At 32.2% G+C, this 57671-nt stretch carries 48 protein-coding genes, 2 rRNA genes and 2 riboswitches (1 of these 52 running past the window's edge); of the genes, 8 read left to right on the top strand and 42 right to left on the bottom strand.

Going from position 1 to position 57671, the window contains the following annotated elements; all coding sequences use genetic code 11:
- The 3 genes from CPAL_RS06695 to CPAL_RS06685 form a co-directional block, all read right to left on the bottom strand.
- Window positions 1-1442: the 5' portion of a diguanylate cyclase gene (locus CPAL_RS06695; RefSeq protein ID WP_165815356.1), read on the bottom strand. It extends 3886 nt beyond the left edge of the window; only the first 1442 of its 5328 coding nucleotides appear in the window; it begins with the start codon at window positions 1440-1442; its stop codon lies beyond the left edge, outside the window.
- Window positions 1443-1608: 166 nt separating this feature from the next.
- Window positions 1609-2625 carry an aldo/keto reductase gene (locus CPAL_RS06690; protein ID WP_061858249.1) on the bottom strand — a complete coding sequence of 339 codons (1017 nt, stop codon included), beginning with the start codon at window positions 2623-2625 and terminating at the stop codon, window positions 1609-1611.
- Between the two features lie 136 nt (window positions 2626-2761).
- A complete protein-coding gene (locus tag CPAL_RS06685; RefSeq protein ID WP_061858248.1) occupies window positions 2762-3124 on the bottom strand; it encodes a hypothetical protein in 363 nt (120 codons plus the stop codon).
- A 95-nt stretch (window positions 3125-3219) separates the two neighbouring features.
- Here CPAL_RS06685 and CPAL_RS06680 point away from each other — a divergent pair, with 95 nt between their 5' ends.
- Complete coding sequence (locus CPAL_RS06680) at window positions 3220-3891, top strand: ferritin-like domain-containing protein (protein ID WP_106024298.1); 672 nt, start codon at window positions 3220-3222, stop codon at window positions 3889-3891.
- A gap of 223 nt (window positions 3892-4114) precedes the next feature.
- Here the strand turns inward: CPAL_RS06680 and CPAL_RS06675 are convergent, their stop codons facing one another.
- The 9 genes from CPAL_RS06675 to CPAL_RS06635 form a co-directional block, all read right to left on the bottom strand.
- Window positions 4115-6127 carry a glucose PTS transporter subunit IIA gene (locus CPAL_RS06675; protein WP_061858246.1) on the bottom strand — a complete coding sequence of 671 codons (2013 nt, stop codon included), beginning with the start codon at window positions 6125-6127 and terminating at the stop codon, window positions 4115-4117.
- Window positions 6128-6364: 237 nt separating this feature from the next.
- On the bottom strand, window positions 6365-7195 hold the full coding sequence (locus tag CPAL_RS06670; protein WP_061858245.1) for a PRD domain-containing protein: 831 nt from the start codon (window positions 7193-7195) through the stop codon (window positions 6365-6367).
- A 132-nt stretch (window positions 7196-7327) separates the two neighbouring features.
- The gene (gene clpA / locus CPAL_RS06665; RefSeq protein ID WP_061858244.1) at window positions 7328-9580 is read right to left on the bottom strand and encodes an ATP-dependent Clp protease ATP-binding subunit ClpA; all 2253 of its coding nucleotides are present in this window, start codon (window positions 9578-9580) and stop codon (window positions 7328-7330) included.
- Window positions 9581-9582: 2 nt separating this feature from the next.
- On the bottom strand, window positions 9583-9882 hold the full coding sequence (locus CPAL_RS06660; RefSeq protein WP_061858243.1) for an ATP-dependent Clp protease adaptor ClpS: 300 nt from the start codon (window positions 9880-9882) through the stop codon (window positions 9583-9585).
- 365 nt (window positions 9883-10247) lie between these two features.
- The gene (locus CPAL_RS06655; protein ID WP_273093427.1) at window positions 10248-12623 is read right to left on the bottom strand and encodes a homocysteine S-methyltransferase family protein; all 2376 of its coding nucleotides are present in this window, start codon (window positions 12621-12623) and stop codon (window positions 10248-10250) included.
- Window positions 12613-13281, bottom strand: coding sequence for a vitamin B12 dependent-methionine synthase activation domain-containing protein (locus CPAL_RS06650; protein ID WP_061858241.1), 669 nt, complete (start codon window positions 13279-13281; stop codon window positions 12613-12615). Before CPAL_RS06650 ends, CPAL_RS06655 begins: the two co-directional genes overlap by 11 nt.
- A 58-nt stretch (window positions 13282-13339) precedes the next feature.
- Window positions 13340-13795, bottom strand: coding sequence for an S-ribosylhomocysteine lyase (locus tag CPAL_RS06645; RefSeq protein ID WP_061858240.1), 456 nt, complete (start codon window positions 13793-13795; stop codon window positions 13340-13342).
- Between the two features lie 99 nt (window positions 13796-13894).
- Window positions 13895-14797 carry a methylenetetrahydrofolate reductase [NAD(P)H] gene (gene metF, locus CPAL_RS06640; protein ID WP_106024320.1) on the bottom strand — a complete coding sequence of 301 codons (903 nt, stop codon included), beginning with the start codon at window positions 14795-14797 and terminating at the stop codon, window positions 13895-13897.
- A 104-nt stretch (window positions 14798-14901) separates the two neighbouring features.
- A riboswitch (SAM riboswitch) is annotated at window positions 14902-15012 on the bottom strand.
- 120 nt (window positions 15013-15132) lie between these two features.
- Window positions 15133-15678 (bottom strand): glutathione peroxidase, encoded by a 546-nt coding sequence (locus CPAL_RS06635; RefSeq protein WP_061858238.1) that lies wholly within the window; start codon window positions 15676-15678, stop codon window positions 15133-15135.
- Window positions 15679-15872: 194 nt separating this feature from the next.
- Here CPAL_RS06635 and CPAL_RS06630 point away from each other — a divergent pair, with 194 nt between their 5' ends.
- Both CPAL_RS06630 and CPAL_RS06625 read left to right on the top strand, forming a co-directional pair.
- Window positions 15873-17201: a putative DNA modification/repair radical SAM protein gene (locus CPAL_RS06630; RefSeq protein WP_061858237.1), complete on the top strand. Its 1329-nt coding sequence runs from the start codon at window positions 15873-15875 to the stop codon at window positions 17199-17201.
- Window positions 17202-17214: 13 nt separating this feature from the next.
- Window positions 17215-17958, top strand: a complete 744-nt coding sequence (locus CPAL_RS06625) for a TIGR03915 family putative DNA repair protein (RefSeq protein ID WP_061858236.1) — start codon at window positions 17215-17217, stop codon at window positions 17956-17958.
- Between the two features lie 166 nt (window positions 17959-18124).
- Here CPAL_RS06625 and CPAL_RS06620 read toward each other — a convergent pair whose 3' ends face one another.
- Genes CPAL_RS06620 through CPAL_RS06600 form a run of 5 tightly spaced genes read right to left on the bottom strand, consistent with a single transcriptional unit; the run spans window position 18125 to window position 22601 of the window.
- Entirely contained in the window at window positions 18125-19327 is a 1203-nt protein-coding gene (locus CPAL_RS06620; RefSeq protein WP_106024297.1) for an ABC transporter permease subunit, read from the bottom strand.
- Entirely contained in the window at window positions 19324-20241 is a 918-nt protein-coding gene (locus CPAL_RS06615) for an ABC transporter ATP-binding protein (protein ID WP_106024296.1), read from the bottom strand. Before CPAL_RS06615 ends, CPAL_RS06620 begins: the two co-directional genes overlap by 4 nt.
- Before the next feature lie 17 nt (window positions 20242-20258).
- A complete protein-coding gene (locus CPAL_RS06610; protein ID WP_106024295.1) occupies window positions 20259-21347 on the bottom strand; it encodes an ABC-2 transporter permease in 1089 nt (362 codons plus the stop codon).
- Window positions 21328-22224 (bottom strand): ABC transporter ATP-binding protein, encoded by an 897-nt coding sequence (locus CPAL_RS06605; protein WP_106024294.1) that lies wholly within the window; start codon window positions 22222-22224, stop codon window positions 21328-21330. The genes CPAL_RS06610 and CPAL_RS06605 overlap by 20 nt, the downstream gene beginning before the upstream one ends.
- A complete protein-coding gene (locus tag CPAL_RS06600; RefSeq protein ID WP_106024293.1) occupies window positions 22221-22601 on the bottom strand; it encodes a GntR family transcriptional regulator in 381 nt (126 codons plus the stop codon). The genes CPAL_RS06605 and CPAL_RS06600 overlap by 4 nt, the downstream gene beginning before the upstream one ends.
- A 293-nt stretch (window positions 22602-22894) precedes the next feature.
- On the opposite strand from CPAL_RS06600, the gene CPAL_RS06595 reads away from it, so the two are divergent.
- Entirely contained in the window at window positions 22895-23725 is an 831-nt protein-coding gene (locus tag CPAL_RS06595; RefSeq protein WP_061858230.1) for a methyl-accepting chemotaxis protein, read from the top strand.
- A 144-nt stretch (window positions 23726-23869) separates the two neighbouring features.
- On the opposite strand, the gene CPAL_RS06590 is transcribed toward CPAL_RS06595, so the two are convergent.
- Window positions 23870-24778: a patatin-like phospholipase family protein gene (locus CPAL_RS06590; protein ID WP_061858229.1), complete on the bottom strand. Its 909-nt coding sequence runs from the start codon at window positions 24776-24778 to the stop codon at window positions 23870-23872.
- Window positions 24779-24957: 179 nt separating this feature from the next.
- Window positions 24958-25060: riboswitch (TPP riboswitch) on the top strand.
- Between the two features lie 124 nt (window positions 25061-25184).
- Between CPAL_RS06590 and thiD the strand changes: the two genes are divergently transcribed.
- From thiD to thiE, 3 genes are read left to right on the top strand one after another with little or no spacing between them, the layout of a single operon-like run.
- A complete protein-coding gene (gene thiD, locus CPAL_RS06585) occupies window positions 25185-25988 on the top strand; it encodes a bifunctional hydroxymethylpyrimidine kinase/phosphomethylpyrimidine kinase (RefSeq protein WP_106024292.1) in 804 nt (267 codons plus the stop codon).
- A 10-nt stretch (window positions 25989-25998) separates the two neighbouring features.
- Window positions 25999-26796: a hydroxyethylthiazole kinase gene (thiM, locus tag CPAL_RS06580; protein ID WP_082787864.1), complete on the top strand. Its 798-nt coding sequence runs from the start codon at window positions 25999-26001 to the stop codon at window positions 26794-26796.
- On the top strand, window positions 26787-27401 hold the full coding sequence (thiE, locus tag CPAL_RS06575) for a thiamine phosphate synthase (protein WP_106024291.1): 615 nt from the start codon (window positions 26787-26789) through the stop codon (window positions 27399-27401). The genes thiM and thiE overlap by 10 nt, the downstream gene beginning before the upstream one ends.
- A gap of 82 nt (window positions 27402-27483) precedes the next feature.
- Here the strand turns inward: thiE and CPAL_RS13870 are convergent, their stop codons facing one another.
- The 15 genes from CPAL_RS13870 to CPAL_RS06505 all read right to left on the bottom strand — a co-directional run bounded on the left by CPAL_RS13870 (window position 27484) and on the right by CPAL_RS06505 (window position 44810).
- Window positions 27484-27648, bottom strand: coding sequence for a hypothetical protein (locus CPAL_RS13870; protein WP_165815357.1), 165 nt, complete (start codon window positions 27646-27648; stop codon window positions 27484-27486).
- Between the two features lie 64 nt (window positions 27649-27712).
- Entirely contained in the window at window positions 27713-28939 is a 1227-nt protein-coding gene (locus tag CPAL_RS06570) for a YgeY family selenium metabolism-linked hydrolase (RefSeq protein WP_061858225.1), read from the bottom strand.
- 19 nt (window positions 28940-28958) lie between these two features.
- Window positions 28959-30347 (bottom strand): dihydropyrimidinase, encoded by a 1389-nt coding sequence (gene hydA, locus CPAL_RS06565; RefSeq protein WP_106024290.1) that lies wholly within the window; start codon window positions 30345-30347, stop codon window positions 28959-28961.
- Between the two features lie 292 nt (window positions 30348-30639).
- Window positions 30640-31458 carry an XdhC family protein gene (locus CPAL_RS06560; protein ID WP_061858223.1) on the bottom strand — a complete coding sequence of 273 codons (819 nt, stop codon included), beginning with the start codon at window positions 31456-31458 and terminating at the stop codon, window positions 30640-30642.
- A gap of 152 nt (window positions 31459-31610) precedes the next feature.
- On the bottom strand, window positions 31611-32453 hold the full coding sequence (locus CPAL_RS06555) for an FAD binding domain-containing protein (protein ID WP_061858222.1): 843 nt from the start codon (window positions 32451-32453) through the stop codon (window positions 31611-31613).
- Entirely contained in the window at window positions 32447-32926 is a 480-nt protein-coding gene (locus CPAL_RS06550) for a (2Fe-2S)-binding protein (RefSeq protein WP_082787855.1), read from the bottom strand. The genes CPAL_RS06555 and CPAL_RS06550 overlap by 7 nt, the downstream gene beginning before the upstream one ends.
- The gene (locus tag CPAL_RS06545) at window positions 32913-35066 is read right to left on the bottom strand and encodes a xanthine dehydrogenase family protein molybdopterin-binding subunit (RefSeq protein WP_061858221.1); all 2154 of its coding nucleotides are present in this window, start codon (window positions 35064-35066) and stop codon (window positions 32913-32915) included. Before CPAL_RS06545 ends, CPAL_RS06550 begins: the two co-directional genes overlap by 14 nt.
- A 21-nt stretch (window positions 35067-35087) precedes the next feature.
- A complete protein-coding gene (locus CPAL_RS06540) occupies window positions 35088-35654 on the bottom strand; it encodes a nucleotidyltransferase family protein (protein WP_061858220.1) in 567 nt (188 codons plus the stop codon).
- Between the two features lie 67 nt (window positions 35655-35721).
- The gene (locus tag CPAL_RS06535) at window positions 35722-38034 is read right to left on the bottom strand and encodes a xanthine dehydrogenase family protein molybdopterin-binding subunit (RefSeq protein ID WP_106024289.1); all 2313 of its coding nucleotides are present in this window, start codon (window positions 38032-38034) and stop codon (window positions 35722-35724) included.
- On the bottom strand, window positions 38031-38486 hold the full coding sequence (locus tag CPAL_RS06530; RefSeq protein WP_061858218.1) for a (2Fe-2S)-binding protein: 456 nt from the start codon (window positions 38484-38486) through the stop codon (window positions 38031-38033). Before CPAL_RS06530 ends, CPAL_RS06535 begins: the two co-directional genes overlap by 4 nt.
- Entirely contained in the window at window positions 38486-39274 is a 789-nt protein-coding gene (locus CPAL_RS06525) for an FAD binding domain-containing protein (protein ID WP_061858217.1), read from the bottom strand. Before CPAL_RS06525 ends, CPAL_RS06530 begins: the two co-directional genes overlap by 1 nt.
- Before the next feature lie 26 nt (window positions 39275-39300).
- Window positions 39301-40383 (bottom strand): 4Fe-4S binding protein, encoded by a 1083-nt coding sequence (locus CPAL_RS06520; protein WP_061858216.1) that lies wholly within the window; start codon window positions 40381-40383, stop codon window positions 39301-39303.
- A gap of 21 nt (window positions 40384-40404) precedes the next feature.
- Window positions 40405-41703, bottom strand: coding sequence for an amidohydrolase family protein (locus CPAL_RS06515; RefSeq protein WP_242862623.1), 1299 nt, complete (start codon window positions 41701-41703; stop codon window positions 40405-40407).
- A gap of 277 nt (window positions 41704-41980) precedes the next feature.
- Window positions 41981-43723, bottom strand: a complete 1743-nt coding sequence (locus CPAL_RS06510) for a sigma-54-dependent Fis family transcriptional regulator (protein ID WP_061858330.1) — start codon at window positions 43721-43723, stop codon at window positions 41981-41983.
- Between the two features lie 64 nt (window positions 43724-43787).
- Complete coding sequence (locus CPAL_RS06505) at window positions 43788-44810, bottom strand: molybdopterin-binding protein (protein WP_106024288.1); 1023 nt, start codon at window positions 44808-44810, stop codon at window positions 43788-43790.
- Window positions 44811-45122: 312 nt separating this feature from the next.
- Here CPAL_RS06505 and CPAL_RS06500 point away from each other — a divergent pair, with 312 nt between their 5' ends.
- Window positions 45123-46487: an 8-oxoguanine deaminase gene (locus tag CPAL_RS06500; RefSeq protein WP_106024287.1), complete on the top strand. Its 1365-nt coding sequence runs from the start codon at window positions 45123-45125 to the stop codon at window positions 46485-46487.
- Window positions 46488-46547: 60 nt separating this feature from the next.
- Here CPAL_RS06500 and ade read toward each other — a convergent pair whose 3' ends face one another.
- From ade to CPAL_RS06455, 9 genes are all read right to left on the bottom strand, one after another.
- Window positions 46548-48242 (bottom strand): adenine deaminase, encoded by a 1695-nt coding sequence (ade, locus tag CPAL_RS06495; protein WP_106024286.1) that lies wholly within the window; start codon window positions 48240-48242, stop codon window positions 46548-46550.
- 149 nt (window positions 48243-48391) lie between these two features.
- Complete coding sequence (locus CPAL_RS06490; protein WP_106024319.1) at window positions 48392-49675, bottom strand: NCS2 family permease; 1284 nt, start codon at window positions 49673-49675, stop codon at window positions 48392-48394.
- Window positions 49676-50088: 413 nt separating this feature from the next.
- Window positions 50089-51018: a carbamate kinase gene (arcC, locus tag CPAL_RS06485; RefSeq protein ID WP_106024285.1), complete on the bottom strand. Its 930-nt coding sequence runs from the start codon at window positions 51016-51018 to the stop codon at window positions 50089-50091.
- Between the two features lie 35 nt (window positions 51019-51053).
- Complete coding sequence (gene ygeW, locus CPAL_RS06480; RefSeq protein WP_061858210.1) at window positions 51054-52247, bottom strand: knotted carbamoyltransferase YgeW; 1194 nt, start codon at window positions 52245-52247, stop codon at window positions 51054-51056.
- A gap of 36 nt (window positions 52248-52283) precedes the next feature.
- Window positions 52284-53600, bottom strand: a complete 1317-nt coding sequence (locus tag CPAL_RS06475; protein WP_061858209.1) for a YgeY family selenium metabolism-linked hydrolase — start codon at window positions 53598-53600, stop codon at window positions 52284-52286.
- 56 nt (window positions 53601-53656) lie between these two features.
- Window positions 53657-54868 carry a diaminopropionate ammonia-lyase gene (gene dpaL / locus CPAL_RS06470; RefSeq protein ID WP_061858208.1) on the bottom strand — a complete coding sequence of 404 codons (1212 nt, stop codon included), beginning with the start codon at window positions 54866-54868 and terminating at the stop codon, window positions 53657-53659.
- Between the two features lie 411 nt (window positions 54869-55279).
- On the bottom strand, window positions 55280-56254 hold the full coding sequence (locus CPAL_RS06465; RefSeq protein WP_061858207.1) for a tocopherol cyclase family protein: 975 nt from the start codon (window positions 56252-56254) through the stop codon (window positions 55280-55282).
- 225 nt (window positions 56255-56479) lie between these two features.
- Window positions 56480-56596: ribosomal RNA gene (rrf, locus tag CPAL_RS06460) — 5S ribosomal RNA — on the bottom strand.
- A 48-nt stretch (window positions 56597-56644) separates the two neighbouring features.
- Window positions 56645-57671: ribosomal RNA gene (locus CPAL_RS06455) — 23S ribosomal RNA — on the bottom strand; the annotation flags it as partial.

Below are 57671 nucleotides of genomic sequence, written 5' to 3'. Positions count from 1 at the left end.
GGATTGTCTCTTTCTTTCAATATAAATTCCGAAAGCTCCTTATCAAACAAAGCGTCATCATCACAATAGGATAGGATAAACATTATGTTTTTATTGTTATTATATAGGTACTCTATCAATTCAATAGAAAATTTATCTAATAAATGTATATCATCCACTATAAATACTATCTCATCATTTTCACAGACTTCTCTTAAAAAGTTTTCACTAACTTTTAAGAGTCTTATTTTTTCTTTCTTTTCCATTAAAGATTGTAATGTGACCACCTGTTTATCATTTCCTATATATGGCAAAATTTTAACAAGTTCACATTCATAGTTTTTAAGTATTTCCTGACTGCAGCTTTCTAATAACTTTTTTATAATTTCGTAAAGTCCTTTTGATGACAAATTATTACTTTTCAAGTTATATATTGAATAAACTCTTCCTCCATCTAAATATATGAACCTTTCAATCTCCTTTAATAATTTAGTTTTACCTATTCCTCTTTCCCCATGAATTAAAATCATATTACTTTGGGTACGATTAATTTTTATTTGATTATATACAGATAGAACTTTATTTAGCTCGTATTCTCTATCTACAAGTTTATTATTAAAATTGAGCTTTTCAATATCAGCTTTTTTATTGACTGAGTAGTTTTTTCCTAATGCTTTATTTAAATCTTTTATTATTTCTCTTACATCTCTATATCTATTCTCTTCTTCACATATCATCTTGTTTATAATATTAATTATATTTAAATCTAGTTTTATATCTGTATTTTTCATGTGTTTATGAATATCATAAAAAAAATCTATTTCTATACCTATTCTGAGCATCAATAATATGTATAATAGTACTCCTAAAGAGTATATATCAGAAGTCTTGCTTGGCATTGCACCATTTATAACCTCTGGTGCCATAAATATAAGATTTTCTCTATTGTCTCCACTAAAAAATTCCTTATCTATTTGAACACTAATTAAATCACAAAGTTTCGTCTCGTATTTATTACCATTGTTTAATATATAAATATTATTTAAATTAATACTCTCATATAAAATGCTTCTTAAGTGAAGATAATGAACTCCACTGCATATATCTACAAATAAATCTATTATGCAGTCACTTGAACATCCTTTTAATACATCTTTAATATTCTCTATGCCTTTTATGTATTCAGTAGTATAGTAGTATTGCTTATATCCTATTTTTCTTTCATTTATATTCTGCACAAGTCCAAAATCAATAGTTTTTATAATATTAGAACTGTCTATATTATTATAATCAATAAAATTTTCTATAAGAAAGCGAATAAATTTTTCTGGGGTATAATCAGAATTTAACAGATTTAATTGAACCACATTGTTATTTGTAACATCTCTAGCCACATATGAAGATACTACATTATTGATATCTATATTCTTTAATATTAAATATCGTTTATTAATTACATCCACACTTCTCACTTCCCTATAATTGTTAAGACTTACCAATTACTTTATTATACCATATATTGCTAATATTTTATATTATTATAATTTTTATAAATATAGACCTATTTTAATTTTTTATAAAAAAAAGAATGACTTTATACACAGCATTGGTCATTCTTTTTAACGTATACTACAAGCTCTCAAAAGCAGAATATACTCTTTTCATCATATTTCTAATTGGTAGATTATAGGGACATTTGGGTTCGCATTTTCCGCAGGATATACAATCTTTTGCTCCATGCTCTTGAGATACATATCTCTCCACAGCCCAATCCTTTAAATTATATCTTTTTAGATATCCTTCTAGAAGAAATTGAGTCGGTATATCTATCCCTTGTGGGCATGGTCCACAATAACCACATCTTCTGCAGAATTCAGTTCCAAGGCTTCTTGCTTCTTCTTCAATAATTTTTCTCTCTTCTTCATTTAATTTTACAAACTCATTGCCTATTTTAGCATTTTCATTTATTTGTTCTACGGTATTCATTCCTGGTATTGCAGTAGTCACGTTCTCATTTTCTAATATAAATCTTAAGGAGTACTCTTTATTTTCTATAGCTCCTCCTGCCATAGGCTTCATAACTATAACACCAATATTTAATTCCTTAGCCCTTCTAAACATCTCCTCTGCTTGTCTTTCTACAGGGTTATATGGAAATTGTATTGTAGAAAATTCACCACTTTCAATAGCCTTTTTCATTATATCAAGAGAATGACTGGTTATACCTATTTCTCTTATCTTGCCTTCTTTTTTAGCTTCCTTTAATGCCCTTAAAGCTCCATTTTGACTCATTATCTTTTCATACTCCTCATCTGTTCTTACATTATGGAGTTGGTATAAGTCTATGGTATCTACTTGAAATCTTTTAAGACTTCTTTCTATTGCTTTTTTCATTCCTTCATGATCTCTATCAGGTGCTTTTGTTGCAATTATCCAATTTTCTCTTCCTGTTTCCTTTATTCCGTAACCTAGTAATTCTTCACTTTTTCCATATCCTGCAGCTGAATCAATAAAGTTTATCCCAACTTCATGTGCTTTTTTTATTAAAGATACAGCCTTTTCTTCCGAAACCTTTTGAATAGGTATTCCTCCAAATCCTATAATTGAAACATTAAAATTTGTCTTTCCTAGTACTCTCTTCTCCATAGTTTCCCCCTATTTTATAAATATATTTATTATATTAAATATATATCTTAATATAAATTTTAACATATAAAGCTTTAAACTTCTTTAATATTTTAATTCTTCTACACCTTTTGCTAAAGCCTTCTTCATATTATAACTATCTAACTAATATTTCTAAGTCTACTCTTGCACTATCTAAAATTTCATTTTCAAATTTTTTATAGCCTTCAACACTTTTTACTGCATTTATTGCATATAATTCTACCTCAACTTCCTCTACATTGTATAAAAGATTCAAAAGTGGAGTACCTTCATTTTTAAAAGCTTCATGCTCTCCTTCTCCTATATTGGGAATAGCCTTTTCTAATAGGTTCCTTATTTTCTCTAAAGTTGCATCTGATATAATCCCATGCTCATGCTCTTCTATTTTAAAAACTATATTATCAAAAATAGACCTTTTTTTATCTACTATAACTGATAATACAGGTTGCTTTCCATTAGCATCTGAAACTCTATCCATATTTATCACCTCCTAAACTCCATTTAAACTTTGTCACCTCTATATATTATGTCCCATATCATATATTGTAATGTAATTTATAGGAGGAAACATATATGTATATCAATGACTACAGAGGCTGTCACGGAATGTTAAATGCTTATCAACCAAGTCAAGAGCTAATTAATCTGCTTATAGAAGCAATGAAGGATGAAAGAGCCGATAGAGCTAAATATGGTAGAATGATGGAAATGACTAAAGATAAAAAGGTCAAAAGGCAAATAGAATTTGCATATGATGATGAAGGAAAACATTATAAAATGTTTCAATATATCTATCATATGATCACAGGGCAACTGATAAACATTCCTGTTCCAGAAGATAAAATATATGATTCCCTTATAGAAGCTGTAGAAAGCAGTATAGATGGAGAACTTGAAGCTGTGGAACTATATAGAAAAATTAAATCTATGCTTCCTAATATGCAGTTAAGAGATATGCTTTATGAAATTATTACAGATGAGCAAGAACACGCAACTAGGTTTGTATATCTATATACTATACTTCATCATATGCAACATCATATGGATAATAATAATAAGGATGAAATACAAAGTAATGTAAATGATATGTACTATTATGTTGAAAATATAACAAATCTAAAGCATGATATACACAAACATAAAGGAGACAAAAAAGAGAAAGACGGCAAATGCCACAGCGATAAAAAATGTAAGAGCAGCAAAACCAAACACGGTGATAAAAGAATGGACGACGACCTATGGTAAAGTAAAGAAGTGGTGGTGCCAAGGCACGAGTAAAGAGTGGAGAAGTTTAGAGAATGTAGATGCTAAAGCACTAAGTTTAAGTTATTTTCTTACTCTTTAAACTTATCCATTATCTAAACTCTCTAAACCGCCTTTTTCTCCACTTACACCTACTGCCCCTCCATTTAAAAATATTGTTACAATAAAAAACACCAAGAAAAATCCTGGTGTTTTTTATTAAATATTATGCTTTTTTAACTTTCACAACTTCATCAAGAACTTTCTTCTTTCCAAAGTCAACTGTAAGATTTGCTACTTCATTCATATTAGTAATAATTACAGGAGAAATTGAACTTGCTGCTTTCTGTTCAATAACTTCTTTATTAAAAGTTACAAGTAAATCTCCTTTTTTAACTTTATCTCCTTGGGCTACATGAGCTGTAAAACCTTCTCCATTTAATTTTACAGTATCAATTCCTATATGAATTAATACTTCAAGTCCTTCTTCAGTTAAAATTACTGCTGCATGCTTAGTTGGGAATAATACTGATACTTCTCCACTAACAGGCGCATATACTTTATTTCCTGAAGGTTTAACTGCAAATCCATCACCTAAAAGCTTTCCTGCAAAAGTTTCATCTGGAACTTCCTCTAATTTAACAACTTCACCTTCAATTGGATTACATATTGATACTGTTCCTCCGGCAGTCTTCTTGTCCTTATCAGCTGCTACTTCACATTTTTTCTCATCTACTTCTGGTTCATTTGATGGCTCATAACCACCATTTGCTATAATAGTCTTTATATTATCTTTAATTCTTTCAGCTTCTGTTCCAAAAATAGCTTGAACGTTATTTCCAGCAAATAACACTCCAGTAGCTCCTAAAGCCTTTAATTTAGCTTGATCTACCTTTGATGGATCTTTTAATGTAAGTCTAAGTCTTGTAATGCAAGCATCAAGAACTTGTATATTATCTTTTCCACCTATTGCTTCTAGAACTTTTGCTGCTTTTTCAGCTCCCTTAACATTTATTGGAGCTACTACATTTTCATCCTCATCTTCTCTACCAGGAGTCTTTAAGTCTAACGCTCTGATCGCAAATGAGAAAACTGCAAAATATAATGCAAAGAATGCTATACCAACTAGCCATATCAACCATGGATGCCCTGCAAACTTAAGTCCTAAAAGGTAGTCTATAAATGAAGCTGAGAAAGTATATCCTAATCTAATCTTTAGCATACTTGTAACAATACCTGATAAGAAAGCCGCAGCTACATGGAATATAAATAGCATTGGTGCTACAAATATAAATGAAAACTCAATTGGTTCTGTTATTCCTGTAAGGAATGCTACAAATGCTGCTGATATCATCATACCTGATACTTTTTTTCTGTTTTCCTTTTTAGCAGCTGCAATCATAGCTACAGCAGCTCCTGGAAGACCAAACATTAGTATTGGAAATTCAGATGCCATAAAGAACCCGGCAGTAGGATCTCCATGGAAATATCTTGCTGAATCTCCAAAGTAAGTTACACCATTTGAAACAAACTCACCAAATTGGTATAAGAAAGCTGGATAGTACATATGATGTAGTCCAACTGGAATTAATAATCTTTTTCCTGCTGCATAGAACGCAGGTCCAAGCACTGATGTTGATGCCCATTGTGAAAAGACATTGATTCCATTTTGAATAGGTGCCCAAATATTAACTCCAATAATTCCAAAAATTAAAGCTGCAAGAGAAGTTATAATTGGCACAAATCGTTTTCCACCAAAGAAGCCCAAAACCTGAGGCAACTTTATATCATGGAATCTATTATATAAAATACCTGCAATTAAACCTATAGCTATACCTCCAAAAACCCCCATATTAATAGTTGTTTGAGATACTACATCATTATAAGCAGCCGTTTTCATAAAAGCCTCTAACGTCATTCCTTGTTCAGCCGCAAGCTTTGTAGCTAAAGATGTAGCGGCACTTGCACTAGCAACGTTTATAATTGCTTGTAGAATAAATTGTCCTACGACAGCAGCTAAGGCAGCAACTCCTTCACCACCTGTAAAACCGATTGCAACTCCTGCTGCAAATATCATTGGAAGATTACTAAATATAGCATCTCCTGCCTGCGCCATATATGGTAAATTTAATAGGTCCGGCTGACCAAATCTTAATAATAAGCCCGCTGCTGGTAAAACAGATACTGGCAGCATAAGTGACTTTCCTATCTTTTGTAAGATAGAAAATAACTTTTTCATTATAATACCTCCTTGTTTAGTTCAAAAACTCAAAATTATAAGTATATGTTGTTCAGCTAAAGCATTTGGTAGTCCATAATTTAAAACAAAAAAACACGAGCTAAAAGGAAAATAATTATAATAGTATAATTATTATTCCCTTAAAGCTCGTGCCTAATTCAATAGTAACACTGCTTTTATATGCTTTCTCTTTTTTATATTTTGATTCTATATTTTTTCAAATTTTTATTCTTTTGATTATATTTCTGAAAGTCTATTAAGATGCAAAGCTATATAGCCTATTTCATCTTCAGGTAGTACTACAGAAAATAAATCTTCCATTTTTAAAGCAACTTTCATCGCGATGTTATAATCATTATACAAATCTTTTTTTATAATGTCAAGTAAGTTATTTTTTATAGTTTTTTTCTGTTTTATTCTCTCTATTACAAAGTTCAAATGGGTTATTGTTCTTATATATTCAATAGAACTCTTATCGAAAGTCTTATTTAGCAACTTTGATATTAGTTCCATTAATTCTCCAATCTTTCTTGTATATGCTAAAGAATCACTTACCTGCTGTTGATTTAAAGCAGCATTAATATGCATACATATAAATCCAATTTCATCTTCTGGAAGCTCAACATTTAACCTATTATTTATCATACCTAAAGCTCTTTCTGCAAGTCTATACTCATCAGGATATAATGCCAATAATTCATGTAAAAATGGATTCTTAATTTCAACGCCATTTTTAAGTCTTCTTATAGCAAAGTTAATATGATCTGGAAGAGATATATGTATGGCTTTATTTAGTTTAGTTTTGAAGTTTTTTTCGCATAATGATATTATTTCTTCAGATATGCCAACAATTTCTCCGTCTATTTTACCTAAAATCTTATTGAAATTTTCTTCGTGATAGTTTATCTGTTTTACAAACTTATTTTCTACTTTATCTTCTGAAACCCTTTTCTCTTTACCCGAATTAAAACCTATGCCCTTGCCAACTAGAACAAATTCTTCTCCTTGTTTTTGTGCAATCACCACATTATTATTTAATACCTTTTTTACAACATAATAATCTTCCATAATATCACCTACTCTATATACAAAAGTATACTTATCTGTGTTTACTATATATCTTTAACCTGCCTTATGTCAAATGTAAATTATAGATCTTACATCTAAAAAATATAAATATAAAGGCTAAGTGTTATCTACTTAGCCTCGATATTTATTAATTATAAGTTTTCCATTTACAACATCTACTTTTACTTCTCCTCCATTTGAAAGACTTCCAAAGAGTACTTCATCTACAAAATAAGGTTTTATTTCCTGTTGAACTATGCGAAGTATTTCTCTTGCTCCATATATAGAAGATACTCCTCTTTCCGCAATCCACCTATAGCATTTCTCAGTTACATTTAAATTGATATTCTTTGCTGAAAGCTTTTCATCAAATTCTTTTAAAGACTTTTTAGCTATTAAGTAGGCCATGTTTTCATCCATTTTATTAAATATAATAATTTCATCTAGCCTATTTCTAAACTCCGGAGAAAATATTCTTTCTACTTCTTTTGCTATGGAATCTTCTTTTAAGACTCTTGAACCAAAGCCTAACATCTCTTTTCCTACAAATCTTGCTCCTGCATTTGAGGTCATTATCAGTATAACATTTCTGAAGTCAGCTCTCTTCCCATCATTATCTGTAAGGGTAGCGTAATCCATAACTTGGAGTAATACATTAAAGATATCCGGATGAGCCTTTTCAATTTCATCAAGTAAAAGTACACAATAAGGCGTCTTTCTTATGGCACCTGTCAAAAGTCCTCCCTCTTCATACCCTACATAACCAGGAGGAGCACCAATAAGCCTTGCTACAGTATGTTTTTCTTGATACTCACTCATATCAAACCGAATTAATGGAATATCTAATATTTCTGCAAGCTTCTTTGCAATTTCAGTCTTTCCAACACCAGTTTGCCCTACAAATAGAAGACTCGCTACAGGTTTTTCCTCATCATTAAATCCTGCTCTTGACCTCTTAATTGCTCCTACTACAGTTTCAATAGCTTTATCCTGACCAAAGATAAACTTTTTCAATTCCTTGCTTAAATTTTTTAATCTCTCAACTTCACTTAAGGATACATTTTTTTCAGGGATTTTAGCCATAACTGAAATTACCTTTTGTATATCCTTTTCTGTGATTTTTATATCTCCTTCTTTATTGTTGGGTTTTAACCTAGCATAAGCACCAGCCTCATCTATTACATCTATAGCCTTATCCGGAAGATGTCTTTCATGTAAATATTTCGAAGTTAATTCCACAGCACTTTTTAAAGCATCATCTGTGTAAATTACACCATGGTACTTCTCATATGTGTTTTTTAGCCCAAGAAGTATCTTATAAGTATCTTCTCTTGTAGGCTCCAGAACCTCAATTTTTTGGAATCTTCTAGATAAAGCTCTATCCTTTTCAAAATACTTTTTATACTCATCGTATGTAGTAGAACCTATAACTCTAAGCTTTCCATCAGTCAGAAATGGCTTTAATATGTTAGCAGCATCCATAGAGCCTCCTGATGCAGCACCAGTGCCTACAATGCTGTGAATTTCATCTATATACACAATTGCCTTTTCTTTTTCTCTTATTCTATTTAATACTCTTTTAATTCTCTCTTCAAAATCTCCTCTATATTTCGCACCAGCTAGCAATGCTGCAATATCTAATGAATATATTTTGCTTCCCTTTAAAACATCAGGAACTTTGTCATCTGCTATCATTTGAGCTAATCCCTCTGTTATAGCAGTCTTACCTACTCCTGCTTCACCTACATGGATTGGATTATTTTTTAATCTTCTGCACAATACTTGTATAGTCCTTTTTAATATGTCTTCCCTTCCTATAACAGGATCAATTTCTCCCCTTCTTGCTTTTTCCGTTAATTCTAAAGTATACAAATTTAGTATATCTCGTCTATTTGCTGTTTCATAAAATTCTTCTTCATCCTCTTCAGAGTCTAAGGCTAATTCTTCATAAGCATTATTTTGTGCAAATATATTGTGAGATATATTTTTGAGAATATCCAATCTTCTTATACCTTGTTTTCTTAAAAAATAACTAGCAAAGGTATCTTCTGAGTCATACAACGCAACCAACACATCTTGAAATCCTATTGTTTCCTTATCTGCTGATACCACATGAGCTCCAGCGGAAGATATTATATTTTGTACTCCTAAAGTTTGAATAGGCTCTCCATAATCTATCAATGGAATCTCATCTCTAAAAAATTTCAAAAGATCCTCTTTAAGCTCATTAATATTTCCTCCAGAATCTATTATAATTTTTCTCGCTTCTTCAAATTGCAGTGCTGCATATAGTATATGTTCTGGAGTAAGATATTCATGCCTAGAAATTTTTGCCTCAGAATACGCAGCTATAAATATTTCCTTTAATAAATTATCTAAATTCATAATTACTCCTTTTCTAAAGTTAGTTTTAATGGAAATCCATTTTCTTCTGCCATAATCATGACTTGTCTTATTTTAGTTGAAGCAATATCATAAGAATATATTCCGGCAATTCCTATGCCTTTTCTATGAACATCAAACATGATTCTTTCAGCCTCAATAGGACTTTTCCTAAATATTTTGATTAAAATCTCAACCACAAAATCCATTGTCGTATAATCATCATTATGCAAAAGAACCTTGTACATATTCGGTTTTTTTATTTTTATTTCCGTTTTTTCTTTAGTAAATATTACTTCATTCAAAGTCAACAACTCCCAAATATATTATTTATTTTTTAATATAATAATAAAAATTTATATATTCTATGGATATTATAACAAAAAATACCCCACATATAAACTTTAAAAATGGTTAATATAATAGTGTCAGAAGGATTCAAAGTTTCACTAAGAAGTACTGCTTTTATTCTAAAAGTAAATGGAGATGAGTCCATTGCAAATTCTTAGTGGTTGTTGGTATATTTATTAATAAATCTTAACAGAAGTGTTTATTAATAAAATCAACAACTATATCATTTGAACTTCTGATTATATAGATTAAAGGTAGATGCATATAAAACATCTACCTTTTGTCTTTTTCCTTAGTTTATATTTATTAAAAACATCCTCTAAACGTTAAAAAATCTTCTTGCAATTTTTACCGCCTCTTGTGCATCCTTAGCATAATAATCTGCCTTTATCATATCAGCATACTCCTGGTTCAATACTGCTCCTCCAACCAAAATCTTACATGGTATATTGTTTTTTCTTAGGCTTTCTATAGTCTTCTCCATAGATTTTACTGTAGTTGTCATAAGGGCACTTAACCCAACTAAGGTTACTTTTTCCTTTTTCGCTGTTTCTACTATCTTTTCTATAGGCACATCTTTGCCTAAATCTATTATTTCAAAACCGTAATTTTCAAGAATAACTTTTACAATATTTTTCCCAATATCATGAATATCACCTTGTACTGTAGCTAAGATTATTTTTCCTTTAGAAACTTCTTTTTTTCCTTCTAGTTGTATTTTTTCTTTGATTACAGAAAAAGAATTCTTTACAGTTTCAGCAGACATAATAAGTTGTGGAAGAAATATTTCTCCCTTTTCATATTTTTTGCCTACTACATCTAAGGCTGGAATTAAATATTCATCTACTATAGTTAGACTATCTTTGCTCCTTAATAGTTCTTTTGTCTTCCCTATAGCTTCATCTTTTAGTCCTTTTATTATTATTTCTTTTAAATCTCTATAACTTTCTGTTTGAATTGTTTCTTTATGTTCATCTTTGGAGTAAATGCTGATATATTCTTTTGCCTCTCTATCTGTATTAGAAAGAACTTTAAAGGCTCTTATTGTATCCATTATAGCTTTATTGTTAGGATTTAATATAGGTGCATCTACCCCCTCTGCTAAAGCCATAGCAAGAAAAGTCTGATTCAAGATCTCCCTTTTAGGAAGTCCAAAAGATACATTGCTCACGCCAAGCAAAGTCTTAACCCCAAACTTTTCCTTAACCATTCTTACAGCTTTTATGGTTTCTATAACTTCACTCTGCTGAGCTGAAGCTGTAAGCACTAAACAATCAATTAAAATATCCTCTTTTTTTATGCCATATTCCATAGCAGTGCTTATGATTTTTTCTGCTATTTCAACTCTATCTTCAGCCTTTGATGGAATACCATTATCATCAAGAGTAAGCCCTACAACACAGGCACCGTATTTTTTGACTATAGGAAAAATGGACCTCATGACCTTTTCTTTTCCATTAACCGAGTTTATTATAGGCTTACCATTGTAAATTCTTACTGCAGCTTCTATGACTTCTGCCTCGGAACTATCTATTTGAAGAGGAACATTTATTATAGATTGTATTTCTTTAACTGTTTTCACCATAACTTCTTTTTCATCTATTTCTGGAAGTCCCACATTTACATCTAATATATCTGCTCCAGCTTCTACCTGGTTTATAGCTTCCCTTAGTATATAGTCCATATTATTATTTTTTAAGGCCTCTTTAAATATTTTCTTTCCTGTTGGATTAATTCTTTCCCCTATAAGCTTTACCTCTTTACCTAAGATCACAGTTTTACTTGAAGAACATACAGCAGTTAATTTTTTATCTGTTATTTTAACAGGTTTTAAGTCTTTTAATGCTTCCACTACTCTTTTTATGTACTCATCATCTGTACCACAGCAGCCACCTAAAATAGATGCACCTTTTTTAGCCATTATTTTTATATTATCTACAAATTCTTCAGGTGTAATTTCATATACAGTTTTCCCATACTCAACTCTTGGAAGTCCTGCATTTGCTTGAACAATAACAGGAATTGAAGAATATTCTAATATCTTTTCAGCTATAGGAAGCAGCTCCTTTGGTCCAAGAGAACAATTTACTCCTAAAGCATCAACTCCTAGACCTTCTAAAAGAGTAACCATAGTTAAAGGGTCCGTTCCTGTAAAAGTTCTTCCATCCTCTCCAAAGGTCATGGTACAAAATACTGGAAGACTGCTGTTTTCCTTTGCTGCTAAAATTGCCGCCTTAGCCTCGTATAAATCCGAAATTGTCTCTACTAATATAAGATCACATCCAGCTTTAACTCCAGCTTCTACCTGTCTTTTAAAAATCTCATAAGCTCTTTCAAAGCTTAAAGTTCCTATAGGCTCCAGCATTTGTCCAATTGGCCCAATATCTAGTGCTATGTATGTTTCTCTGCTATTCTTTTTTGCTTCTTTAGCTATATTAACAGCGCTTGTTATCACTTCTTCTACAGAATATCCAGTATCTTTAAGCTTTAACTCATTAGCTCCAAAGGTATTTGTAGTTATTATATTAGCTCCTGCTTTTATGTATTTTTCATGAATTTCTTTTATTATATCTGGATGCAGAATATTATATGTTTCTGGAACCTCTCCTGCCTTAAGTCCTCTATTTTGAAGCATAGTCCCCATAGCTCCATCAAAAAATATAAATCTATTTAATAAATCACTTTTAATTCCCACAATAACTGCCCCCTTTTCTATATTCACATTTCCCAAAACTGCTGCATTTTTTACATCCTGGAGGTTCAGATTTAATATTTTTATCTTGAAATCCTATTACTGCACTTACAGATTTTCTTGGTATCAAAATATTGTTTTCATTTACTGTAAGTCCTATTCTCTTTTGTGCTTCTAATGCATTTATTACTTTAGATTGAATTTCTATGGAAAAATCACCATACCCCGGACTATATCTATATGTAATACCTAGATTCATATTTTCTGCTTTCTGCTTTATCTCATTTTGCACTTCATCACAAATCCACTCTACAGCAGTAGAAGCACACGCATCTAAAATCAATGCCTTTGTTAAATCTACCTTCTCATAATATCTTATTCTAGTATCCATCATGCTTCCAAGAGTTACAGCCATAACAGCGCACATAGACGAATCCTTAAGATGTTCTAATATATCTTTCCCTTTAAATACTAGATTGCTTTCACTAAGACTTATTGAGTCTTCATATCTTTGAATATTAAATATATTATATACATATTTATAATTTGAAATTTCTTTTATTTCCTTTATGCATTCATCTATTAATAAATCTATGCTTTTATCAATTACACAATTTTTGTGCCCCAAATATCTTAAAACTTCTTTTCTATCTATGTGCACTGCCACCACCCCTTAAGTAACTTATATAATACGCAGACTAGCTCCTATATAGGAATTTCTAGTCTCTGTAGAATTTAGTACTAAAACCTTTATCTAATACATATTTTGCATATTCCTTTGCTCCAAATAAAGATAAATCTCTATAATTTCCACATTGTAAATCATTTGCTGCTGGAACTTCTTCTGCTTCTAGTACCTGTTTTAAAGAAGCTTCAAGAGCATTTTTTACTGTTTCTGGTTCTACTTCTCCCCACATTACAAGATAAAATCCTGTTCTACATCCCATTGGAGATATGTCAATTACATTGTCTAAATGTTCTCTTAAAAACCCTGCAAGAAGATGTTCTAAAGCGTGCATAGCTGCAGTTGGCATTGCTTCTTTATTAGGTTGTAAAAATCTCAAGTCGAATTTTGTTACTACATCTCCATGTTGTCCATTTAAAACTCCTGCTTTTCTTACATAAGGCGCAACAACCTTTCTATGATCTAACTGAAAACTTTCTACTTGTGGCATTTTAAATTCCTCCTTATATTTTTTTTAATCTCTATACTCTAGTCAATTATACCCTTTATTTTTATAATACCAAATAATAAATTTTTGAAATTTAGCCTTCTATACAGCTATATTGTTATTTATAGCTTTTACAACAGAATCTATATTAGAGACAATTCTTCTTGCTACCTCTGGATTGTTCATGGTGTATATGTGAATTCCTTCTACTCCTGAAGATAATAGATCTATTATCTGCTCTGTAGCATAGGCAATTCCAGCATCTTTTAAAGCCTGTGGTTTATCAATATATCTATCCATAATCTTTTCAAACTTTTTAGGCACATAAGCTCCACATAGTGATGTTATTCTTTTTATCTGCCGGCTGTTTGTAACTGGCATAATCCCTACTTCTATAGGAACATTAATGCCTATCTCATCTACCTTTTCTCTAAAATTATAGAAGAAGTTGTTATCAAAAAATAACTGAGTTATTAAAAAGTCTGCTCCGGCGTCTACCTTCTTTTTAAGATTTTGTAAATCATCATCAAAATTATTACATTCAATATGCCCTTCTGGGTAACAAGCACTACCTATGCAAAAATCTTTTCTACTTTTTATTTTTTCTATCAAATTTACTGCATATTTAAAGTGAAGAGGAGTTGGAAATTTAAAATTCGGATCCTGAGGAATATCTCCTCTAAGTGCTAGTATGTTTTTAATATTATTATCTTTTAATAATTTTAAGACTTCCTCTACTTCATCTCTAGTAGAGGAAATACAAGTTAAATGTGCTAATGCTTCAATATTATATTTATTCTTTATAATAGAAGCTATCTCAACAGTTTTATTTCTATCCTTAGTATTTCCCCCAGCCCCATAGGTTACACTTATATAGTCTGGATTTAAAGGTGCCAGCTTATCTATAGTCTCATATATAGTGTCTATAGAATAATCTTTCTTTGGTGGAAAAATCTCAAATGAAATTACAGTTTTTTTGTTTGAAAATATGTCCTTTATATACATAAAAATGCCCCCCAATATTAATGTACATTCAGGAATATTTCTTAAAAAGTTTAAAAATAGTAAAAGACCTAAAGGACATCCTTTAGGTCTTCTCCCATTTAATATCCTCATCTTTCAGCTTTCGCTGCAGGAATTAGCACCATTGTATAAATTCTAAAATCCATACTGGTTGCTGGGCTTCACAGGGCCAGTCCCTCCGCCTCTCTTGATAAGAAATATTCCGTTTTATTTATGTTTATGATTATATATGTAACTCTCAATAATGTCAATGCTTTCTAAATTGTTTTATAGATAAATGCTAAAGTTTACTATGTTTATTCAACATAGTTTTTTGCTTAAAGCAATTTTTCTATATAAGGAGCCATATCTTTAGGTTCTGTAGTAGGTTCAAATCTTTCAACTACATTTCCATTCCTATCTATTAAAAACTTAGTAAAATTCCACTTTATAGAGTTTCCTTCTAGAAACTCTGGAAATTCCTTTTCTAATACTTCAGTTAATTTACTACCTACAGGATGATTTTTATCTATGCCTTTAAAAGGAATCTTTTCACTTAAATATTTAAATAATGGATGTGCATTTTCGCCTCTTACATCTATCTTTTCAAAAAGTTGAAAGCTTACTCCATAATTGATTTTGCAAAAGTTTTTTACTTCCTCGTTGCTTCCAGGCTCCTGTTCTGCAAATTGGTTGCTTGGAAATCCTAATATTTCAAGTCCTTGTGATTTGTATTTCTTATAAAGCTCCTCTAATCCTTCATACTGAGGAGTAAAACCACATTTGCTTGCAGTGTTTACAATGATTAACACTTTGCCTTTATACTTTTCAAGTGAAATCTCCTCTCCATCTATTGTCTTTACTTTGAAATCATATATTGACACATTTATCCCCTCCGTTTATGAAAAATTAGTTTTTTAAGAAATTGCTATACATTTAGGATAACCTTATTTTATTTCAATATTCTTATAAAAATGCTTATTTGCCATAATATATCTTACTTGTTTAGCAAATAATATATTTACATAAGAACATATGTTTGGTATCATATAGTTATAAATTCTAAGGAAGTGTTAATATGGATATATTGGAAAAGCTAAAAATACTATCAGATGCTGCTAAATATGATGTATCCTGTTCATCTAGTGGAAATAGAAGAAAAAATACAAAAGGTGGGCTTGGAAGTTGCAACACAAGCGGCATATGTCACAGCTTTACTGCAGATGGTAGGTGCATATCTCTGCTAAAAATCCTCCTCACAAACTACTGCTGCTATGACTGTGCTTATTGTATCAATAGAATTTCAAGCGATATACCAAGGGCTGCTTTTACTCCACAAGAAGTAGTAAACTTAACTATAAATTTTTATAAAAGAAATTATATAGAAGGATTATTTTTAAGCTCTGCTGTATTCAAAAATCCAAATTATACTATGGAACTTTTGATTGATGTTGCTGCCAAACTTAGAAACCAACATAAATTTAATGGATATATTCATCTAAAAGCCATACCTGGAGCAGACCCTATTCTCATTAAAAAGGCTGGAAAACTTGCGGATAGAATGAGTGTTAATATTGAACTTCCTTCCTCAAATAGCCTAAAGCTCTTAGCTCCTCAAAAAAAGAAGGAAAATATATTAAATCCAATGTCCCTTATAGGCTCTCAAATTGCAGTTTCAAGAATTGAAAACAAACTTTATAAAAATTCTCCATCCTTTTTACCTGCAGGACAGAGCACTCAACTTATAATCGGAGCTACTCCTGAGAGCGATCTTCAAATTATAAAGCTCTCTGAAAGTCTTTACAACAAATTTAGTTTAAAAAGAGTTTATTATTCTGCCTATGTTCCAGTGGCTGATAATCCTAAACTTCCATCTTTAACTACTCCTACTCCTATTTTAAGAGAACATAGACTTTATCAGGCTGACTGGCTTTTAAGATTCTATGGTTTTTCTGCAAAAGAGCTTTTAAATGAAAACAATCCAAACTTCGATATAAATCTTGATCCTAAAACCGATTGGGCACTTCGCCATCTAGAAAATTTTCCTATAGAAGTGAATACTGCTTCTACAAGAGATCTTCTCCGTGTGCCTGGTATAGGAATACGCTCTGTTGGAAAAATCGCCTCATCAAGAAGAGTTCACTCTCTCAATTTTGATGATTTAAGAGCCTTAGGTGTAGTCTTAAAAAGAGCAAAATATTTTATAACCTGCAAAGGAAAATACTATGGAGAAGTAGATTTTGATGAAGCATTAATACGAAAAAGACTTACTGATAACATCAGTAATAAAAGTACTGTTGTCAATAAAAAAGCTAATCTAAATTATGAACAACTTTCTTTTTTTACAGAAACTCCTGCTATTTATAATCCTAGTGATGCTTTTAGTAAAATAACCGGTGAGTTATAAAGGAGGTACAGCTATGATTTGTTATACCTATGATGGAAGCTTTGAAGGATTGTTAACCTGTATTTACGAATCCTATTATAGAAAAGAAAAACCTGAAGAGATTTTAAAAAGAAATGAATTTATACCTAATCTTTTAAATAAGGAAATTTATATAGAAACTGACATTGATAAATTCTCAAAGGTATATAATGCTATAAAGCAAAAAATTTCTCCTGTTTCATTAAAATATATATTTTATGTATATCTTTCTGAAGTAAGGAACTCTAGTGATTTAATCTATAACTACATAAGACTTGGCTTTAAACTTGGAAAAAATATAGATTTACATATTTATGACAAGAGGGTTTTGGAAGTTCACAGATTAGTTAAAAAAGTTACAGGTGAAATTCATAGAATGTTAGGCTTTGTGAGATTTAAAAATATAAATAATAATTTTTTATACTCTGCTATAGAACCTGAACACAACATTGTTGCTTTAATTACTCCTCACTTTGCAGATCGTTTATGCAGTGAAAATTTCATAATCCATGATTTAAAAAGAGAAATAGCATCAATGTATAATGGACAAGAATGGTCAATTACTACTCTTTCTAAAAATCATGGACTAAAATTGCTGAATGAAGCCAAAGATGAAATATATGAATGTCTTTGGAGAGAATACTTTAGAAGCACTACTATAGAAAGCAGACTTAACCTAAAACTTCAGAAAATGCATATGCCAAAGCGTTATTGGAAGTTTCTAACGGAAATTTCTTGATATAAGAGCAAGTAAAAAATTTAAAAAGTGTAAAATTGGAGGAGTAGAAAGTGAAGGAGTTTAGGAACTTCTCTTAATTTAGAAAAAACAAATTTTCTAAACTCCCTACACTCTCTAAACTTCTCCACTCCTCCACTGCCATTCCCACTCTCTAAACTCTAACCTGCTATATAAGTATATCTTTCTTAGTAAATACCACATGTGAAATCACATAGCTTACAATAGTCCATATTACAAGCACTCCTATGACAAATCCAAGGGTTATATTAGGATTATTAAACTGGGTAGCTATTCTTCCACTTAGAACCATAGATGGATCCCCAAAGGTGCTAAATATATAATGAACATATTTGCTAACATAAGGTATGCTCTGAAACATTGTAAAGGCTATTATTAGCACTATATTTATTGCCATAGATACCATACTGCTGCCTACTATTGTTGATAGTAGGAAGGCAAAGGCTGCTGATGCTATAATAAATAAAATTTGAAACAAAAACATTTCAATTAAATATTTCCACATCGGGATTATAATTGTGCTTCCGGATACCATTTTTAAAACCTTTTGTCCCATATCATTAGCAATAGCATTGTCATATACAAACCTTGAACCAACAGCTACTGGATAATCCATATTTCCAAAGCTGAATATAAGCCCTACTACTAAAAAGGCTATAATTTCAATTAACACAATTATTATGCTGGAGGATAAAATTAAAGCTATAAATTTTGATAATAGTATTTTTCCTCTTGATACAGGCTGAGTTAATAAAAACTTCATAGTTGGAGGGGTGTACTCTCCTGATACCATATCTGAGCTAAATATAGTAATTCCTATTGCTAAGAACATAACTCCTAAAATATTAAATAAATCTCTTATAAATTTTGTTGCTGTTACATCATAAGAATTATCTTCTGGTTCTATATTGTTATCTAATAGATACTTTTTTGTCATTAAGTCTATATTTAATCTATCTTTTTCTTCATTGTCTATCTGAACATTATTTATTTGCTCTTCTAACTGCTTTATATCTCCCTTTAAGGTAACTCTCCAATCCTTCTTTCCGCTGGATTGTTCCTTTTTAATTTCTTCTATTCTTAAATTAGCTTGTTTTATTTCTTCATTCAAACGTAACTTCTCTTCTTCTGAAATATTAACATCGTTTTTCATTTGATTCAAATGTGCGATATTCTCTTGCTCACTTTGAATTCTTCTCTCTGGCTTATTCCACTCCTTCATAGATTCAGAAGTTTTATAGGATGCAAAAGCTATAAATCCTACAAATAAAATAAACAATCCTGTTACAACTAAAGTTTTTCTTCTCTGCATAAGCTTTATAATTTCATTTCTAATTAATGTTACCATCATATCGCTCTTTTTCCTCCTTCAACAAGCTCCATATATCTCTCTTCAAGCTCTGTATGCTTCTTATAAATTTCCTCTATGCGTATCCTATTTTCTGATAGCTTAAATACAATCTCTGGCACAAATCCTTTATCAATACTACATTTAATCACGTCTTTCCCTAAAGAAACATTATGAACAAATTCTAAGCTTTCTAATATTTCTATGCATTTATCCTTTTCTTTTACAGATAAAACTATATTCTCTATTTCGCTCTTTACTACATCTCCATATACACTCTCTACAGATTGAATAACTCCATTATTTATAAAAGCAACTCTATCACATATCATCTGAACTTCGCTTAATATATGAGATGATATAAAAACTGCTATACCAGTTTCTCTTGCTGCTTTTTTTACTATGCTCCTAAAATCTAGAATTCCTGTTGGATCAAGTCCATTTGTAGGTTCATCTAGTATTAGAAGTTTAGGTTTTGCAATCAGTGCCGCTGCAAGACCTAGCCTTTGTTTCATTCCAAGAGAATACTTTCTAACCTTATCATCTATTCTATTCTTTAAATTTACAAGTTCTATTATCTCATTTACATACTCTTTGTCTATCTTTCTTATCCTTGCAATTTGCATTAAGTTTTCTCTTCCTGAGAGATAAGTGTAAAGCTCGGGATTTTCAACCACTGCCCCAACAGAGGCTAGTGCCTTTTCTCTTTCTTTTGACATATCATGTCCTGCAATTACTATACTTCCAGAGTTTGGCGCAATAAGCCCTACTAACATTCTTATAGTAGTAGTCTTTCCTGCTCCATTTGGTCCTAAAAATCCAAAAATCTCTCCTTCTTTAACATTAAAACTTATTCCTTTTATTATTTCTTTTTTACCAAGACGCTTTTTAACATCTTTAACTTCTAGTACATTCATACCTAAACCTCCCTTTCTTATCTTTTACTCATTTCTATAATTTTTCTTGTTATGGCATAAACAATACATCCACATAGTAAAGTAGTCAGCATAGTTAAAGTAATTATTTTGTTTGCAATAGGTACATAAATTTCTAAGTTATCAATGCCATATTGATATAAATGATAATGTCCTTTAAAAAATTCTGAAGCTATGCTGCCTCCTAAAAGAGCAAAGCATACTGAAACACCTATTTTGAATATAATTTCTAATGGTGCAAAGATTACTATATATCCATTTCTCTCTAGTGGAATATTTTTAAAAGAATATACTAATAAGATTGCAAGAATTGGTATAATCACAGCTAGTATGAAAGCTTTTTGATAAATGTCAAAATTATTTATAGGAAAACTATAACCAGCTAAGGAAATTACAGAAGCAATACTTTCAAATTTATTTGTTATAGCAATGTAGTGTTTCTCTGACAATATATTAGGATTAAGAGTTAGTGTTCTTAAAAATGCGGAAGTTAGCACGAATAATCCCATAGGAAGTAATAAAAATATAGTACCAACAACTCCTCCAAGTATATTTTTTCCTGAAAGGCCTTGAATAAGCATTATAAAAGTAACAACAAACAGATAAGTTAAGGAGTTCATGAGCGCTCTCTGAAAAATCATGCTTCCATTCATGTATCCTCCTAAAACACTTTTATTTGCTATATATATTAGTGCTATGACTATAGAACTCAATATAACTGAAACTATTACCGTCAATGCTGACACAATCCATTTTGATATAATAATTTCTTCTCTTTTAAATGGCATAGAGCTTAATGAATCATATTTTCTCCCCATAATATCATTTCCTACAATGAAGGTTCCTAAAACGATTAAAGTTATTATCACCGCTACTTCACTTGCATTTCCTTCTAAGAAAAATTGATTAAAATTCTTCACATAACTATTATTGAAAGTCCCTTGGCTAACTTCATTCTGCAAGCTTTGAACAGTTTTCACAAATGGTACTATTGTAAATAAAATCAACTGTCCAAAAAACAATCCGCTTAAAGCTCTTACATTCTTCCATTCCTTATATAATAGTGCTTTATTTAAATAGTTCTTCATAGTTAACATCACCTCCAATTGAGTATATAAACATATCTTCAAGAGTTAAATCTATTTCTTCTTGGAAAAGAATTTCGCAGCTATTAAGCTTATCTAAAAACTCTTTGCTGTAATCCTTAGTAACTATGTTGTAAACCCTTCCTACCTTTTCTACTTTGATTATCTCATTCCATTCTCCTAAATCACTTGGTGCATCATTTTTAAAAACTACCTGTATCTTTCTTATAGTTTCTTTCATTTTCTCTATGGAATTTGAATATTTAATCTCTCCATTATTGATAATTGCAATGCTATCACAAATTCTTTCAAGCTCTCCTAAGTTGTGGGAAGATATAAGCACAGTAGTTCCTCTTTCTGCAACATCTTCTAGCAGTATATTTATAAATTCTCTTTTAACTATAGGGTCAAGCCCATTAGTAGGCTCATCCATGACTAAAACTTCTGGCATAATACTTAAATTAAGCATTATAGAAAGTCTCATCTTCATTCCTTTTGAGAACTTTCTTATGGACTTTTTCTCAGGAAGTTGAAAGATTTTATTTAGTTCATAAAATCTATTCTCATCAAAACTTTTATAACTTAAAGAATAAAATTTAACCGCATCCTTTAATGTAAAATAATCTAAAAGAGTGTTTTCATCCGTAACATATCCCATAACACCCTTAATCTTAGAATTTTCAAATACAGGCTCTTCCTTAACCTTTATTTCACCTTTATCTAATTTATAAATTCCCATCATACTTTTGATAAGGGTGGTTTTTCCCGCTCCATTTGGTCCAATAAGCCCAAATATACTGCCCTGTTCTACTTTTAAATTTATATTCTTTAAAACCTCTTTATCTCCAAGACTTTTATAGCCATTTATAATCTCTATCACTTCTTTTTCACCTCTTCATAGGACTCATTTATTAACTTTACAATTTGCTCTTTCTTAATTCCCATATAATGTGCTTCTAATATAATCTTCTTTATATCCTCTTTTAACTTTTCCATCCTATCTTCCTCCACTTTTGGTTTATAATTTGAAGATACATAGGTTCCCCTACCTCTAATGGTCTCAGTCACTCCCTGTCTCTCAAGCTCCATATAAGCTCTGCTCACAGTATTAGGATTAGCAGTAATCATAGAAGACATCTCTCTCACAGAAGGAAGCTTATCTCCTGGCTGCAATATTCCCTTTAGAATATTTTCTTTTATACCGTCAATAATCTGCTCATATATAGGTCTGCTGCTTCTAATATCTATATTTATCAATTTTAATTTCACCTCCCGGTGTAACTTTAAGTAATCTATGTAATATACTAACTGTACTAAGTGTACTATGTGTACTATGTGTACTAATTTAATTAGTACACCATTATTGTAATGCAAGTATTATATTTTGTAAAGAGCTTTATTAAAAATTTTTTAGATAAGTATTTTAGTAAGCATTAGCTTTGAAAGTTGCGGTAATTTTCCATATTGGTTTATAATAATAGTAATTGTAGAAAAATACCTTACTTAGGCATTAATTTACATATTAAAGTTGAACTCTAGGAGGAATTTATATGAAGGATGATAAAGCTATCTTAGAAGGTATTTGTGAATCTTTACCTTATTTAAATCCAATAACAAGAGATGATATTGCTTTCTATGTAACAGATTTAGAAAAGTATATAGCCTATATTCCAGCTAATAATTTTGATTTAAAAATTAAAGTAGGGCAATCTATTCTTGATTCTAAAGATATGATGAATTGTATAAAGTCTGGACAACTCATTAAGTACGATGTTCCTAAAGAGACCTTTGGCGTTGCTGTAAAAGTCTTTATGCAGCCTATAAAAAATCCTAGCGGAAATGTGATAGGTCTAATATGCTCCGCTGTTGATTTTAATGAAAGCCTTCAGCTACTAGATGGAATAAATAGTCTTTCTTTATCAACTGAACAAGCTAGTGCAAGCATAGGACAAGTAGCAGCTAGTGCTGCCACATTAGCAAAGTCTGGAGGAAAAGCTCTTGAAAATGTACAAGAAACTCTAAAAAAAGCAGAACAAACTTCTAAAGCTCTAGAAATAATAAAAAATATTGCATCTCAAATAAACCTACTTGGCTTAAATGCTGCAATTGAATCTGCAAGAGCTGGAGAACAAGGAAAAGGATTTGGAGTTGTTGCTAGTGAAATAAGAAAGCTTGCTAATCAAAGTCAAGAATCAGTAGCACAAATAAAAAAAATACTTGAAGATATAAATGATGCGGTTGATGCAATAAGCAAAGACATAGATAATGTAGCTTCTATAAGCCAAGAACAAGCAGCGTCTACTGAAGAAATTGCTGCGGCTCTGAACAATATAAATGAAGCAACAAAGCAATTAGAAGATTTTTCTCAAAAATTCAGATAATAATAAAATTGCATGGCAATTTTATTGTATATGACATCACGCATAGGATTTGCATTAAGGAAAGTTTATAAGATTTGTTCAACGCTTTCTACAATGTAAATTCCATGCGTGATGTTTAAATATCTCACCAATGTACCGTAACTTTTATATGAAATGGTATGGATAATCTTTTAAAAACTTTTCTGCACTTTTATATCCTGATTCAAAAAGCTTTAGGCCCATTGTACTTATTTTATCGAATTCAGTACCTTTTACTCCTAAGGTTGGTATTCCTATAGTTCTTATCCAGTCTTTATGTTTTACATATATTTCTTCATTTTTGTTAAGCATAGCACTTACTATATCAATTATAAAAGAAATTAGATCAGTTTTTCCTTTCGAAGTAAGACTTTGATTATCTTCTATGAGTTTTAATCCAATAGTAGGCCGTTTAGGTTCACCTTGTCCATCAAATATCCAGATAGGATAGTTACTTAAAATGCCTCCATCTACTATAAGACTCATTCCAGTTTTATGTTTAAGCTTTACTGGTTTAAAAAACAGAGGAATACTTATACTCATTCTTACAGCCTTAGCTATTGAAAAATCTAAAGGATCTATATCATAAAGTATAAGATCATCTGGTAAAATCAGCATATCTCCCTTAGTAATATCAGAAGCTATTATTTTAAGATAAGACTTTCCATTTCTGCTTACGTCCCTAAATTTGACCTTTCCCTTTTTCTTGAGCAATTCCTCTATATACCCTTCTATAGGATCTCCAGAATAAATTCCCTTGTCTTTCAGTAAGCCTATGATTTTATTAACATGAGAAGTAATTTTAAATTTATTGAAAATGCTTTTGTCTAAAAACTTTGCATAATTAATTTTTAATATTATATTTTTTAATTCTTTTCCAGTATAACCTGCTGCTAAAAGAGCTGCTACTATGGCTCCTGCTGAAGTCCCTGCTAAATTTTGAAATTTATATCCTCTATTTTCAAGACAGCATACAGCTCCTACCAATGCTATTCCTTTTACTCCACCACCTTCAAAAACAGCGTCAATTTTCATGTTATCTCCCCTGAAAATAATGTTTCATTTTAAGATATGAAACATTTAATCATTAGTGTTACTATATCTTAAATAGAAGCTAGAGCCATAAAAAATATGTTATTAAAAATTGTAGATATATGTTGCAAATTCTGTAACCTATGATATAATAACAAACAAATGGAAAACTTAATAAATTAAATATATTGCAGGGGTGCCCATTATGGCTGAGAAGAATTTAATTCTAACCCTCCGAACCTGAATCTAGATAATGCTAGCGCAGGAAGCAATGAGTTATTATATAGTATATAGAGCTTCTTTCCTTTGCGGTAGAGAAGCTTTTATATTTTACTTATTGTTTTAAACACTCATGCAATATTTATTTTGTATGAGTGTTATTTTTTTATTGAAAAGAAAGGATGATTTTATGAAAAAGGTATTGACTATCGCTGGTTCCGATAGTTGTGGAGGAGCTGGTATTCAAGCAGACTTGAAAACTATGAGTGCACTTGGAGTTTATGGAATGAGCGTAATCTGTGCAGTTACAGCTCAAAATACTCAAGGAGTTACTGCTGTTCAAGAAATCAGTAAAGATATTGTTGAAGCTCAGATGAGAGCAATCTTTGATGACATAAAAGTAGATGCTGTAAAGATAGGAATGGTATCTAATTCTGAGATTATATCAACCATAAAAAATGTATTACTAGAATACAAAATTAAAAACATCGTTTTAGATCCTGTTATGATATCTAAAAGTGGATACTATTTATTAAAACTGGAAGCAATTGGTGAACTTAAAAACTTAATTAGCATTTCAGATATTGTAACCCCTAACATTCCTGAAGCTGAGGAACTTACAGGGATGAAGATAAGTTCTGAAGAAGACATGAAAAAAGCGGCCTTAAAGATTACAGAGTATGGAGTAAAAAATGTATTAGTAAAAGGAGGTCACAGATGCAATAGTTCTACAGACATTCTCTACTTTAATAATGAGTTTTTATCTATAGAAGGGACAAAAATAGAAACCAAAAATACTCATGGCACCGGCTGCACTCTATCCTCTGCAATAGCAAGCTTTTTAGCTAAAGGCTACAGCATTTATGAAGCTGTAAAACTTTCAAAGGAGTATATACATACGGCAATAAAAAATTCATTTTCAATTGGCCATGGTGTTGGACCTGTAGGACATTTTATAGACCTATATAAAAAAGGAGGTATAATTTATGAATAACAAAACTGATATGATTAACAATATTTCTACTGTTCTCACTAAGGTGAGAGAAAAGACTCCTCTAGTTCATGCTATAACAAATTATGTAACAATAAATGACTGTGCTAACATATTATTAGCCTTTGGTGCATCTCCTGCTATGGCAGAAGCTTATGATGAAACTTACGATTTTGCAAAAATCTCATCTGCCATCTATATAAACATAGGAACTCTGACTAAGGAACAAGAACAATCTATGATTATGGCTGTATTATCTGCTAAAAATAATAATATCCCTGTTGTTTTAGACCCAGTAGCCTGCGGGGCTATTAAAAGAAAAATAGACTTTATACAAAAAATATTTGAAATTGGTAAAGTTGATATCATAAAAGGTAATTTAGGAGAAATAAAATATCTAGCAGGATATGAAGCAAAAATCCGTGGAGTAGACTCTATAGATGATGGCAGCAATTCAATAGAAGCCTGCGTTTCTCTTGCTAAAAAGTATAACTGCATAGTTGCAGCTACTGGAGCTCAAGATATAATTACAGATGGAAAAAGAACAGCTATAATCGAAAATGGTACAAGCCTTTTAACATTAGTTACAGGTGCTGGATGCATGGTAGGCGCTTTAACAGCTGCAACTGCTGCTGTAGAAGAAGATAAATTTTTAGCTACTGTTGCCTCAATATTATCTATGAATTTAGCTGGAGAACACGCTGCAAAAACTGCTAAAGCTCCTGGAAGCTTTAAGGTTAAACTTATAGATGAAATTTACTTACTAAAAGAAAATGATTTTGAGAAAGAAGGTAAAATTCAATGGATATAAACTATAAATTATATTTAATTACAGACAGAAGCTTTTTAAATGGTAGAAGCTTAAAAGATTGTGTTGAAGCAGCTATAAAAGGGGGAGTAACTTTAGTTCAAGTAAGAGAAAAAGATGCATCTACGAGAGAGTTTTATAAAATAGCTAAAGAAGTGAAAGAAATTACTTCAAAATATAATATTCCTTTACTGATAAATGATAGAATAGATATAGCTCTTGCTATAGATGCTGAGGGTGTTCATCTTGGACAAAGTGATATGCCAATAAAACTTGCTAGAAAAATACTAGGTGAAGATAAGATCATAGGAATTTCTGCTAATACCTTAGAAGAAGCACTAGAAGCCCAAAAGGCTGGAGCAGATTATCTTGGTATTGGACCTGTTTTTTATACGGGAACAAAAAAAGATATTGATGAACCCATAGGGGTTCATGGATTAAAAGAAATTACACAAAATATAAGAATCCCCTCTGTGGCCATCGGAGGAATAAATAAAGAAAATGCTGAATCTGTTTTAGAAACTGGTGTAAATGGAATTTCCGTAATATCAGCAATATTAGGAAGTGAAGACATAGAAAAAGCCTCCATAGAACTATCAAGCATATAATCATGGATTATTAAGCTTTAATCCCTAGTCTATAACTATATTGTTGACTAGGGATTAGAGACTAAAAATTTTATATGCTCTGTTAATCATCTAAATCTATTAGACATTCATCACAATTCTTTTTTTCCTCTTCCATCTTAGCATAATTTTTTATATCTTCTATTTCTTCTTCAATCTTTTTTTTGCTCTCTGTTTCTTTTCCAATAACACGTCCATCCTTGCACTTATAGAAAAATTCTATTTTCATAGCTTGCACCTCCTACTTCTTATATATTATTCCCCTCTTTATTTTATGACTGTTATATGATGCCTCATCTGTTTTTATTAGAATACTTGGTTACATATAGTTTAGGAATAACGGCATACATAGCTGCACATTTTACAAGTTCACTCTTCCATGTTTTTTCATTTGGAGCATGTGCCTCTTCTTCATGTCCTGGGCCAAATCCAATACATGGTATTCCATATCTGCCCATTATAGATACTCCATTAGTGGAAAATGTCCACTTGTCTACTAGGGGATCTTCTTTAAATAATTGTTTATATGCATCTACCAAAGTTTCACATACAATATGATCTTCTGGCAGTACCCAAGTTGGAAAATAAGATTCAGTAGGATATACAAGCCCTGTATATGATGGTCTTTCATAGGTATACATTTCAACTTCTGCCTTAGCGGCCTTGACAGATGGGAGGTTTCTAATCTGCTGAAGGGCATATTCCCACGTTTCTCCATCTGTAAGCCTTCTATCTATAGAAATGGAACAGCCATCAGCCACAGCACATCTTGATGGTGAAGAATAAAATATTTCTGATACTGTTAAACTTCCTTTTCCTAAAAAGTCGTTATCCATCAAATTTTCAGCTAAAGCTCTAAGCTCAATTAATATTGGAGCCATTTTGAATATAGCATTATCTCCTCTTTCTGGAGCAGAACCGTGACAACTTACCCCTCTAGTTGTTACTTTTATCTCCATTCTTCCTCTTTGTCCTCTATATATGTTACAGGAAGTAGGTTCAGTGGAAATTACAAATTCTGGCCTTATGCCATCTTCATTTATGATGTATTGCCAACATAGTCCATCACAGTCCTCTTCTTGAACAGTACCTGTAACTATTAATGTATAATCATCTTCTAAAGCCAAATCCTTTATAATTTTTCCCGCATACACCATAGATGCCATGCCGCCTTCCTGGTCACTTGCTCCTCTGCCAAGAATAATCTCTTCATCTTCATAGCCTTCATATGGATTATAATTCCAAAGATTTGCATCCCCTACACCAACTGTATCAATGTGAGCATCCATAGCTATTACATGACTTCCATGCCCAATATATCCTAGTATATTTCCCATAGGATCTATTTCTATTTTATCAAATCCCACCTTTTCCATTTCTTGTTTTATTCTCAATACTACCTTTTCTTCCCCACAACTTTCGCTGGGAATAGCTATCATATCCCTTAAAAACTTACTCATATCATCTTTATACTTTTCAGCTAAATTTAGCACCTCTTCTACTTTTGCTTCTTTTAACATTATCTCTCCCTCCACAACCTTATATAACTATTTTATTGATTTTTCTCTTTATGAAATTGCCATAACCTTTCTTGCCAACAAATTTATTATTCTTAGCTATAATTTCTCCTCTTAACATGGTAAGAATAGGATATCCCTTTAACTTAAACCCCTCATAAGCCGTGTAATCTACATTTTCGTGCAGCATATTCTTAGTTAAAGTAACCTCTAAATTTGGATCTATTAAAACTATATCTGCATCAGACCCAACTTGAATTGTTCCTTTCTTAGGGTAAAGTCCAAATATCTTAGCTGGATTAGTACAGCATACTTCTACAAACTTATTTAAACTTATTTTTTTCTTCATTACCCCTTCAGAAAACATAAGAGGTATTCTCTCTTCAATTCCTGGCGCTCCATTAGGGCACTTGGTGAAATCATCTTTTCCCATCTGCTTGTCTTTATTAAATGCAAAAGGACAATGATCTGTTGCAACTGTATGAATGTGTCCATCCTTGATACCTTTCCATAAAGAAGCTTGATTTTCTTTTTTCCTAAGAGGAGGACTCATTATATATTTTAGCCCCTCATTGTTAGGAACTTTATACCTTTCTTCATCTAAAAGAAGATATTGTGGACAAGTTTCGGAATATACATTTTGTCCTCTATTATGAGCTAGCTTTATATAATCTAGTGCCAAGGATGAAGATACATGAACAATATATAAAGGTGCATCTTCTGCTATAGCTGCAAGATTTATTATTCTGTTTACAGCCTCTCCTTCACATTCAGGTGGCCTGCTAAGAGCATGATATATTGGATCTGTTAGCCCTTTTTTTATAAACTTTTGTCTTAAATAATTTACGGCATCGTTATTTTCAGGATGAACAGTAGTAATTCCACCTAATTCTTTTAATTTAAAAAGAACCTTTAAAGCCTCCTCATCACTAACCTTATAATCATAGGTCATGTAAATTTTAAAACTAGGTATGCCTTCTTCTTTTACGATCTGTTCCATCTCTTTTAATATAGATTCATCTACGTGCTGAATTACTCCATGAAAGCTGTAATCCACAACAGCATTATTCTTTGCATATTTATGATATACATTTACTTGATGGTGAAGATTGCAGCCCTTAGGACCAAAACCCATGTGATCAACTATAGTGGTAGTTCCACCACAAGCCGCAGCTACTGTTCCAGTGTAAAAATCATCATTGGCCACTGCAATCCCTGCATCTAAGTTAAGATGAGTATGAACGTCTACTCCTCCTGGAATCACATATTTACCCCCAGCATCTATCACCTCATCACAATCTTTTTCTAAGTTTATGCCTATATCTTTTATAATTCCTTCATCGACATATATATCCCCTGTGAATATATCTCCTGCAGTTACTATAGTTCCATTTTTTATAATTTTAGACATCTATATTACCTCATTTCCTATAAGGATACTTTCTGTGAATTACACATAGCATTATTTATGCCAAATTTCTATGAATATTACGAATATACCGATTGGCAATCATATCATATTATTTTAACTCATAAATTTTTTATTAATTAAGAGTTATAACTTGTTACTGTATATAAAAAATAGTTATCAATTTGATAACTTCTATCAAATTGATAACTAAATATTACTTTATTTGTTTCATCATCCCATATAACTCCTTACTTATAGCCTTAGTATCATTTTGATAATTATTCTTTTCAACTTATCTCCAATCCTTAGTCAAGTGTCCTGTTGATTCTTTTTTATATCTAATGGATTGTATCTCTGCAAGTATAGATAAGGCTATTTCTTTTGGAGTATCTCCACCTATGTTTAATCCAACAGGAGCATATACACTACTAAAGTCTAAATCTTTGGATATTTCTTCTTTTAATTTTCCAAGCATTATCCTAGCTTTTCTTTCTGATGCTAAAAGTCCAATATATTTAGGAAGACAATCCTTTTTAAATAAGGCTTTTAATATCCTATACTCTATTTCATGAGTGTATCCAGCTACTACCACATAGTCATCTCCTGTAATTTCAAGTCCATTTATTACTTCCTCATAATCACCAACTATTACTTCATGCCTTTTGTCTACGGTATCTGCTATATCTTTCCTATCTTCTATTACAATAGTCTTATAATCTAAATCTGCTAGTACATCAGATAAGGCCATTCCTACATGACCTGCCCCTAATATATATATTTTAGGACTGCATTGTATGTATTCATAATATAATGTTACCAAACCACCACATATCATATCTATGCTAACATCTGCTTTAGTCACATTCATACCTGTAAAATCATATCTAACTATATCATGCTTCTTTTCTTTCATAACTTCTTTAGCTTTTTCAATAGCTAAGTACTCTAGTTCTCCACCACCTACAGTACCCTTTACTTCTCCATTTTTATACAAAAGAAGTTTTTTGCCAACATTTGCTGGACCATGTCCCTTTCTTTCTACAACTGTTACAAGAACAGCATCCTCATTTTTTTGTCTTAACTCATATATCTCTTTATATATATCTAACATAAGTGAGTATCCCCCTTTATAAGTATATTTTTCTATAATCTTATTGTACTTTCTTATTAAACTTTATATATCATTTTTATTACCATGTTAAATATTACAAAAAGTACTTATACCCATAATAAGCATAAATACTTTTTGCAATAACTAATTTTTTATTTATTTAGAGTAATTAAAAAATCTTCTAATATTCTCAAACAAACATTCTTTCTGTAATCAGCAGTAGACCTTTGATCATCTATAGGAGTTATAAGCTTTGAATATATCTTTTTAGCATAATTTAGTTCATTATTATTTATTGAATTTATTTTAATTATCCAACTTTCAGCAGTCTTATCTTTAATAACTTTAGGGCCACATGCTCCAAATGCAATTCTTATATCTTCTATTTTACCTTTGTCAACCTTTGCTAAGCCCATGAAAGACACTTTAGAAAGTGCAATCGACTTTCTAGTGCCTACCTTTTTATAGCAAAACTTATTAAAATCGCCTATGTCTATTTCTATTTCTCTTAAAATTTCATTTTCCTTAATGTCATTTTTACCTGGACCTAAAATAAACTTTTGTATTGGTACTTTTCTTTCTCCATTAACACTTTCAAGTATTAACTTTGCTTCTAAAGCATATAAAAGAGGCAGGCTATCTCCTGCTGGAGATGCGTTGCATATATTTCCACCTACTGTTGCTATATTCCTTATAGCAGGAGATGCCATATTCAAAAATACTTCCTTAAAATAATCTGGAACTAGGCTACTTTCTGCAATCTCACAGCAAGTGCAAGCTGCTCCAAGTCTTAATGTATTGTGTTCCTTTTCTATTTTCTTTAGTTCTTTTAAATCACTTATGAATACTACAGGATTCGTAAATCCTGGTTCTACTCCCGACCACTTTTTATTCTTTACCATTAGGTCTGTGCCACCTGAGAAGATTATACACTCTTCCTTATCTATAATCTCTAATGCTTCTTTTAAGGTTTTAGGCCTATATACTCCTACCATAGTCCTTCACCTCTTTTCGCTGCTATTTTTACAGCATCTATTATCATATTATATCCTGTGCATCTACATAAATTGCCTGAAATACCTTCCCTTATCTGCTCTTCAGTAGGATTAGGATGTTTTCTAAGCAAAGCCTCTGTAGCCATTATCATACCAGGAGTACAAAAACCACACTGAACAGCTCCAGCTTCCTCATAGCTTTCTTTTAATATGTCATAGGTTTTTGTCTTTTGAAGTCCCTCTATAGTTATAATTTCTTTTCCTTCTAATATACCTATAGGAACCATACATGAATTTACAAGCTTTCCTTCTATGAGTACACTGCAAGCACCACACTCTCCTTCTCCGCAGCCTTCTTTAGGTCCTATTAAACCTAAATCTTCTCTTAATACATCTAGCAGCCTTTTTAATGGATTAACTTTAATTTCAACTTCTTCAAAATTTAACCTTAACTTTATACTATTTTCCACCATGCATCACCTCCATCAAATGCTCTGGTCTTACAGGAAGCTTATTAATTTGTACTTTAGTGGCATTTTCTATTGCTAAAGCATAAGCCGTTCCTGAGCCTACTAATGTAAGTTCTCCTAATCCTTTAGCTCCAAATGGTCCATTTTCATATGGTTCACATATAAGCTCACTTACTATTCTTGGAGCATCCTTAGAAGTTGGAATTATATAATCTGTATTGCTTCTTTGCATAAGCTTTCCATTCTTTCTTTCCATAACCTCCATACCGCCATATCCTAAGCCTTGAAGTATTCCACCTTCAATTTGTCCTTTTACTATTCTCTCATCCATAGGATTTCCAATATCAAAAACAGCCCAAACTCCTTTAATGGTAGGTTCATAGGTTATCGGATCTAATTCTACTTCTACTGCATTTACTCCCCAAGAATAGGAATTATAAGCATCTCCTACAAAATTATCATCATCCCATAAAAATCCTTCTGGATGCTTGTATTGAGTTACTATTTCTACAGTACCTTCTTCATTCCACTTATCTTTCAACTTCTCTGCTGCATCCTCTAATAGTTTTCCTACAATTACTGTAGTTCTTGAAGCTACAGTAGGTCCTGAATTTGGAACCCTATCTGTATCTGGATTATTATATATAATCTTCTCAAGAGGAATTCCTAAAGTATGAGCTACTATTTTTCTTAAAACTGTCTGAGTTCCTTGTCCCATTTCCACATTAGATATAAGAATTTCTACCATTCCATTTGGATATTTAACTAGCTTTACTTTGGCCTTTATAGTGTCTCTCTCACCGCTCCCTGTAAAGCCTCCTCCGTGAAAGAATAAACTAAGACCTATTCCTTTTAATTTTCCTTCTTTTCTTTCTTCCTCAAATTTCTCAAGTTTTTCTGTATAAGATGACATTTCAATTACTCTATCAAGCATTTCTTCAATGCGAACCCTATCTCTAAAGGTTCCTCCCGTTGAAGATTTGTCTCCTGTTTTTATTAGATTCTTTCGCTTTAATTCTAAGGGATCTATACCTAATTCTTTTGCTATATGTTCCATGTGCATCTCTACTGCAAACACTGCCTGAGGTGCACCAAAGCCTCTAAATGCTCCATTTACAACAGTGTTAGTAGCTACTGTTTTGCCCTTAACAAATACATTTTCTACATTATATACTCCTATAGCTGCAAACATAGCTCTTTGTAAGACTACATTTGATAGTCCTGAATAAGCTCCACTGTCTAATTTAATATCTACTTCCGAGCCTAAAATTTTATAGTTTTCATCAATATAGCTTGTTATCTTTATTTTAGAAGGATGTCTTTTAGGAGTTACCTCTAAATCTTCATCTCTGTCTAATATTAACTGAACAGGTTTCTTAGTCTTTACAGCTGCACAAGCTGCTTGCCCTGCTAACAATGAAGGATAGTCTTCCTTTCCTCCAAATCCCCCTCCAGTAACAGCTTGTATAATTTGCACCTTGTCTTCTTCAAATCCTAAGCACTGCTCCACTGCACCCTTTACATAATATGGACACTGCATAGAACCATATATGGTAACCTTGTCATTTTTGTATTCAGCTATTACTCCCTGGGGCTCTAAATAAAGTTGTTCTTGATATCCTGTTTCATACTCTCCTTCTATAACATATTTACTCTTCTTTTTTGCTTCTTCAATATTTCCTTTACTATATTTATAATCTGCAAAGCAGTTATTTTCTCCGTAAATAGGTTCTTTAGACCCATCTAATCCTTCTTCGATTGAAAGTATAGGATCCATTTTTTCATACTTTACTTCTATTTTAGAAATAATATTTAGTATTTCCTTTTTATCTGGACCTACAACTAAAGCTATAGGTTCTCCAATATAATTGACAATTCCATCTGCAAAGAAAGGTTGATCATCTATAATAATCTTTACCAAATTCTTTCCTGGTACATCATTTTTATCTACTATATAATATCCTTTAGGCAGTTCTGGATATTTAACTTCTATAATTCTTGCTCTTGCTTCCGTTGATCTTAAAGTTTTAGCATAAAGCATCCCATCTATGCGATAGTCAGCAATATACTTTGCTTTTCCTGCAATCTTGTCTGGCACATCAATTCTTCTTACAGGTTTACTGATACTACAGTTTTCAAACATTTAGCTGCACCTCCTTAAAACTTAGCTCAGTGCTAAAATCCTTTTATAATCTTCCATGGTGTCAATATCAAGTAATATTCCTTCATTCTCTACAGGAATAAAAATTGGCTTTTTGGTATTTATAAACTCTCTTAAATTAGAATATTTAGAGCTTTGTAATAGCTCTTTTGCTAAATAGGATTTCATAAGTATGGGATGTCCTTTTTTCCCATTGTATGTTGGAATCACTATTTCATTCTCTCTATGCTTCAAAAGTTTTAAGCATACCTTATCATCAATGAGAGGATAATCTCCAGGCATGAAGAAAAATGAATCTCCTTTTATATGAGAAAAACCTTTTTTTACTGAACTAAACATTCCTTCCTGAAAATTTTCATTAAATATGAGCTCTACATTTTTATATCTATTTATAATAGGCTTTAATTTTTCAATTTTATATCCTCCAACTACTATAACTCTTGAAGACACATTTAACATACTTTCAATAGCTCTCTCAATAACCGTCTTTTCTCTTACTTTTAGAGTCATCTTGTAGCTCTTAGCTCTAGAAGAAAAACCTGCTGCTAAAATCACTGCCTCTATTAACATAAATATCCTCCCATCTATATGACACTTTAGCTGGTACAAGCATTTGCTTATACCAGCTTTAAAATTTCTATTTATTTAGTTCTTTTAATCCCTTAAGTACCTTTTCAGGTGTTATAGGTAATTCTCTTATTCTAACGCCAGTAGCATTATAAATTGCATTTGCTATTGCTGCTGGTGGTGTATCTATTCCTATTTCCCCAACGGATTTAGCGCCATAAGGTCCTGAAGGTTCATAGCTTTCAACAAACTCTACATTAAAATTCTTAATATCCTTTCTTGTTGGAATTTTATAATTCATAAGGCTATTGTTCATAAGCTTACCTTTTTTGTTATACTGTGCATCCTCAAACATTGCCATACCAATTCCTTGAAGAAGTCCTCCTTCAACTTGAATACGAGCAAGGTTTGGATTTAAAGTAGTTCCGCAATCAACTACTGCTGTATAGTCTAATAAATCTACCTTACCAGTTTCTAAGTCAACCTCTACCTCAGCAAAACCTCCCATAAATGGTGGAGGAGATACCTTTCCAAAGTAAGATTCACAAGCTACCAATTGTTTTTGATTATTGTTGTAATATAATTCTGTTGATAAGTCCTTTAAGGATATGCTCTTAGTCCCATCCTTAGTTTTTATATTCTCTCCATCAAATAGGACATCATATTTAGTTACACCTAGTCTTATTGCTCCTTGCTCTTCTATCATTTCTTTCATTTTTAAGGCAGTTTTCCTTACAGCATTTCCTGATACATAAGTTGTACTTGATGCATATGCCCCACAGTCAAAAGGCGTTAAATCTGTATCTGATGAATATACAACAATTTTACTTGTTGGAACTCCTAAAGCTTCTGCTGCAATTTGAGCAAGCACAGTATCACTTCCTGTACCTATGTCTGTAGCTCCTACTAATAGGTTAAAGAAGCCTTGGTCATTTAATTTAATTATGGCAGATCCCATATCTATATATGGTATACCTGACCCCTGCATTGCTATAGCGGATCCAATTCCACGAACCTTTCCTTTAGAAACTTCTTTTCTAGGATATTTTTCCCTCCAGCCTGATATTTCCATTGCTCTTTCTAAACACTTATCAAGTTTGCAGCTTTCAATAATCATGTCTACCCCTTCTGTACCTTCTCCCATTATCTTAAATATTGGAGAGGTTTCTCCTTGACCTATCATGTTCTTTTTTCTTAATTCAACTGGGTCCATTCCAAGTTTTGCTGCTAATTCATCTATAGCAGATTCTAAAGCGAAATTTCCTTGTATTGCACCATAACCTCTATAAGCTCCTGCTGGAGTCAAATTTGTATATACTGTCTTTCCTCCAAATCTTACAGCCTCTACTTTATTATATAGAGGAAGTGTCTTTGATCCTGATACCATGAAAACTGTTAGAGCATGTTCTCCATAAGCTCCTGTATTTGATAGTAAATCCATATCTATTGCTTTAATATTTCCTTCCTTATCTGAGCCAATAGCTACGTTAAATCTCATAGCATGTCTGCAGTAAGTTGATTCAAACACTTCATTTCTAGTGTATACAAGTTTTGCTGGCTTTCCTGTTCTAAGAGCTACTAAAGATACTAGGAATTCTCCGTGAAGTGCTTGCTTTCCACCATATCCTCCTCCAATTCTTGGTTTAACTACACGTATTTTTTCTATTGGAAGACCTAAAGCTTCAGCAACTATTCTTCTAACATGGAATGGAGTTTGAGTTGAACTTATTATATTAACTCTTCCATATATATCTACATAAGCTGATGATGTATGAGGTTCCATTGCTACATGAGACTGAGCTTGAGTATAATAAGTGCTTCTAACTACACAGTCGCATTTACTTAAAACCTCATCCACATCTCCAACATGCATATGATATTCAGCAGCAATATTTCTCTTAGGATCAAAGCCTATTGGAAACATTTCATGTGCTTCTGGTTCTGGATGGATAATTGTTTTATTGTCTACTGCTTTCTCAAAGTCTAAAACTGGCTCTAAAACCTCATATTCCACCTTTATAAGTTTTAAAGCTTTTTCTGCTGTTTTCTCATCTATTGCAGCCACAGCAGCAACTTCATCTCCTACATATCTAACATATTCATCTAATATGAACTTATCATGAGGAGATGGTTCTGGATAACCTTGTCCCGCTCTTGTAACTATATTTCTTGGAACATTTTTATATGTTAAAACACATTCTACTCCAGTTAATTTTTCTGCTTCCTCAGTGTTTATATTCTTTATTTTTGCAAAAGCATGAGGGCTTCTTAGCACCTTTACTATTAGAGAGTTTTGAGGTGCAATATCATCAGTATAAGCTGGTTTCCCATTCACCAATCCTATTCCATCTATCTTTGGAATAGACTTATTTACTTCTCTCATCTTTCCACCTCCTGTAAATACTTTTTTATAGCTCTTAATTGTCCCAAATATCCTGTACATCTACATAGATTCCCAGCCAAATAATGTTTAATCTCATCCTCTGTAAGATTCTTCAAATGATTTTTCATAGCTATTATATTTAAAACAAGTCCTGGACTACAGTATCCGCATTGAGTAACCCCTTCATCATTTAAATATTCAGCTATTTTTTCTGCTTCTTCACGAGCCCCTTCTATGGTTGTTATGCTGTGACCTTCTGCTCTTACAGCTAAATATGAGCAAGAAGCTATAGGCTCTCCATCTATTAATATGGTACATGTCCCACAGGAACCCGTATCACAAGCTCTTTTTACACTTAGATAACCATTCTTTCTTAAAACATCAACCAACATATCTCCTGGTTCTACATCTAAAGTTCTGTTACAATTATTTATTTTCACATTAATCTTCACTATATCACCTCCAAAATTCCACGCTTTACTAATACCTTGCAAATTTCTTTTCTATATTCAGCTGATCCCCTTATATTGCTTCCAAACTCTAAACTATCAGCTGCAATTTCTCCAGCCTTAACAGCCTTCTCCTCATTTAATTCAACCACACTTAGGTATTCCGCAGCTTCCTTTGATAGCTTAGCTATGCCCGGCCTTGCTCCTACTACCACTTTAAAATTGTTTTCAACTCTTGATACAGCTGCATTTAAAATAGCAAAATCCGTACTAGTATTTCTTAAACTTTTAAAACTTGCTTTTCTATTATCTTTTAATATTACTATCTTTGTGAGAATGTCCTTTTCCTTATGTTCTCTATTTAAAAACTTTTCTAGGGACATTCTTCCTTCCTTATAAAGTTCAACATAAGTATCTAAAGCTAATAAGGCTGTAATTATATCTGAAAATCCATATCTTCCATATACGCTTCCACCTATAGTAAATATGTTCCTCATTTGCACTCCTAAAATAGGTTTTACAGCCTCGCTTAAAATACCATTAAAATTTTCATTTGTTATTTTATTTATCTCTATTTCTCTTAAAGTAGTCATTGCTCCTATTTCAATAGAATCCTCTTTTTCATTAATAAACTCTAAGCCTAAGTTTGAAATATCAATAGCTCTCTCTATTTCCTTATTTCCTAACTTTAGGTATCCTCCTCCACCAAGAATTACAGCTCTTTCCTTTGAAGTTAGCTTTTCATATGCTTCATCTAAACTTGAAGGTCTTATATATTCCTTAATATTCAATTACCTCGCTCCTTTCATATAAATCTTTATAAGACTCCACTTATAGCATGAACTGGGCATCTTGATTCGCATAAAGAACATCCAAAACATTTTTCTTTATCCACAAGCACCTTATCTTCTAAACTTAAAGCAAAGTAAGGGCATATCTTTGTGCATAAACCACATTTAGTGCATTTTTCATGATCTATAACAGGATTATCTGGAGTAAATTTTATGCTTCCTTTAGAAAGTTCAGTTTTTATTACTTCTTCTACACTGGAGAAATTATATTTTTCTAATACTTGTGGCAAATCTTTTATTATTTTTTCATATAAGTCTTTACCTTTTAGCATAGCAGAAGATAGCATCTGTACAGCATTTGATCCTGCAAGCAAGAATTCAACTACATCCTCAGCTGAAGATATTCCACCTACTCCTATTACAGTAAGGTCTGGTATTGCGCTTTTAATCTTATTTACTATAGCTAGGGCTAATGGCTTTATTACAGGCCCAGATGTCCAAACCTCGCCTTTATCATTTCCTACTAATACTTTTCTATTTTTTATATCAATTTTCATAGTAGGTCCAAGAGAATTTATGGCAACAATTCCGCTAGCTCCATTGTCCCTAACTGTCTTTGCAAAGGCAACTGGATCTGGGATATGTGGGCTTATCTTCATAAATATAGGCTTAGTTGTATGACTTCTTATGGTTTTAACCGTTTCTCCTATTACACTTAAATACTTTCCAACATAATGAGTTGAAATTTCAAAAGCATCTGCATAAGGATCTAAAAGAGGGATAAGCCTTTCCATGTCCTCTTTTGTATATCCTACACTTACAATAAGAGGAACTTTTAATTCTCTTTTAAGCTTAGGCAGAGCCTCATTAAGCCAGTATTCCGGTGGGTACTCAGACCAAAGTTCTGCATTCATAATCATGTCTTTTTCACCATATATACAAGGCCTTGGCACATCTGCCGCTATAGTTGAAATAGTTTTTGTTACCATACATCCAAGTCCAAAACCTTCTAAAATCATCATCTTTTCATAGTCTCCTACTAATGGTCCTGATGCTGGCATTAACGGATTTTTTAGTTTTATACCTGCAATATTAGTGCTTAAATCCATATTAATCACCCCTAATTAAAATTAATCTTTATTTATCCTATTCCAAAGCTTTTCTGCTAACTTCTCAGCCTCTAGGGCTATATTTTTATCGTCTATACTTACCTTATAATTCCTCATAAGGCACTCTCCATTACACCAAGTATCTCTTGGATGGAAATTATCAAATACTCCAAAGAATATATGTCCTAGTATATTATCATCTTCCATTGGTGTTGGCGGAATATAAGGAATCGTTATCATATCAGCCTTATATCCTTTTTCTATTCTTCCAATCTTTATGTTTAAAATATTGCTTATATATTTATACCCATTGTTAATACACTGGTTCATGTCATCTAATCCAAATTTTGTAGGTCCATTTAATCTATTCTTCATGGCAAATACCAAATTTGAAAAATCCCTTGTTATATTAACTCCAAGTCCATCATTTCCTATAATACATGGAATTCCGTAAGACTTTATCATCTCATAATCAGCTAGTCCTACAGCATTGTTCATATTAGAAGTAGGATTCATTGCAATATAACATCCTCTTTTTGAAATAAGCTCTGCTTCCTTCTCATTAATATGAACACAGTGAGCTAAAATAGAATTACTCTTTAATAAATTAAAACCATCTAATCTCTCAACAATGTACTTTCCATAAATTTTTTTGCTGTGAATTTCGTCCTCTTCGCTTTCTGCAACATGAATATGAATTGGTATATTTCCTATATTTCTTGATACCTTATCTAATGTTTCATCACTTAAGCTCATAGAAGCGTGTAGTCCAAATAATCCAGCATATTTTTCGCTTTTTCCTTTTGCAAACTCTAAATTTTCTTCTATGCACTCATCAATATTAAATCTATCACTTGTTTCAAAACAAAATATTCCTCTAAGACCTATATCATCGCAAACACCTTTTTTCAATTCATTTAGAGTACCTTTTATATCAAGACCACTAGCATGATGATCTATAATAGATGTTACTCCATTTTTTACGCAATCAATTCCATAAACAAGTCCGCTATAATACACATCATTTTTATTAAGCTTTCCATCTAGTCTCCACCAAAGCTGACTTAATATATCCTGGAATGTAATAGGGTTAAAAGGCACGTTCATACCTCTAGAGAAAGTAGAGTAGATATGGGTGTGACAATTAATAAGACCTGGCATAACTAAAGTATGACTGCAATCATATATCTCATCTGCTCCTGGGAAGTTTTTCATACTGCCTACTTCTTTAATTTCAGAATCAAATAGAACATATTGGTCTTTCTTGAAATTCTGAAAATCATAAATACAGGCATTAATTAGTGCTTTCAATTCGTTCACCTCCGTTTAAATGAATAAACTAAAACTTGTTTACACCCAATTTTATTTAGCATTATTTATGCCAACTTTTCTATTTTTTAACAACAATAATTATTTATCAAACTAATTAACAAAGCTTAATACTTAAATTTTGTATTATAAAATTCATAGTTACTTATAGCTGGCTACTGGATACAAAAAATAAATTATTATTGAGTTTATTTTTATTACTATTTTGATAAAAATTACCATTTTGATAAGTTAAAATATATTTACACTGGACTAATATTATATTTGTTTAATTCTTACCCTTATTATCATTTTGATAAATATTATATTCCTCCAGTTTTCTATAGAGTGTAGCTATACCTATGCCCAACTTTTTTGCAATGATTTTCTTGCTTTGAGTGGAAACTCCATAAATTTCCAGAGCCTTTAAAATTTCTTTTTTTTCTAATTCTTTTATTGGATGTATGTCTTTATCGCTTTTTTTTATCTTTCTAGTATTATTAAGTATGCTTTCAGGCACAGTATCTAAACTTAATCTTCCATCTGGCCCCAGCATATTTATCATAAATTCTATAGCATTTTCTAATTCTCTAATATTTCCTGGCCATGAATAATGGTGAAAAACTTCCCATACTTCTTCATCTATGATTATTGAGGAATATTCTTTCTTTAGTAACTTAGTGTATTTATCAATGAAATGGTTAACTAGAATTTTTATATCTTGTATTCTTTCTCTTAAAGGAGGTATATTGAAAGGAATTACGTTAAGTCTGTAGTATAAATCTTCTCTGAACTTGTTTTCTTCTATAAGCTTTATTAAATTTTTGTTAGTTGCTGCTATTACTCTAACATCAATGTCTACAGCTTTATTAGATCCTACTTTTATAATTCTTTTATCTTGGAGAACTCTTAGTATTTTTGTTTGGAGATGCATAGGCATGTCTCCTATTTCATCTAAAAATATAGTTCCTTTATTTGCAAGCTCAAATTTTCCAACTCTTCCCCCTGCATTTGCACCTGTAAAAGCTCCTTTTTCGTATCCAAACAATTCGCTTTCTAGTAGTGCATCTGGTATAGCAGCACAGTTAATTGCTATAAATGGTTCATTTTTTCTATTGCCCTCATTATGTATAGCTCTTGCAAACATTTCTTTACCTGTTCCACTCTCACCTAGGATTAAAACAGTAGAAGAAGATAAAGCAATTTTCTTTATCTTCTTTTTTAGAGATTCTATAGCATCACAATTTCCCAATATATCCTTTACATAAATTCTTTCTCTTGCTTCCTTATGATAAACAATATCTGATTTTGCTTTTTTTATTTCTCTAAAAATAAACAGTCTATCAAAATAACTTTCGTTCAAATTCATAGGATAAACATCACCTTGAAAATAAAACACTTGTTTTCCTATCATCACCTTATATTCTTTAGAACCTTTGTTACTGCTGTCTAACTCTTGAAGCTTTACTTCATCTATAAAACTGCTGTCTACGAAGTTTAATAAGTTAACTGCTTTTCTATTTATTTGAACTACCTTATTGTTTTTATTTAGAATTATAATACCTTCATCCATTTTGTCTATTACAAAATTAAGAGATTTCAACAAAGTCTGTTCTCTTGATTTTTCTATATTTTCATAAGCAGTTATGCTTATGAAATCAGATATTTGTTCAAGAAAGCTTTTTGATGTCTCAAAATCATTCATCAAGCGTTCCTTTTGGAATTCATCAGTACAAACAAGGCCAATTACTCCTATTATTTCGCTACCTAACTTTATAGGAGTACACATTTCAAACTTTTCTTCACAAATATCTCGTTTAGGACATGGAAAACACAGCTCATCTTTACCTGGGTTATTTATTATTTGTAATTTTCCTGTTTTTAAAGCAGTTTTATACACATACCCTTCTTTAGACATACTTCTGTTTATTTTATTTTTGTATATTCCAGTGCCTGCAATCCTTATTAAATCGCTATCTGCTATTTCCACCTCTACTTTTAAAACCTTTGATATTATATTTGCATATTTCATAACAGGTCTTTGTATACCTTTTAAGATAGATGACAATAATTATTCACTCCTTTTAAGCTTAATTCTAAGCCTTTCCAAAAACGCAATTAGGATATATACATTCCTTGCACTGCAAGCAAACCCCTCCGTGGCTTAATGATATAATATCTTGTTTTTGTATTTTATCTCCTGCCATTATTCTTGGGAATAATAAATCAAAAGAAGTAATTTTACAATATAATGCTCCTGCTGGTATTCCAATAATAGGTATATCTTTAAAATAAGCAAGCATAAGCATATTTCCCGGTAGAGCAGGTACCCCATAAGACACTACCTTGTCTGAAATATTTTTTATAGCTATTGGAGTCACATCATCCGCATCTACAGACATTCCTCCTGTTGCAAGAACTATATCTGCTCCAAATTCAATTAAATTTCTCATTCCTTCTTCTATCTTTTCTCTATTATCGGGAGCATACTTTATTTCAAGCAATTCTCCTCCATAATATTGAATCTTATCCTTTAAAATAGGAGCAAACTTATCTTTTATTCTTCCTTCGTACACTTCAGTTCCTGTTATAATAACTCCTACTTTTAAAACTTGTAACTCTTTTATACAAACTACCTTACCAATCTTTTGGCATATATCTTCTACTTTCTTTATATTCCCTTCCTCTATAACTAGAGGAATAATTCTAGTAGCACCTATAACTTCATCCTTTTCTACTAATATGTTATTATGCCGTGTAGCAAGACTGACTTTATCTACATTGTTTACAGCATTTAAACTTTTTAAATTTATCTTAATAATGCCTCTATGTTTTGATTTAAGCAAAACTTTTCCTTCTGACGGCTCTGATAAATATATTCCTTCTCCAATGGCTGCTTTTCCAATCCTTTTAGCAGCTTCATCTTCATGAAGTTTTTCATCAGATAATTCTATTATATTTATATGATTTTTACCCATGCTTTTTAAAACTTCTATATCTTCTTCTTTTATGACATGTCCCTTTTTAAAAGCTGCTCCTTTATACTTTCCTGGAATTATCATAGTTAAATCATGTCCTAAAACTGAACCTACCGCTTCTTCAACTTTAACACTTTTCATTTTTATCCCACCTTTTTTTATTTTAATTATATATTTCGAATAATGCTCTAACAAATTCAAAATAAACCATTTATTTACATTTAAGCTTCTTTTTAGGGAACTGATAAAATTATCTCATTTGTTTATCAATTTTATAACGTTGACTTGTTTTACATATTTTGGTAAAATGATATTGATGTAATTGTTTTCAATATTTCTCAATATTGTAATCAATTCATATTATTGCTCCATTTTCTGTTCTATACGTACTTTCAATTTACTCAAATGCTTAGCATGAAATTTTATCCAAGTTTAAGAAAGGAGTGAAATTAATTGTCTTTGCTATTAAAGAATATCTACCAAGCAGTTACTTTTAACGATAAAGATGAAGTACTTAAAGAAGTAGATATATTAGTTAATGGTAGAAAAATTGAATCCATAGGTAAAAACCTAACTGTTGAAGAAGGAACAGAGATAATAGACTGTACAGGACTTTTAGCTTTACCTGGCTTTGTAAATACCCATCATCACCTTTATCAAACTCTTTTTAGAGGAATACAAGAAGTTCAGGAAATGCCTCTCTTTCCTTGGCTTACGGGACTATATGAATTCTGGAAGCATTTAACTCCAGAAGCCGTTTATTATGGAGCCCTAGTAGGTTTCAGTGAATTATTAAGAACCGGTTGTACTACTTCCATGGATCATCATTACGTATTCCCTAAAAATCAGCCTAGTACATTAATAGATGAACAGATAAAGGCAGCCTCCGAGATAGGCATTCGTTTCCATGCAACTCGCGGTTCCATGTCTCGTGGAAAAAGTGAAGGTGGATTACCACCTGATTCAGTAGTACAAAGTTCCGATGAAATACTTGAAGATTCCGAAAGACTTATAGATAAATATCATGACAACAGTAAATTTGCCATGCACAGAATTGCTCTTGCCCCTTGTTCTCCATTTTCAGTAACTAAAGAATTAATGGTTGAATCAAGAGATCTTGCAAGAAAAAAAGGCGTAATGCTTCATACCCATCTTGCTGAAACTAAGGATGAAGAACAATTCTGCTTAGATATGTATGGAAGAAGACCAGTAGAACTTATGGTAGATCTAGGTTGGACAGGCCCAGATGTGTGGTTTGCTCATGTAATTCACCTTAACTTAGAAGAAATGAAAATGTTAAAAGGCTCTGGAGTGGCTCATTGTCCTTCATCCAATATGAAACTTTCCAGCGGAATATGCCCAACTAATGACTTAATAAATGCTGGAGTAAAATTAAGCATTGCTGTAGATGGAAGTGCTTCTAATGATGGTTCTAATATGTGGGAAGAAATAAGACGAGCATACCTCTTAAATCACCTAAAATATGGATATGATGGATTAAATGCTTATGATATTTTAAAATTGGCTACAAGAGGTGGTGCTGAAGTTTTAGGAAGAGATGACATAGGTATACTAAAAGAAGATATGGCCGCAGATATTGTGCTCTTTGATCTTAATGATATTGCCTATGCTGGATGCCATGACCCATTAGTAGGACTAGTCACTTGTGGAAATACAAGTCTTGTAAAAATGACCATAGTAAATGGAAAAGTTGTAGTTAAAGATGGTAATCTACTAACAATAGACAGTGAGAAAGTTAGACTAGAAGCTCATAAAATTGCCAGCGATTTGATAAAACTTCAAAGAAGTTTATCATAGCTATATACCCTCTAACCATAGAAAAAAGAGTACCCCATAATTTACGGGATACTCTTTTTTCTATAAGAATAAATCTATAAACTCTCTCTTATTAAAATCATAGAGTCCTTTTGTTGTAATCCTTACCTCTGGTATTACAGGAAGTGCCATAAAGCCTATAGTTAAAAATACATTTAACTCTTCATCATTTCCGTAACTTTTACAAATTCTATTTAAGCTTTTTATTTTATTTATAACAAAGTCTACTTTCTTAGAAGTCATAAGTCCTCCAAAAGGCAGACTTAATTCATCTAAAATCTCTCCATTAGATACTGCAACAATTCCTCCACCAATAGAAATAACTCTATTTACGGCAACTTGCATATCCTCATCATTATCACCAACTACTATAATATTATGAGAGTCATGAGCTATTGTTTGGGCTATAGAACAATTTCTTAAGCCTAATCCTTCTATAAATCCAATGGAATATCTTCCTGTATGTTTATGTCTCTCAAACACACCTATCTTAAGGGCATCTTTCGAAATTACTGAATCTACATATTCATCTTTAATAGTTACTTCTCTTATGCACTTCTTTGTTTCAATAGAATTTTTAATAACCTTTATAACATTTATTTTATTAGACTTAGCCTTTATCTTAAAAACTTTTTTATCTATATAACTTATGTTCATGGAATTTCCTAAATTTCCATCGAAATCCTCTGCCATCTCTTCTTTATAAATCTTTCCATTTTTAATTACATCTTTAACTTTTACTTCTTTTAAATCTTCCAATATAACTAAATCTGCCTTATATCCTGGTGCAACCGCTCCTCTATTTTTAATTCCATAGCATTGAGCTCCATTTAAAGTTGCTATAATAATTGCCTTAACAGGATCTATTCCACCTTTTATAGCTAGCCTAATGCATTCATCTATTGATCCCGTTTCTACCAAATCTACTATATCCTTGTCATCTGTGCAGAATAAAAATTTGTGGAAGTTATTATTATTTACAGCTGGCAATAAATCTTCTAAATTTTTTGCTGCAGAGCCTTGTCTTAACATAACATACATGCCCTTTTTTACTTTTCTAATAGCTTCTTCTGGAGTTGTACATTCATGATCAGTGGTAATTCCAGCATTTAAATATGCATTTAGCCAGTATTCATCTATATTAGGGCAGTGTCCATCTATATGCTTATCTTTAAATAATTCTATTTTTTTCAACATATCATCTTTTCCATATACAACGGCTGGCACATCCATTACTTCTCCAAGTCCTAATACCTTTTCATTATTTACAAACTTTTTTAGTTTTTTAGAATTTAGTACAGCTCCATTATCTTCAAATTCTACAGCTGGAACACAAGATGGCATCATAAAGAATATATCTATAACACTTTTTTTAGAATCCTTTATCATAAAACTTATTCCATCCTCACCTAGAACATTAGCTATCTCATGAGGATCAGCTATACACGTAGTTACTCCTTTTTTAATTAAAATGCGAGAAAATATCTGTGGAGTAACCTTTGAAGACTCTATGTGAACATGAGTATCTATAAATCCTGGAGCTATATAACAGTTTTTACAGTCTATTTCTTCATTTCCCTCATAATCTCCAATTCCAACTATTGTATCTCCATTTATAGCTATATTTCCATAATCTATGCTGCCATCAAACACATTTATAATAAAAGCATTTTTTAGGACAAGGTCTGCCTTACAATTTCTAAGTGCAGTTTTAAAATTATATTTTAACTTATTCATAATCCTCTCCTTTACTCATAAGATGTTTATTAATCAAAAACTTAGATGGAGTCTTAAACTCCATCTAAGCAAAGCTTTTGTAGGAAGTCATTCTGCTATCTTAAATGAGCAAACTAGCATCATAATGCTACAAGCCTCTTATTTTTTACTTACGTAACAGCTAGTTTTATTATGAATATCAGGGCAAGAATATAAATAGTAGGTGAAATATTATTTGCCTTCTTTGCAAATAAATTGAATATAACATAAGCAATAACTCCAAACATTAATCCAGTTGCTATGCTGTATGTTAATGGCATTAATATTATTGTTAAGAAAGCTGGTATTGCTTCTGCATAATCATAGAAGTCAATTTGTGTTATATTTTGCATCATGAATAATCCTACTATTACAAGTGCTGGTGCAGTTGCACAGCTAGGAATTGCAATAAATATAGGTGCTAAGAACATAGAAAGAATAAATAATATTCCTGTTGTTACAGCTGTAAGACCTGTTCTTCCTCCTTCAGCAACTCCTGCTGAACTTTCAACATAAGTTGTAACTGTAGATACACCCATTAAAGCTCCCATGGTTGTTCCAATAGCATCTACTAATAAAGCTCTATTGGCCCTTAGCACTTTTCCACTTTTATCTATCATATTAACCTTTGAAGCAACTCCTACCAATGTTCCTACTGTGTCAAAGAAATCCACAAATAAGAAAGTTAATAATACAGATATAAATGTAAAAATTCCTTCACCATAAGTAAACACTGAGAAATCTAATTTACCAGCTATAGGTCCTATACCATGGAAAGCAAAAATTTCACTTGGTAAGTATATTTCATATAGTTCAGCCGCTTTTGCTGGTCCAATAATAAGAGCATATATCCAAGATAAAACAGTACATGCTAAAATTCCCCAAAGCATTGCACCTTTTACCTTTTTATAAACTAAAACTCCTATAATTACTATACCGATTACTGCTATAACAGCTCTTGGATCTCTAAAAGTTCCTAAAGTAACTAAAGTAGAATCTTCATTTACAACTATTTTAGCTCCTTCAAGTCCTACAAGTGCAATAAATAATCCAATTCCTCCGCTAACAGCTATTTTTAAAGTTATTGGAATAGAATTGACTACTAATTCTCTAACATTGGTTACTGAAAGAATAATAAATATTATTCCTTCCGCAAATACTGCTGTTAAAGCAATCTGCCAAGGAATTTTCATAGCGCCACATACAGAAAAAGCAAAGAATGCATTAAGTCCCATACCAGAGGCTAAAGCAAAAGGTAGATTAGCATAAATCCCCATTAAGATAGTTGTGATTCCTGCTGAAAGACAAGTAGCTGTAAGTATAGCTTCCTTAGGCATACCTGTTGTTGATAAAAATGATGGATTAACCGCTATAATGTATGCCATAGTTAAGAATGTAGTAAGACCAGCTACCATTTCCGTTTTCACATTTGTATTACTATCCTTTAGCTTGAAAAACTTTTCTAAAAATCCTTCTTTTGTGTTAACGATTTCCGTATTGCCATTCAAAATTACCCCTCCTTTATAATAATGGTATTAAAAATGTTTTTATTATTTTACTAGCAATATAAATGCCAAGTTAAAATTTAAACAAACTTCTTTATGTATAAATACTTTTAATTCACCTTTTTATCTTTCAGTTATCACATTGATAATATGTTAAAACTTTTTAAAGCTTAATATTAAGTATATATACACTATTATATTCTTTATCAAAACAATAAATTTTATCATTTTGATATGCTTAAATAATCTAAAAGAACGTAAATAGACCTAATTTTATAAATCTATTTACGCTCTTAAATAATATGTTTAAAAACTTCTATATATTACTTAATAATTGTTCCTGTTTTTCCTTCTATTCCACACTTTGCTTTTTCAAGTAATGTAATAAGGGCTTTTCTATTGCTTCCTGAGTTTACAAATTCTATAGCAGCTTCAATCTTAGGAAGCATAGAGCCAGGAGCAAAATGTCCTTGCTCTATATACTTTTTTGCTTCATCTATCGTAAGTTCATCCAGCCACATTTCATTTTCTTTTCCAAAGTTAATAGCTACTTTTTCTACAGCAGTAAGTATAACAAGAAAATCCGCATCTATTAACTGTGCAAGTTTTGAACTTGCAAAATCTTTATCAACTACTGCATTTGCTCCTTTTAGATGATTTCCATCTTTTATTACAGGGATTCCTCCTCCACCAACTGCAATCACAAGTTGTCCTGAATTTAATAAAGCTTTTATAGTCTCCTTTTCTACAATATCAACTGGTTTTGGAGATGCAACTACTCTTCTATATCCACGACCAGCATCTTCTTTTAGTATATAGCCTTTTTGAATCATTTCCTCAGCTTCTTTCTTTGAATAGAAAGAACCTATAGGCTTTGTTGGGTTTTTAAAGGCTGGATCATTTTTATCTACAACGACTTGACTTATAATGCTTGAAACCGGGACATTAAGCCCCCTATTTAACATTTCTTCTCTCAATGCATTTTGCAGATCATATCCAATATACCCTTGACTCATTGCCACACATACAGACATAGGTATATTATCCTTAATGACTTCCGACCTGACCGCAGCTTCAAAAGCAAGATTAATCATACCTACCTGTGGGCCATTGCCATGTGCTACTACTACTTCATATCCTTCTTCTATAAGATCCACAATAGCCTTCGAAGTTGTTTTTACAGCCTTCATCTGTTCAGAAAGATTACTGCCCAGTGCATTTCCCCCAAGTGCAATTACTATTCTTTTCTTCATAGCTGTACTCTCCTATAAACTTATTAGCACTTATATTATTCAAACTTTCTTGTTCTATTGCTACTTGCAAGTTGTCTTAGAACCTTTTGAGGATTTTTAATCTTGCTTAAGAATATCATAGCAGCAATTATATATGGTTTATAGCTAGCTTCCTTGTATAGAGGAACTCTATAGCGATCAAATACTGAGGCCTCAACCTCTCCTTTAATGCAGCTAACTCCTGTAATATCTGCAGGTAAACAATGCATATAAAGAGCTTTTCCATTCTTAGTTATCTTCATTAATTCCTCTGTACATTCCCAATCCTTATGCTCAGCATTTTGAGCAAGAAGTTCCTTTTCAAGAGCATTTATGCCTTCAAAATTTCCTTCTCCATAAAGCTGAGTTCTCTTTTCCATAGCTGCAAATGGCGCCCAGCTCTTTGGATATACTATATCTGCATTTTCAAAAGCTTCTGCCATGCTATTAGTCTTTTTAAAGCTTCCGCCTGAAACTTTTGCATTTTTCTTAGCTATTTCTTCAACTTCTGGCATTACTTCATACCCTTCTGGATGAGCAAGTACAACTTCCATTCCAAAACGAGTCATAAGTCCAATAATACCTTGTGGCACTGAAAGTGGTTTTCCATAAGATGGTGAGTAAGCCCAAGTCATAGCTAGCTTTTTACCCTTAAGATTTTCTACTCCACCAAAATGATGAATTATAGAAAGCATATCTGCCATTGTTTGAGTTGGATGGTCAATGTCGCATTGAAGATTAACAAGAGTTGGTCTTTGTTCTAAAACACCAGCCTTATGTCCTTCCTTCACAGCATTTGACACTTCACGCATATAAGCATTACCTTTTCCTATATACATATCATCACGAATTCCAATTACATCAGCCATAAATGAAATCATGTTAGCAGTTTCACGAACAGTTTCCCCATGAGCCATTTGTGATTTTCCTTCATCCAAGTCTTGAACCTCAAGTCCTAAAAGATTACAAGCACTAGCAAAGCTGAAACGAGTACGAGTTGAGTTGTCACGGAATAATGAAATTCCAAGCCCACTATCAAAAATACGAGTAGACTTGTTATTCTCTCTTAAATGACGTAATGCATCTGCTACTGTAAATACAGCTTCAAGTTCATCATCTGTTTTTTCCCATGTAAGAAAAAAGTCATTTTCATACATATTCTTAAAATCAAGAGTATCTAATTTATTTATAAATTTCTCAATATTCAACATATACTACTCCCCCATCAACCTGTTTATTATTTTCTATTACTTTTTTAAATTATTTACATATATTGTTGGAAGTGCTGCATAAACTGCTGCACATTTAACCAAATCTTCTTTCCATGTCTTTTCATTTGGAGCATGTGCCTGTGCTTCAGCTCCAGGTCCAAAACCTATACATGGAATTCCATTACGTCCCATAATAGAAACACCATTAGTTGAAAATGTCCATTTATCAATTAGTGGGCGTGCCTTTCTCATTGTTTCAGTTTCTCTAGCCCCTATACGTGTTGTTCCATAAAGATTTTCATATGTCTCTTTTAATGCTTTTGTTACAGGGTGATCTTCTGGAATTACCCAAGTTGGGAAATAACATTCAATTGGGTATACTAGACCTGTAAAGCTTGGTCTCTTATATTTATACATGCTTACAACTGCTCCATATTTTTTAACAGATGGAAGCTGACGAATTTCTTCTAAGCAACTTTCCCAAGTTTCACCAGCTGTCATACGACGATCTAAAGATATTGAACATGAATCAGCTACTGCACAGCGGCTTGGAGAAGTAAAGAAAATTTCTGATGTAGCAATGGTACCCCGTCCTAAGAAACGAGCTTCCTTCCATTGAGGATTATATTTTTCATCTAGCATCTTTACTAATCCTTTAATTTCTTTATCATCACCAGCATCATTATCATTAAGTGCACGAATGTCTTGAAGTATATCAGCCATTTTATAAATAGCATTATCTCCACGTTCTGGTGCTGAGCCATGACAAGAAGTTCCTTTAACATCAACACGGATTTCCATACGTCCGCGTTGTCCACGACATATACCGCCATCAGTAGGTTCTGTAGAAACTACAAAATCTGGCCTTATCTTATCTTCCTTGATAATATATTCCCAGCAAAGACCATCACAGTCTTCTTCTTGAATTGTTCCTGTTACCAATACAGTGTACTTATCATTTAACAATTCAAGATCTTTCATTATCTTGGCTCCATATACTGCTGATACTATACCACCTAATTGGTCTGAAGCGCCACGGCCACCTATTTCTTCATCATTTTCATATCCTTCATATGGATCAAAGCTCCAGTTACTTATATTTCCAATACCTACAGTATCTATATGTGCATCAAAAGCAACTAATTTTTCCCCATTTCCCATAAATCCAAGAATATTACCCATTGGATCTATATCAACCTTATCAAAATCAAGTGCTCTCATCTCTTCTGCAATTCTATTTATGACCTCTTTTTCTCCACAACTTTCTCCTGGAATTCTAATAAGGTCACGTAAAAATTTTGTCATTTGTGGTAAATAAGCTTCTGAAGCTGCTTTTATCTTATTAAAATCCATTTTTATCCCTCTTTCCTAAAATTATTATGATATATTTTAATATTATGTCTTTCTAATTAATATGATGGGTATTCTCCATCCCATACTATATGACGATATTTATCAGGATCAGTATCTCCTTCTGTACTGAATAGCAATATTTTTGAATTTTCATCAAGTTTTAACTCTCTTCTTAAATCTGAGTATTCTTCTCTTGTAAGAATAGCATTAAGTAATCCAAGGGTTACTGCTCCTGATTCACCAGAAATTACCCTTTCGTCTCCTTTAAGTGGATTCCCTAGTATTCTCATACCGCTAGCAGCTACCCAATCAGGACATGCTGCAAATACACTGCTATAAGATTTCAATACTTCCCAACCTATTACATTTGGTTCTCCACATGCGAGTCCTGCCATTATAGTTGGCATGTCCCCACCAACTACTCTTGGATTTCCATCTCCTGCTACGACTGATTTATAAAAGCAAGCTGCTTCATCTGCTTCTGCAATTAATGTTATTGGTACATTATCTTCAAATACAGATGCAAAAAATCCTTGTACTGCACCAGCAAGAGAACCAACTCCAGCTTGAATAAATATATGTGTAGGTCTTTCTACTCCATATTCCTGTAATTGCTCTAAAGCTTCATATGCCATAGTTCCATAGCCCTGCATTATCCATGTTGGTATTTCCTCATATCCTTCCCATGCAGTATCTTGAACTACAACCCATCCATACTTTTCAGCCTGCTCAGCAGTAAATCTAACAGCATCATCATAATTCATGTCTAAAATGGAAGCAGTTGCCCCTTCTTTTCTGATATTTTCAAGCCTTGTCTGTGATGATCCCTTTGGCATATATACCACAGACTTTTGTTTTAACTGATTTGCAGTCCATGCAACTCCTCTTCCATGATTACCATCCGTTGTAGTTGCAAAAGTAATCTCTCCTAATTCCTTTCTAACTTCCTCAGATGTTAGCTTTTCAAAACTAAGCTCAGAAATGTCTTTTCCCGTTCTTTTAGCAAGATACTTTGACATTGCAAAAGAGCCACCAAGTACCTTAAAAGCGTTAAGTCCAAATCTATAAGACTCATCTTTTATATATATGCCTCCAACTCCAAGCTTTTTTGACAAATTATCTAAACTTACTAAAGGTGTTCTTGAATACTGCGGAAAACTTTCATGAAATTTTTTTACTATTCCTATTTCTTTCTTGCTTAAAAAAGATATGTCCACTTTTTTATCTACCTTTATTGTATTAGCTTTCCATTTTACTTTTTTGATCATTGCTTTAATTCCTTCCTCCTTTCGTAATTCACATATATTACTCAAAGCAACTATTATGCCAAGTTTATATATATTTCAAATTTATTACCTTTTATGTAAATAAAAAATATATGAATAGCAAAAAAGCAGGCATATACGCCTGCTTTTCACTATTCTATAAAAAATATAAGAGAACTAATTAAGTTAAAAACTTCCTTTTTTAACTTAAAATTTTAATAGTAAGATAGTTACATGATTATCATAATGATAATAAATATCATTATGATAATTAAAACATTGGGAAACATTCTATGTATATTTTTTATAATTATCATTTTAATAATAAAAATTCATAAGATTATTTTTACAAGTTAGGTATTGATAAAAGAAAGCAAATGGAAGATAATTTAAAAATATCTATAAAAATTGATTTCACACTAAATTTTTATAATCACCTGAAAACTCAATCCCAGCATAAGAGCATTTACCTTTAAAAATCATACAATCTTTTTTCTTATCATAAAGATTAACAATTAAACTTCCTTGTAAGCTTTCTCTTGCTATAGGCACCATACTATTATCTCTAGGTGCATATAGATTCATAAATGTTCCCTCTTTATTTAACACTTCAACTTTAAGAAAATAATCCTTATTACTGGCTTCTACAAATAGCTTTTTTTCTTCAAAGTTAATTGAAATAGTGCTTCTATTTATAGTGGTAAACTTATAGAACTCACCATTTACATATATTCCTATTAAAAATCCTGTAAAACTAGTGAATAAAAATGGTACATGACCTATAGAACATGAAAGAGATACCTCTCCATTTTCAAAGCAGTTTCCTTGAATCCAAATATAAGAATACGGAAAATTCTTCCCCCAGTTCTTCTCCACATATAGCTTTCCGCCTGTAAAATCTACTATCTTATGATTAATCCTAATGCTTCCAACAATATTGCCATGAAGAGCACACACCTGGCTATAACATTGCATAAAGTTCAAATAGTTATAAAAGCCCATACTACCTGGATTAATAAAACTATCTGGCCATTTTACAATATCTTTAAAATATAAAGTTCCAAAAAAACTATCCTCTTTGCATTTTATATTTAACTTCATCTTGTTAAGAGAAAAAGAATTTTCTCCTATATCTATATGAAATTCTGATTTTCTTGCTCTAAAATCATCTTTTTCAAACTTTATATATTCAAAACTACTCTCTTTTGCTTTAATCACCTGAATAAAACTATGAGAATATTCCCTTTTATCCGATAAAAATATTCCTGGTATGAATGCATATATGAGTTCCTTTTTAGGATGTACAAGCTTAAAATACCACCCTTCGAAAAAATTAGATTTTTTATTTTCTCCATGGTATAAATCAGGATTTCTTATATATCCTAGCATATGCTTATCTCCTTTTTATATTCTCCTCATTAAAAGCATCCCCCCAGTAAATCTTAAAAATTAGTTTTATCTCATTTCAAGATTTTTATACTTTTAAATTTTTTATTCTCCATTTTTATTTAGAATCCTCTACACCAAAAATGTCTGTTTACATATTTATATTTTAAACAGGTGGTTTTACGTATAAACAAAAAACACTAAGAAATTTCTTAGTGTTTTATTCTTACCTGGCAGCGACCTACTCTTCCACACCGTCTCCAGTGCAGTACCATCGGCGCTTTGAAGCTTAACCTTCGTGTTCGGAATGGGAACGGGTGTTACCTTCAAGCTATAACCACCAGATATTATTTTAAAAGAATTTTGTTCTCTCAAAATTGCACAGTGCATTATTTGATCAAGTCCTCGATCTATTAGTATCAGTCAGCTTAATGCATTACTGCACTTACACCTCTGACCTATCAACCTGGTAGTCTTCCAGGGATCTTACTAGTTAAACTATGGGAAATCTAATCTTGAGGTGGGCTTCACGCTTAGATGCTTTCAGCGTTTATCCCTTCCTGACATAGCTACCCAGCTGTGCTCCTGGCGGAACAACTGGTGCACCAGAGGTCAGTCCATCCCGGTCCTCTCGTACTAAGGACAGCTCCTCTCAAATTTCCTACGCCCACGGCGGATAGGGACCGAACTGTCTCACGACGTTCTGAACCCAGCTCGCGTGCCGCTTTAATGGGCGAACAGCCCAACCCTTGGGACCGACTACAGCCCCAGGATGCGACGAGCCGACATCGAGGTGCCAAACCTCCCCGTCGATGTGGACTCTTGGGGGAGATCAGCCTGTTATCCCCGAGGTAGCTTTTATCCGTTGAGCGATGGCCCTTCCATACAGAACCACCGGATCACTAAGCCCGACTTTCGTCCCTGCTCCACCTGTATGTGTCGCAGTCAGGCTCCCTTCTGCCTTTACACTCTACGCGCGATTTCCGACCGCGCTGAGGGAACCTTTGGGCGCCTCCGTTACCTTTTAGGAGGCGACCGCCCCAGTCAAACTGCCCACCTAACAATGTCCTGTGACCAGATTCATGGCCTCCAGTTAGAATTCCAGTACTGTCAGGGTGGTATCCCAAGGACGACTCCATAGAGACTGACGTCCCTACTTCTAAGTCTCCCACCTATCCTGTACAGACAATACCGAAATTCAATGCTAAGCTACAGTAAAGCTCTACGGGGTCTTTCCGTCCAACCGCGGGTAGCAAGCATCTTCACTTGCACTACAATTTCACCGGATTTGCTGCCGAGACAGTGCCCAAATCATTACGCCATTCGTGCGGGTCGGAACTTACCCGACAAGGAATTTCGCTACCTTAGGACCGTTATAGTTACGGCCGCCGTTTACTGGGGCTTAAGTTCATAGCTTCGC

Origin of the sequence: Clostridium thermopalmarium DSM 5974, from assembly GCF_002995795.1 — a bacterium.
Lineage (GTDB): Bacteria > Bacillota > Clostridia > Clostridiales > Clostridiaceae > Clostridium_H > Clostridium_H thermopalmarium.
This window is presented reverse-complemented; position numbering and strand designations above follow the sequence as displayed.

What these genes read in the sequence shown, in the direction of transcription:
- CPAL_RS06690 (WP_061858249.1), bottom strand. Translation starts at nt 2,625, where the DNA reads ATGGAGAAGAGAGTACTAGGAAAGACAAATTTTAATGTTTCAATTATA.
- CPAL_RS06685 (WP_061858248.1), bottom strand. Translation starts at nt 3,124, where the DNA reads ATGGATAGAGTTTCAGATGCTAATGGAAAGCAACCTGTATTATCAGTT.
- CPAL_RS06680 (WP_106024298.1), top strand. Translation starts at nt 3,220, where the DNA reads ATGTATATCAATGACTACAGAGGCTGTCACGGAATGTTAAATGCTTAT.
- CPAL_RS06675 (WP_061858246.1), bottom strand. Translation starts at nt 6,127, where the DNA reads ATGAAAAAGTTATTTTCTATCTTACAAAAGATAGGAAAGTCACTTATG.
- CPAL_RS06670 (WP_061858245.1), bottom strand. Translation starts at nt 7,195, where the DNA reads ATGGAAGATTATTATGTTGTAAAAAAGGTATTAAATAATAATGTGGTG.
- clpA (WP_061858244.1), bottom strand. Translation starts at nt 9,580, where the DNA reads ATGAATTTAGATAATTTATTAAAGGAAATATTTATAGCTGCGTATTCT.
- CPAL_RS06645 (WP_061858240.1), bottom strand. Translation starts at nt 13,795, where the DNA reads ATGCCACAAGTAGAAAGTTTTCAGTTAGATCATAGAAAGGTTGTTGCG.
- metF (WP_106024320.1), bottom strand. Translation starts at nt 14,797, where the DNA reads ATGTATATAAAGGACATATTTTCAAACAAAAAAACTGTAATTTCATTT.
- CPAL_RS06630 (WP_061858237.1), top strand. Translation starts at nt 15,873, where the DNA reads ATGGATATATTGGAAAAGCTAAAAATACTATCAGATGCTGCTAAATAT.
- CPAL_RS06625 (WP_061858236.1), top strand. Translation starts at nt 17,215, where the DNA reads ATGATTTGTTATACCTATGATGGAAGCTTTGAAGGATTGTTAACCTGT.
- CPAL_RS06620 (WP_106024297.1), bottom strand. Translation starts at nt 19,327, where the DNA reads ATGATGGTAACATTAATTAGAAATGAAATTATAAAGCTTATGCAGAGA.
- CPAL_RS06615 (WP_106024296.1), bottom strand. Translation starts at nt 20,241, where the DNA reads ATGAATGTACTAGAAGTTAAAGATGTTAAAAAGCGTCTTGGTAAAAAA.
- CPAL_RS06610 (WP_106024295.1), bottom strand. Translation starts at nt 21,347, where the DNA reads ATGAAGAACTATTTAAATAAAGCACTATTATATAAGGAATGGAAGAAT.
- CPAL_RS06595 (WP_061858230.1), top strand. Translation starts at nt 22,895, where the DNA reads ATGAAGGATGATAAAGCTATCTTAGAAGGTATTTGTGAATCTTTACCT.
- CPAL_RS06590 (WP_061858229.1), bottom strand. Translation starts at nt 24,778, where the DNA reads ATGAAAATTGACGCTGTTTTTGAAGGTGGTGGAGTAAAAGGAATAGCA.
- thiD (WP_106024292.1), top strand. Translation starts at nt 25,185, where the DNA reads ATGAAAAAGGTATTGACTATCGCTGGTTCCGATAGTTGTGGAGGAGCT.
- thiM (WP_082787864.1), top strand. Translation starts at nt 25,999, where the DNA reads ATGATTAACAATATTTCTACTGTTCTCACTAAGGTGAGAGAAAAGACT.
- thiE (WP_106024291.1), top strand. Translation starts at nt 26,787, where the DNA reads ATGGATATAAACTATAAATTATATTTAATTACAGACAGAAGCTTTTTA.
- CPAL_RS13870 (WP_165815357.1), bottom strand. Translation starts at nt 27,648, where the DNA reads ATGAAAATAGAATTTTTCTATAAGTGCAAGGATGGACGTGTTATTGGA.
- CPAL_RS06570 (WP_061858225.1), bottom strand. Translation starts at nt 28,939, where the DNA reads ATGTTAAAAGAAGCAAAAGTAGAAGAGGTGCTAAATTTAGCTGAAAAG.
- hydA (WP_106024290.1), bottom strand. Translation starts at nt 30,347, where the DNA reads ATGTCTAAAATTATAAAAAATGGAACTATAGTAACTGCAGGAGATATA.
- CPAL_RS06560 (WP_061858223.1), bottom strand. Translation starts at nt 31,458, where the DNA reads ATGTTAGATATATATAAAGAGATATATGAGTTAAGACAAAAAAATGAG.
- CPAL_RS06555 (WP_061858222.1), bottom strand. Translation starts at nt 32,453, where the DNA reads ATGGTAGGAGTATATAGGCCTAAAACCTTAAAAGAAGCATTAGAGATT.
- CPAL_RS06550 (WP_082787855.1), bottom strand. Translation starts at nt 32,926, where the DNA reads ATGGTGGAAAATAGTATAAAGTTAAGGTTAAATTTTGAAGAAGTTGAA.
- CPAL_RS06545 (WP_061858221.1), bottom strand. Translation starts at nt 35,066, where the DNA reads ATGTTTGAAAACTGTAGTATCAGTAAACCTGTAAGAAGAATTGATGTG.
- CPAL_RS06540 (WP_061858220.1), bottom strand. Translation starts at nt 35,654, where the DNA reads ATGTTAATAGAGGCAGTGATTTTAGCAGCAGGTTTTTCTTCTAGAGCT.
- CPAL_RS06535 (WP_106024289.1), bottom strand. Translation starts at nt 38,034, where the DNA reads ATGAGAGAAGTAAATAAGTCTATTCCAAAGATAGATGGAATAGGATTG.
- CPAL_RS06520 (WP_061858216.1), bottom strand. Translation starts at nt 40,383, where the DNA reads ATGGATTTAAGCACTAATATTGCAGGTATAAAACTAAAAAATCCGTTA.
- CPAL_RS06510 (WP_061858330.1), bottom strand. Translation starts at nt 43,723, where the DNA reads ATGAAATATGCAAATATAATATCAAAGGTTTTAAAAGTAGAGGTGGAA.
- CPAL_RS06505 (WP_106024288.1), bottom strand. Translation starts at nt 44,810, where the DNA reads ATGAAAAGTGTTAAAGTTGAAGAAGCGGTAGGTTCAGTTTTAGGACAT.
- ade (WP_106024286.1), bottom strand. Translation starts at nt 48,242, where the DNA reads ATGAATAAGTTAAAATATAATTTTAAAACTGCACTTAGAAATTGTAAG.
- CPAL_RS06490 (WP_106024319.1), bottom strand. Translation starts at nt 49,675, where the DNA reads ATGGTAGCTGGTCTTACTACATTCTTAACTATGGCATACATTATAGCG.
- arcC (WP_106024285.1), bottom strand. Translation starts at nt 51,018, where the DNA reads ATGAAGAAAAGAATAGTAATTGCACTTGGGGGAAATGCACTGGGCAGT.
- ygeW (WP_061858210.1), bottom strand. Translation starts at nt 52,247, where the DNA reads ATGTTGAATATTGAGAAATTTATAAATAAATTAGATACTCTTGATTTT.
- CPAL_RS06475 (WP_061858209.1), bottom strand. Translation starts at nt 53,600, where the DNA reads ATGGATTTTAATAAGATAAAAGCAGCTTCAGAAGCTTATTTACCACAA.
- dpaL (WP_061858208.1), bottom strand. Translation starts at nt 54,868, where the DNA reads ATGATCAAAAAAGTAAAATGGAAAGCTAATACAATAAAGGTAGATAAA.
- CPAL_RS06465 (WP_061858207.1), bottom strand. Translation starts at nt 56,254, where the DNA reads ATGCTAGGATATATAAGAAATCCTGATTTATACCATGGAGAAAATAAA.